The organism is Komagataeibacter europaeus LMG 18890, assembly GCF_000285295.1.
GTDB classification, from domain to species: Bacteria; Pseudomonadota; Alphaproteobacteria; order Acetobacterales; family Acetobacteraceae; genus Komagataeibacter; species Komagataeibacter europaeus.
Window position 1 is genome coordinate 1 of record NZ_CADP01000012.1, and the last position, 40,867, is coordinate 40,867.

Sequence of the window (40,867 nt, forward strand, 5' to 3'; positions counted from 1 at the left end):
AAAACCCATGGGCCAGGCCAGATACACAGACTTCAGGACACTCCCATCCCCGGCCAGCATTACGATACGGTCGGGGTGGCGCCTCTCCTTGAACCGGCTGATTTTGAGGGACTTCTTGCTGACAAGGCGTTCGATGTCCACTGGATCGTGGACACCATACGCGCGCAAGGGGCCCGCGTGGTCATTCCCCAGCGTCGGAACCGCCTCGACAGGCGACCCTTCGATGGAGCCCTGTTCAAGGCACGCCATCTCATCGAGAACTTCTTCTGCAAGCTCAAGGAGTTCAAGCGCATCGCCATGCGAAGCGACAAGACCGACAGATCATTCGCAGCGATGATTTATCTTACCGCCGCAATCATCAATTCGCGTTAATTCCCAACAGGCCCTGGATAAATGCCGGTTGTATTCATCAACCGTCCGGCGGATTTCGCTATCCCATGCATTCCACTGGGCTGGGGAACGCCCGGCAGCATCAATGCCATCCTTCCATTTATCAAACGGGCTTCTGTCTGCCGATGATGGCTGAATGGCCACGCGCTTTTCCCCTGAACAACATGATATTTACTGCTCGTTTCATATCTTTCGATTGATACAGGTAATAACCTGTGGGTTCAGGGGGAATATGGGTATGTTCTGTATGCTGATCTGGAAACGAATATTCAGAATCATTATTTAGAATAATAACAAAAATAGAAAATATATTTCCATAACAGACAATCAGAACTCTTTATTGGCCCCGATATGGCGTTTACGCACGGCCATAAAAAAATCCTTCAGGACACACACCCAAACGGGCATAAATCCTAAAGGATAATAAAACAGAAAATATTTATAATATAGACGCGTTATTTATTGGAAATAATACCTACTCATTCCCACTCAATCGTTCCCGGCGGCTTGGACGTAATGTCATAGGTCACGCGGTTCACGCCGCGCACTTCATTGACGATCCGTCCGGCCACGCGGTTGAGGAAGGACATGTCGAAGGGATAGATATCCGCCGTCATGCCATCGGTGCTGGTCACCGCGCGCAGGGCGCAGGCGTAGTCATATGTACGCCCGTCGCCCATGACGCCCACGGTGCGGACCGGCAGCAGCACGGCAAAGGCCTGCCAGATGGCGTCGTACAATCCGGCGGAGCGGATTTCCTCAAGGAAGATCGAATCAACCCGCCGCAACAGGTCCAGCTTCTCACGCGTGATGGCGCCGGGAATACGGATGGCCAGTCCCGGCCCGGGGAACGGGTGGCGGCCGACGATCGCTTCGGGGATATCCATCTCCCGGCCCAGTTCGCGCACCTCGTCCTTGAACAGTTCGCGCAGCGGCTCGACCAGTTTCATCTTCATCCGTTCCGGCAGGCCGCCCACGTTGTGGTGCGACTTGATGGTCACGGACGGGCCGCCGGTAAAGCTGACGCTTTCGATCACGTCGGGATACAGCGTGCCCTGCGCCAGGAATTCGGCGCCACCCAGTTTTGCCGCCTCTTCCTCGAACACTTCAATGAACAGGCGGCCAATGGTCTTGCGCTTGATTTCAGGGTCGCTCACCCCTTCCAGCGCGTTCAGGAACAGGTCGGACGCATCGCGGTGGATCAGGTGGATGTTGAAGCGGTCCCGGAAGGTCCGGATCACCTCATCCGCCTCACCCGCGCGCAGGATGCCGGGGTCAACGAAAATACAGGTCAGCTGGTCGCCAATGGCCTGATGGATCAGCACCGCCGCGACCGAGGAATCAACCCCCCCCGACAGGCCACAGATCACACGCCCCTTGCCCATCTGCTGGCGGATGCGGGCAATTTCCATTTCACGGAAGCCCGCCATGGTCCACGTGCCCCGGCATCCCGCCACGTCATGGGTGAAGTTGCGCAGCAGCGCCGCGCCATGCGGGGTATGCACCACTTCGGGGTGGAACTGCACGCCATACAGGCGGCGGCCTTCGTCGGCGATGATGGCGAACGGCGCGCCCTCGCTCACGGCCACGGCCTGGAAACCGGGCGGCAGCTTTGTCACGCGGTCGCCGTGGCTCATCCATACCTGTTCACGCCCGCCACGTGCCCATGTGCCGCGGAACAGGGCGCAGTCCTTGATGATATCGATATGTGCGCGGCCGAATTCACGGTGTTCGGATGTTTCCACCGTGCCACCCAGCTGGCGGCACATGGCCTGCTGGCCATAGCAGATGCCCAGCACCGGCACGTTCAGGGCGAACACCACTTCAGGGATGGTCGGCGCGTCCTTGTCCAGCACGCTGGCCGGGCTGCCGGACAGGATGATGCCCTTCGGCGCAAAGGCGCGAATCCGCTCGGCGGTGCTGGAATACGGCCAGATTTCGCAATATACCCCGCTTTCACGCACGCGCCGGGCAATCAGCTGGGTGACCTGGCTGCCGAAATCCAGGATCAGGATACGATCCTCATGCAGGGATTCATCAAGTCCTGCGACAGGGGCGGCGGTCTTCGCGGTATCGTTCATCATGTATCTTTCGGTCGCGGCATTATCGATAGAACAGGCTTCCAGCATGAGCTGGCAACATATTGCAAGGGTGGGATAGTCTTTCCCGCGCAGATAGCACAATATATGCATTCAGGCAGGCCTGTCTTTCCTGTCGGCTCCGACAAACCGGATCATATGGTTGTTTCATGACTGCACGTTCTTTCCTGCTGGCGGCCGCCTGCGCCGCCTGCCTTCCCCTTGCCGCTTCCCCCGCGCGCGCCGACGCCAAAAATGACCCCGTGGGACTGTGGACGGGGCAACTGGTGCGCGACCAGGGCAACTGCAGCACCGAAACCGGCAACACCTCCACCTTCCAGATCGGCACGAAACGCATGACGTTCACCCCGGCCGACGGATCCATAGCATTGACGGGCGTGCCGCAGAAAAAGGCTGACCTGTACCATACCGAAACCGTGGTCAGGCAGCCATCTGGCGCCGCCTTCCCCATGGTGTTCGAAGCCCGCCCGGAAGGCAACACGATGGTCGGCACCTACGGCACCCCGCGCTGCCGGGCGCATATCGTGATGAAACGCTAGTTTTTTCCTGCCTGCCGGGCCGTGTTCACGCAATCGGGAACAAAGCGGTCCGATACAGGCATGGATGCGGGGCCACGATCCGATATATTCTCATATATGGCTGATAACATGACACTAGCCGGGGCCGTCCTGTCCATTGTGGTCCGCAACGGGCGCATGCTGCTGGTCTGCAGGCGCAATCCACCGGATCAGGGGCTGTGGGGGTTTCCCGGCGGCCGCATCGAATACGGCGAAAGCTACCTGGACGCGGCAGCGCGCGAACTGCGTGAGGAAACCGGCTTCATCACCCATGCCGAGGGCACGCTGACGGCCTTTGACCTGATCGACCGTGACGATACGGGCCGGATCCGCTTCCACTACCTGATCGTGGCCGTGAAATGCCATGACAATGGCTGGACCGATATCACGGCGGGCGATGATGCGTGCGACGTGGGGTGGTTTGACATGGCGCAGGTGCGCGCCGACCCCGCCGCCTTCAGCCCCGGCCTGCTGGAACTGGGCACGCTGGCCCTGTCCCCGCGCGGCATCGCCCCATGGCCGGTGGCCGCACAGGTACGCACCCCCGCCCCCCATTCCCCCCGGACCGAGAGCATCCCGTCATGACCCAGATTTCTGCCCTGATTGTCGAGGACGAGGCAACGATAGCGGAACTGGTCGCCACCATGCTGGAGGCAAACGGCATTCACGCCACCATAAGCCCCGACGTGGCCGACGCCATGCAGCGGATCGGGGATACGCGCTATACGCTGGCGCTGGTGGACCTGACCCTGCCCGATGGCGACCCGGACGCCCTGATCGCCACGGCGCAGGCCCAGGGCTGCCATGTGATCGTGATGAGCGGCGACCCCGACCGTCTGGCCGGTTACGCGCCGCTGCCGCTGCTGGAAAAACCCTTCCGCATGAAGGCATTGCTGGAACAGGTCCGTCAGGTCGCCCCGGTGGCCTGACCCTTAACGCCTGGGAATCAAACGTTTTTTGTGCCGCGCTTTTTTCAAAAGGCGGTATTCCCTGAAACTTTTAAAAAAAAGCTTCACCAGAAACTTTTGATACTGTCCCTGTTACGGCGTGGGCAGCCTTACGATGGTGCTGCGCTGTGCGGGTGACAGGTCCGTGCGCAGACTGACGCGGTACAGGGCAACCCGTTCCGCCACACGTCCCTGCCGCCCACGCACAAGTGTATCGACCTGCCGGACCGACACGAATACATCGCGGTCAAAATCACGGCGGGGATTACAGACCATGATCCCGTCGCCCGAAACATCATGCGGCAGGTTGAACAGCGCCCAGCGCGGCTCCATCCCCGCCACGACCCGGCCGGGCATGACGGTGGCCAGTTCCGCCGCCGTGCCGTAGTCACACGCGGCAATGAAATCACCCGGTCGCGCCTGGTCCGCGATCCGGGTGGCCAGATCACGCCAGCCCGCCATCTGCCGCAACGCCACGTCCGTATGGGCTGACAGCGGCAGCGGGGCGAACAGCGCCTGCATGTAAACCAGCGCGCCAACCAGCACGCCCCCCCCGATCGCCCAGCGGCCCCACCGCCATGCCACCGTGGCGGTACCTGCCGCCAGCATGGGATAGATCACCACCGGCCAGTTCGCCTGCACCCGGTCGCCCATGGCATGCTGCATGAATACACAGGCCGGCAGCAGCGTCATGCATGACAGTAACGCGCAACCGCCCCCCCGCCGTGCATGGCGCAGCGCGACCACCTGCCCCCATATGAAAAAGGCCGCGATGCCCGGCGTCATCAACCCGATCTGTCCCGCCGCCAGTTCGGTCAGGAACTGCACGGCCCGGCCCGGATGCCAGTCCGCTGTCCGCCCGCCCTGCCGGACAAAACTGGCCCAGTCATGCCGCGCATTCCACCACACCACCGGTGCGACGCACGCGGCCGCCACCACCACGCCGCCCACAACGCCCGGCACCTGCCGCAACCCCCATGCGCGGTGACGCAGCCCCCGGACCACCAGCCACAGCCCGATGCCGCCAACCGGCAGGATGGCGGTATATTTACTGTCGCACGCAAGGCCCGCGGCCAGCCCCGCCACCAGCCACCAGCCCGTCCCCGCCCCAACCGTGACGCGGCCCATGGCGCATAGCAGTACGGATATGAAAAACATCACCGGCATGTCCGGTGTTATGACAACCGACTGAATTGCCAGCGCCAGAGTCGCCTGCAACATGACGCAGGCCCGCATGCCCCCTGCCCGCCCCGCATCGGGCAGCAGGTCGCGCACGGCGCGGAACACGAAAAAGGACAGCCCCGCCCCCGCCAGCACCCCCACCAGCCGGACGCCAAACGCATTGTCACCGCCCAGCAGCATGCCCAGCCGTATCCACACCGCCACCATGGGCGGATGGTCAAGGTAGCCTGCGGCGGGGGCGAAGGCCCACAGCCGGTAATACGCTTCATCAGGGGAAAGTGGCAGGATACCCGCCACGACCAGCCGCAGGCCGGCCAGCAGCACAAGCAGGTACAGCCACCAGCGCGGGCTGTACCGCACCCTCACACAGGCACGCCGGGACGGTTCAGGCTGGTGCGGATGGTCTGCAGCGTCTGCACGCGCACCACGTGCGGGGCTTCGGTCAACTGGCGGGTCAGCAGGTTTTCATGGGTCGCGTCGCGCGCCACCAGCCGGACCAGGAAATCCCCCCCGCCCCGGATCATGTGGCATTCACGCACTTCCGGCCAGCCCGATACCTGGTTTTCAAAAGCGGACAGGACCGCTTCCTTCTGGCTGTCCAGCCCGATCAGCGCGAACAGCGTGATCGACCATCCCAGCCGCGCGCCATCCGTATCGGCATGGTAGCCACGGATCACGTGGTCTTCCTCCAGCCGGCGCATGCGGCGCAGGCAGGGCGGCGCGGAAATGCCCACGCGCCGCGCAAGTTCCACGTTCGTCATGCGTCCGTCCAGCTGAAGCTCGGCCACAATCCGACGGTCAATCGCATCCAGATCAGCCATCCGTTCCGCCATGCCTGTTCCATCTTTCGCAAAGGGGGCGGCTGTCGCGCCCATATGCCGTAATAATGATGCCCTTCCTACTCCAACCCTTGCACGGACGCCAGTGGACGACCATACCAAAGGAAATTGTGACGATAGGGTTTTTCTGATCTCATGCCCCAGACGTGTTCTACCGACCTGCTTGTCATTGGTGCGGGTCCCGCCGGTTACACTGCCGCCATCTATGCCGCGCGCGCGAATCTTTCCCCCGTCCTGGTCGCCGGGCTGCAGCCCGGCGGGCAGTTGATGATCACCACGGATGTGGAAAATTATCCCGGCTTCGCCAAGGGCGTGCAGGGACCGGACCTGATGATGCAGATGGCCGAACAGGCCGGCAATGTCGGCACGCGGCTTATGGATGACATCATCGTCTCATGCGATTTCACCCGCGCTGACGGCACCGGCCGGTTCTACGCCACCGGCGATTCCGGCACGGTGTATGAAGCGCGCAGCGTGATCATCGCCACCGGCGCGCAGGCCAAGTGGCAGGGCGTGCCGGGGGAAAAGGAATTCCAGGGTTCCGGCGTTTCGGCCTGCGCCACATGCGACGGCTTTTTCTATCGCGGCAAGCGGGTGGCCGTGGTGGGCGGCGGCAATACGGCGGTGGAAGAAGCGCTGTACCTGACCCACCACGCCAGCCACGTGACCCTGATCCACCGCCGCGACAGCCTGCGCGCGGAAAAGATCCTGCAGGACCGGCTGCACGCCAACCCGAAGATTTCGGTCATATGGAACAGTGCGGTCGAACGCATTACCGGCAGCGGCACGCCCCCCGTGGTCACGGGGGCGGACCTGCGCAACACCGTGACCGGCGCGATGCAGCATATTGATGTTGACGGGGTGTTCGTTGCCATCGGCCATGCGCCAAATACCACAATTTTCCGTGATGTGGTGGCGATCGATACAGACGGTTACATCATCACCACGCCGGGCAGTACCCGCACCTCCGTTGCCGGCGTTTTCGCCGCGGGTGACGTGCAGGACAAGATATTCCGCCAGGCGGTGACAGCGGCTGGCACCGGGTGCATGGCGGCACTGGAAGCCGAGCGCTTTCTTGCGGCAGCGCAGTAATGAAACATGAAGAGTCCTTGACCTGCCTCCGTATTTCCTTCACCACAACGTTTAGTGTCATAACACTTGGCGCGCCCTTTATTAGATAGCAAAGCGGAGTCAACGCGTGGACTGGGATAAACTCCGGATATTTCATGCTGTAGCCGAAGCAGGGTCGTTCACCCATGCCGGCGACGTGCTTAACCTGAGCCAGTCTGCGGTATCGCGGCAGATTTCAGCCCTGGAAGAGGCGCTGCAGGTCCCTCTTTTCCACCGGCATGCCCGGGGGCTGATCCTGACCGAACAGGGTGAGACACTGAACCAGACGGTCCGGGAAGTCTTCTCCAAGCTGGCCATGACGCAGTCCCTGCTGACGGAAAGCAAGGAAAAGGCGGCGGGACGGCTACGGGTCACCACGACAACCGGCTTTGGCACCTGCTGGCTTACGCCACGGCTGCACCGGTTCATGGAAACCAATCCTGACATTTCGATCACCATGATCCTGGAAGATAACGACCTGGATCTGGGCATGCGCGAAGCGGATGTCGCGGTGCGCATGCACCCGCCCCGCCAGCCGGACCTGATCCAGCGGCACCTGGCGGATTTCCCGCTGCCGATCTATGCCTCGCAGTCGTACCTGAATGATTACGGCACGCCCCGCACGCTGGAGGAACTGAACGCCCACAAGCTGGTGCTGTTCGGTGGCTACCACCCGCCCGTGCCGCACATCAACTGGCTGGCTGAAACCGGCGTCCCGTCAGATGAACGCCGTCAGGCGCGGCTGGAGGTCAACAGCCTGGCCGCCATGGCGGGCGCGATCGCGGCCGGTATCGGAATCGGGTCGATCCCGCTTTACGCGGCGTCGCAGTATCCCAACCTGGTCAAGATCCTGCCAGAAGTGCCGCTGCCCACGGTCGATGCCTATTTCGTGTACCCCGAGGAACTGCGCACGTCCAAGCGCGTGGCGGTGTTCCGTGACTTCCTGCTGGCGGAAATCAACGCCCGCCACTGATCACGGCAGATACCCGCCACAGGATAAAGAAACACCGCGCCGGGTCCGACCCGGCGCGGTGTTTTTGTCAGAGGCGGCCTGGAAACGGACGGATGATCAGTCGGTTGCCTGATGCGACTGGTTGACGCGTTCGCGCAGTTCCTTTCCCGCCTTGAAAAACGGCACCACCTTTTCCTCCACCGACACGGTTTCCCCCGTGCGGGGGTTGCGGCCGGTGCGGGCGTCGCGTTTCTTGACCGTAAACGCCCCGAAACCGCGCAGTTCCACCCTGTCCCCCCGCATCAGTGCGTTACTGACTTCCGTAAAGATGACCTGAACAATACGTTCCACCTCCCGTATGGGCAGATGTGGACGCGCAGCGGCAAGTTCGGCAATCAATTCCGATCTGGTCATCCTGTTCCCCTAATTTAAACAACAGATTAAAGTTTCCAGATCGCAACGGCCCCGTCAAGCGCGGTACTTTCCTTCAACAGAAATTCTGCACCAGGCACCCCCGACAGGATACCCGAAAACCACCGACGCCAGTTGACCCGCGTGGCGGCGGGGCCAATATCGGTCACCTGCACATCATCGGGCAGATGTGTGTTGCCGATCAACCATTTACGCGCATCCGCCATGGACCCGACCTGATCCACCAGCCCCAGCGGGACCGCCTGCTGCCCGGTATAGGGGCGACCATCGGCCAGTTCCCTTACACGCTCGACCGGCATATGCCGGTCCTGCGCCACGACATTGACGAAAAAACCGTACAGGTCGGCAATCACGCCCTGCAGCATCTCGCGGCCTTCGGGCGAAAGCGGCTGCACCATGGAAGGCTGCCCCTTCATCGGGCCGGACACAAGCTGGTCCACATGCACGCCCACCCGGCCCAGCAGGCCCGATACATCGGGCGATTCCAGAATGACCCCGATCGATCCGGTCAGGGTGGACCGGTTGGCGAAAATGCGCGAAGCGGGCACCGACACCATATACCCGGCCGATGCCGCAACCCCGCCCATGGACACCACCACCGGCTTGCGCCGGGCAAAGGCGGCCACGGCGTCATGCAGCACCTCGCCCCCCGTTACCGCGCCGCCGGGGCTGTTGACCTCCAGCACCAGGCCACGGACCGAGGCGTCATCGGCGGCTTTCTGCAGGGCTTCGACATTTTCATGTTCGTCGGCGGGGATGATCCCCTCCAGCTTCAGATGGACCAGATGCGGCGCGTGGCCCGTCAGCCCGCCGCCCCCGGCGCGCAATGCGGCCACGATGCAGGCAAGGACAAAAAAAGCCACAGCCCCGCCCCGCCAGACCAGAAGCCGGCGACGAAGGGATGTGGCATGCAGCAGCATATCGGGGTCAGTATCCATGACGGAGCCATATCATGGATACCCCCCATACCGAAGGCAGGACTATGAAAGCCGTGTCACCATCATGCCTTGCGCCGGCGGCGCGTGGGCCGGGCCGGTTCATCATGATCGGCGGAAGCCGCGGCAGCAGCGGCGGAGGCTGCGGTAATCTTGCGGCCAAGACCGATTTCACGCGCAAGGCTGGACCGGCGTTCGGCATAATTGGGGGCGACCATGGGGTATTCGGCCGGCAGGCCCCAGCGTTCGCGGTACTGCTCCGGCGTCATGCCATAGGCGCTGTGCAGGTGGCGCTTGAGCATCTTGAGTTTCTTGCCGTCTTCCAGGCAGACGATGTAATCCGGAAAGACCGATCGCTTGATCGGCACGGCGGGCTGTGGCTTTTCAGGTTCGTTTACCGGACGTCCGGCCGCGGACAGCGCCTGATAGACATTACGTATCAGGTCGGGAAGCACATCGGCCGCGACACTATTGTTTGAAACATGCGCCGACACGATCTGTGTCGTCAGTTCCAGACATGAAAAATCCTGCTCTGTATCAGACATAATATATTCCGTGCCTCTGTATTCAGCCATGTCGTCGCGATTTCCACACGAACTTTCATTTCAGGGACATATACTGCCCCATCAATAAATACAATACTTCTGCCTTGCCCATGCTGCGTATTATCAAGCGGAATGTTTCGTTTATATTATATAGAATGCCCCGTCCTAAATAATGCGCCCCTAATATGAACACCCGTTTTGTAGAAATTCATTGCATGTTGTATCAATCTTTTTCATGCATCCACGTGGATACGGGCGAAACAGGCTGCGGTTCCGTCATGCGCCATCTGCGCGGGCGGGTTTTTCCTGCGCAATACGCCACTCAACTTCTCCATATCGAATGCCGGGTCGCAGGCTGCGCAGATCAGGCGGATGCGCGTTTCCTCCATATTATCCTTAATGCTGTAAATGACCTGTCGGGCCTCCTTGCGTGTTATAACGATTTCCGCCCGCCGGAGTTCCGCCAGCTGCTGACTTAACGTGGGCTGACCGATACCGGTTTCAGCTTCGATCTGGCCCACGCTCTTTTCGCCTTCCAGCAGGCAGGCCAGCACCATCAGCCGCTGCGGCTGGGCCAGCAGACGCAGGCGCTGTACAAGGTTTTCTGCAATTTCTCGTGTTCTGGGCAGATTGCTCATGTCACGGATCCCCTCGACCAGTTAGGCAAACCCGCTACGTACCATAATCCCGCCCGGTGGAACACAGGACAGGACTTGATAAAATACATACATAATATATTAAACATATAAACCATTTATGCACCCCTCTTTACGGGAGCCCACATGACCGACCGCGCCGCATACGCATCCATGGCCACCCGGCCCGGCCCGCGCTGTCATGGCTGACGGGCTGCAGACCCTGCTGGGGCTGTGCAGCGGCGGGGTCATCGGCTTCACGCTGGGGCTGGTCGGTGGCGGGGGATCGATCCTTGCGGTGCCGCTGCTGCTTTATGTGGTGGGCGTTACCGACCCGCACCGGGCCATCGGCACCAGCGCGCTGGCCGTGACCATCAATGCGCTGTGCAGCCTGGCCAGCCATGCACGGGCGGGCAATGTCGTGTGGAAATGCGCCGCGCTGTTCGCCAGCGCCGGCATATCCGGCGCGCTGGCGGGGGCGGCGTGCGGCAAGATCATCAACGGGCAGCACCTGTTGTTCCTGTTCGCCCTTGTCATGGTCGCGGTTGGCGCGCTGATGGCGCGCGGCTGCCACCAGCCCGCGGCACGGGCGCGGCCTGCCGCCATGCGCACGGCCCCGCTGCCCATCGTGGCGTACGGGGTCCTGACGGGGTTCTGTTCCGGGTTCTTTGGCATTGGCGGGGGATTCCTGATCGTGCCGGCCCTGCTGGCGGCGACCGGCATGCCCATGCTCAACGCCATTGCGACATCGCTGGTGGCGGTCTGCGCATTCGGGCTGACAACATCGGTCAGCTACGCGGCGGCGGGCATGGTGGACCTGCCCATGGTGGGCATCCTGGTCGCGGGGGGCGTTGCGGGCAGCGCGGGCGGCAGCACGCTGGCGCGGCATCTGGGCCAGCACCCGCAACGGCTGCGCCGGATCTTTGCCTACCTTATTTTCATTGTGGCATTCTACATGATGTGGCGCAGCGCGCGGGCAATGGGCCTTGCCTGACACGGTGCGCGACCATCGCGCCGCCATGACCGGAAAGCCGCCCCATGTCCCAGACCATCCCCCAGACCACCGTAACCCTTGACCACCCGGTCGACTTTGCCCGCTGGCGCAGCGCGACGCGCGCCCTGGTGGGCCAGCATGTCCCGCCCGGGGACATTGCGTGGCATGTCGCGCCATCCGGCACGCCAGACACCCCTGTCCCCGCGCAGGCCGCCCCGCCCTTCCGCATCCCGCGTGAAACCATGCAGATGGCGGCGGACGTGCTGCAGTCCATGCTGCCTGACCGCTTCACCATCGCCTACCACCTGATCTACGCGCACGTGACCGGGACCGGGATGCCGCCGCCGGATATTGCGCGGATCGAAGACGCGGCGGACACCGTGCGCGCGGAAACCGCGCACCTGCGCCACGACCTGTTCACCCTCATGCAGCACGGCGACGGGCATGAGGCATGGCATGCCACCATGGCGGCCACGACCTACGCGCCCGAAAGCAATGCGCGGTTCATGACCTTCCAGCTGTCGCTTGCGCCATGGCGGCTGGCGCTGCCGGGGCGACGGATGGAATGGACGGGCGAAAAACTGCTGTACGGGCAGGATGACGCCGCCCCCGCGCCCATTGCCTTTGGCAGCCTGCCGCCACCCGCCATGCCGCTGGTGACCGACCTGGACATTCCCCGCATCACCGCCCTGCCCGCCGTGGCGCTGGCGGCGCGGACCTGCCGCATCTGCCCCATGGCCCGCCACGCCACCCAGACCGTGTTTGGCGAGGGCCGCAGCGACGCGCGCATGATGTTTGTCGGTGAACAGCCGGGGGACAAGGAGGACCGTGCCGGCCGCCCCTTTGTCGGCCCGGCGGGCCAGCTGTTCGACCGCGCCCTGCTGGAAGCGGGAATCGAACGTGACGACACGTATGTGACCAATACCGTCAAGCACTTCAAGTTCCGTCCCCGTGGCACGCGCCGCATCCATGAAAAGGCCGGGCCGGAGGAAATCGCCAACTGCGCCCCCTGGCTTGCGGCGGAACGGCGGATCATCCGCCCGCATGTGCTGGTCATGCTAGGGGCCACGGCGGCATCCGCCCTGCTGGGCCGCCATGTCACGATCGGGCGTGAACGATCACGCGCGATCACACTTGAAGATGGCGCGACCGGGGTGGTGACGGTGCATCCCTCCTTCCTGCTGCGCGTGCCCGATGACGCGGCGCGCGCGCGCGAATATGACCGTTTTGTCGCGGACCTGAAGCTGGCGGCCAGCCTGCGTGCGCCCGTAGCCCCCTGACCCGCCACGAAACCCGCAGCAATCCCCGCCACGAGGAAAGCCGATGCCAGATATGCACTCGCGACACCGTTACGCCATGCCAAGATGCGTTATGGATAAGGTGCCCCATGTCGCCGGAAGCCGCATATCGTGCCTGCAGACCTGAATCTTCTGCCCTCTTTTGTTACCCGTCTTTTCAACGGAAAGCATTTTCCCACCATACGTGCCCCCGGCTATGCACGGATGAGTGGCCTGAAATGGCTGTATGCCCCCACGCCCGAGGCCCTGGCCTTTGCCGTGCGCACCACGTTCGCGGCGCTGATGGCGCTGACCATCGCCATGTGGATGGAACTGGACGACCCGCCATGGGCCGCCATGACGGTGTGGATCGTGGCCCAGGGATCACGCGGGGAAAGCCTGTCGAAAGCCCGGTGGCGACTGGTGGGCACGGCCATCGGGGCGATCAGCGCCGTCATCCTGGTCTGTTCGTTTCCGCAGGCGCCGTGGCTGTTCTTCCCCGCCATCAGCATATGGATCGGGCTGTGCTGCATGTGCGCGACGCTGGTGCGCAACTTCCGGTCCTATGCGCTGGTGCTGTCGGGCTATACCTGCGCCATCATCGCGCTGGCCGCGACGCGCGACCCCGACAACATCTTCATGATCACCATGTCGCGCACGTCCTATATCGTGCTGGGCATCACGTGCGAGACGCTGGTGGCGGTGCTGTTCGCGCACAACCTCGCATCAAGCGCGCGGCGCAACATGCGCCAGAAGATCCAGATGGCGCTGGGCAGTTCGACCGATGCGGTGGCCAACCTGCTGGCGGTGGACGAAGCCGCCTTCATCCGCTCACGCGCGCTGTTCGGCACGATCCTGAGCATCAACGACCAGATCGAGTTCAGTGAAGTCGAGATGGGCCCCCACGGGCATGAAGGCGACCATGCGCGCGCGGCCCTTTCCGCCGTGTCCGTCCTGCTGTCCCGCGGGCTGGGCATGATGTCGCGCATCAAGGCGCTGGGCACCACGAACGAACAGTTTACCGAAACATCGCTGCTGACGCGCACCTTCCTGCTGGGCGTGCCCGCGCGGCTGGAAAACGACGCCGAGATCCCGCACATCCAGCAGGACCTGCAGGACCTGCGTGGCGTGTGCCGCCAGCGCATCATCGACGCGCTGACCCATGAAATCAGCATGGCCCCCACGACGGAAACGCTCGAGGTGGACGACCTGCTGAACTGCCGCATCCTGCATAACGCGCTGGATGAACTGCTGGGGGAACTGGAACAGGCCATTGCGGAATTCGACGCCAGCCAGCACGAAATCCGTGGCGACCACTTCCATTTCCGCATCGAGGCGCACCGCGATTTCAAGGAAGCGGCCTATAACGGCATCCGCGCCGCCGTGGCCATCGGCGCGTCCGCCCTGATATGGGAAGTGACGGCATGGGCCAACGGCATCGGCTTCATCACCATGGTCGCGGTGACGTGCGGGCTGTTCGCCACGCGTGAAAACCCGGTGGTGGGCACCATGAACTTCCTGCGCGGGGCGTGCTGGGCGGTGTTTGTGTCGGGCTTCCTCGTGCTTCTGTTCCTGCCGCGGCCGGCGGAATTCGAAATGCTGGCCGCGGTCCTCGCCCTGCCCATGATCGCGGGCGGGCTTGCCGCGCGCAACCCGGCCACGGCGGGGGCGGCCGCGTCCTACTGCCTGTTCCTGCCCAACCTTGTGGGGCCGGGCAACCAGACGCGACTGAACGAAATCGCGTATTTCAACGCCTCCTTCGCATTGCTGTGCAGCATCGGCTTCGCGGTGCTGATCTTCCGCGCCGTGCTGCCGTTCGACAATGATGAAGAACGCTGGCGCATGCGCAACCGCACGCTGCATGACCTGCGGCACCTGGCCTCCGCCCAGCCCATGCCGCGCACGCAGTCGTGGATCGGGCGCAATACGGACCGTTTCTCCCGCCTGATCCGCCATGCGGGGCCGACGCCCACCCCCACCATCGAGGCGTACCTGCATGGCACGCTGTCGGCCATGACCATCGGGCTGAACATCATCCGCCTGCGCACGGTCATGGAACGCGGGCAACTGCCGCCTGCCGCCAACCGCGCCATCGAACTGTTCCTCAGCCGCATGTCGCAGTTCAGTGGCCGGTACGGGCGCTTTGGCCGCACGGCGCGGGTGGCGCTCGGGGCCACGCGCAGCCTGCGACGGCTGGAGGCGACGGAAACCAACATCACGTCGCGTATCGAGATCACGCGCGCCATTGCCTACCTGCTGGTCATTTCCTATGAACTGGGCGCCAACGCAGCCTTCCTTGATGCTTCCCAGCCCTATCGCATGACCGACGGATCATGACGCGCCCCTGACACGGGATGCGGGCAAGGGAAGGATGGAGCCAATCATGACCCCTGCCCCCGCTTCCGCCGCCCCTGCCGCCCTGCGCGGTCATATCGTGACCTTTCGCGGCAACCCGTTCCTCATGCCGCCGCACGATGCGCTGGTGGATGAACCCGACGGGCTGGTCATCATCACCGATGGCCGCATTACCCATGCCGGGGCGTATGGGGAAACCATCAGGCACCTGCCAGCTGGCGTGCCGGTTGCCGATTACCGTGGCTGCCTGATTTCGGCTGGGTTCGTGGACACGCATGTTCATTACCCGCAACTGCCCATGATCGCGGCCTATGGCGAACAGCTTCTGGAATGGCTGGAACGCTATACCTTCCCCACCGAACGGCGCTTTGCCGATGAAACGTACGCCACCACCATCGCCCGGCAGTTCCTGCACGGGCTGCTGCGTTGCGGCACGACCACGGCGGCGGTGTACTGCACGGTCCACCCGCAGTCGGTTGATGCGTTCTTTGGTCAATCCACCCGCCTTGGCACGCTGATGGTGGCGGGCAAGGTGCTGATGGACCGCAACGCGCCCGATTACCTGCGTGATACGGCCCAGCGAGGCTATGATGAATCGCGTCGCCTGATCGACCGCTGGCACGGCCGGAACCGCCAGCATTACGCCGTCACCCCCCGCTTCGCCCCCACCAGCACGCCCGAACAGCTGGAACTGGCGGGCGCGCTGCTGAAGGGCGACGATACCCTGTTCATGCAGACCCACCTGGCCGAAAACCGGGCGGAGGTCGCATGGGTGGCCGACCTGTATCCCGACAGCCGTTCCTATCTGGATGTGTATGACCGCGCGGGACTTGTCCGCCCGCGCAGCGTGATGGGGCATGGCATTTACGTGGATGAACATGACCTGTGCCGCTGCCACGAAAGCGGCTGCGCGCTGGCGCACTGCCCCACGTCCAACCTGTTCCTGGGCAGTGGCGCGTTCCGGCTGTTTGACGTGATGGATGCAAAACGCCCGGTGCGCACGGGGCTGGGCACCGACGTGGGCGCAGGCACCAGCCTGTCGCACCTGCAATCCATGAACGAAGCCTACAAGATCGCGCAGATGACCGGAAAGCGGCTGCACCCGGTGCAGGCTTTCTGGCTGGCGACACGTGGTGGCGCCGAGGCGCTGCACCTGGACGACCGCATCGGCGCCATCGCCCCCGGCATGGATGCCGACCTGTGCATCCTTGACCCCCGCGCAACACCGCTGCAGGCACTGCGCGCGCAGATGTGCGACAGCACGGCCGACATCCTGTTCACGCTCATGATGCTGGGCGATGACCGCAGCATCCGCGCGACCTGGGTAGGCGGACGCCTGGTCCATGACCGCGACATGCCTGCGATATAAGGAAAAACATACGCGATGCCGTGACCGGCACCATGCATGATGACAAACGCTTCATCTGCGTCAAAGCCTGATGACTGGGGGAATAAGCCATCATGGACATTTATATCGGCTTTGATTCCGCATGGACGGACAATCCGAAAGCGCCCGGAGCCATCTGCGCCATCGGCATCGAAAATAGGCATCCGGTGCAGTTCCATACCCCGCGACCGGTATCCTTTGATCAGGCGCTCACTTTCATACAGAACGTCCGCTGTGGCGACGGTGCCACGCTTATCGCGTTGGACCAGCCGACAATCGTGCCCAACCTGACCAGTATGCGCCCGGTAGAACGCGTCGCCGCTTCACTTGTCAGTTGGCTTGGCGGCGGTGTGCAGCCATCCAGCCGGAAAAGAAAAGGCATGTTCTGCGACGCTTCGCCAATCTGGCACTTCCTGAAGTCGCTGAACGCAAGGGAACATCCCGAGGAAGCCCGGCTGGCAGCCAGTGGTCTCTATCTGATGGAAGTTTTTCCAGCCCTTGCGCTGGCGTCATTGGGCGATGGGTTCTTCGGGCGGCTCAGCGCGCCCAAATATAACCCGGCCCGTACAAAGAACTTTCGCCAGGACGACTGGATCCATGTGGCGACAAATGCTGCGCGACAGGCTCATCTACTGGGATGCAGGGAATTGGCGGAATGGTGCCACGCCTGTAGCAAAATTGCGCGCCCGCGAAAGCAGGACCAGGATAAGCTGGACGCCGTGTTATGCGTGCTGATCGCACTCCACTGGCGACTTCGCCCCCGCGAAGAATCTCTGCTCCTTGGTGATTTCTCCACCGGATACATGGTTCTGCCAGCCAGCCCGGAAGTACGCGGATACCTGAGCGAACCAGCTCGAAAATTCGCGGTGGCCATGGACGGAGCAGTTTTACCTACGTAATCACGTTCTACAAAAGATAATGGTGCTTGCCACCCTTGCCCGCAGCAGTGATTTCAGCCCCGCTGCACCTGTTTCCACAAAGGGCATTTGCAGGTCCATACCGAGGCACTGCTATTTCCGCTGCCTTCATCCGTAAAACGGTGCATGACAATCAACACCGCGCGTCACTTGCGCGTTTCGCGGTCAAATGGACGCATTCCAGTGTTGACTGAAATAGCGAACCGGGAATTTCAAGTGGGGAAATACACACGCGATGCAGTGGCGGAGAGGGTGGGATTCGAACCCACGGTACGCTTGCACGCACAACGGTTTTCGAGACCGCCCCGTTCGACCACTCCGGCACCTCTCCAACTGCACGCGGTGATGCAGCGGCTTATAGGGGCGTGCGCGGGGCGGCGCAAGGGGTCTTTTTTCACCCCGCGCACATGTCCATAAAAAATATTGACCTGTGGCGGCACACCCAGTAAAAGCCCGCATTCACCCCGCGCGAACGGGGATACCGCCGCATAATCGCGGCCAATATAAAAAAGCGACTGGGCCGTGCCGCCTGCATCCCCACGATGCCGCGCACGCCAAGAGATCGGAAAGATAGATAGAGAATGTTTGCAGTTATCCGTACCGGCGGTAAGCAGTACCGCGTTGCCAAGGACGCCGTCCTGAAGATCGAAAAGCTGGAAGCCGAAGCCGGCGCCACCATCACGTTCGACCAGGTCCTGGCCGTTGGCGGCGAAGGTGGCACGACCATCGGCGCGCCGACCGTCAAGGGCGCGACCGTCACGGGCACCGTGATCGCGCAGGACCGTCTGGCCAAGATCATCATCTTCAAGAAGCGCCGCCGGCAGAACAGCCGCCGCAAGAACGGCCACCGCCAGCCGGTGACCGTGGTGCGCATCTCCGCGATCAACGCCGCCTGATCCCTCGCCCGGTCGCGACCGGGCAGGTCAGATCAGAGATTTCAGTTTTAAGGAGTTCAGGCAATGGCACAAAAAAAGGCAGGCGGTTCATCCCGTAACGGGCGCGATAGCGCCGGACGTCGCCTTGGCGTCAAGAAGTTTGGTGGCGAAAGCGTCATCGCAGGCAACATCATCGTCCGCCAGCGCGGCACGAAGATGAAGCCGGGCGTGAACGTTGGCGTCGGCCGCGACCACACCCTGTTTTCGCTGGTGGACGGACATGTGAAGTTCGAACGCCGCGCGGAAGGTCGCGTGCATGTTTCCGTGCAGGCCCTGCCGCTGGCAGCGGAATAAGGCTTACGCCTTAATCACTGCGGGAATACCCGAATTGAAGGGGGCGGTCATTCTGGCCGCCCCTTTTTTCGTATGATGCCGGGTCGCGTTTTCTGGTATCATGCACGCACACAAGGCACGTGCGCACGACGGCGCGCGCCCACCGGATCGCAGGTAATGAAGTTTCTTGACCAGGCCAAAATCTATGTAAAATCCGGCGACGGCGGGGACGGTGTCGTCGCCTTCCGCCGGGAAAAATATATCGAATTTGGCGGTCCGGACGGGGGCAATGGCGGCCGGGGCGGCGATATCGTATTCGAAGCGGTCGATAACCTGAACACCCTGATCGACTTCCGCTATACCCAGCATTTCCGCGCGCGCAAGGGCGGCAATGGCGCGGGGTCCGACCGCACGGGGGCGGCGGCGCAGACGGTGGTCATCAAGGTGCCGATCGGCACGCAGATATTCGATGAAGACCGCGAGACCATGCTGGGCGACCTGGATGTCGCGGGCAAGCGCCTGCTTCTGTGCCGGGGCGGTGACGGCGGTCGTGGCAACGCGCACTTCAAGACCAGCACCAACCGTGCCCCGCGCCGCGCGGACAAGGGATGGCCGGGCGAGGAACGCTGGGTCTGGCTGCGCCTGAAGCTGATTGCCGATGTCGGGCTGGTTGGCCTGCCCAATGCGGGCAAGTCCACCTTCCTGTCCACCGTATCGGCGGCACGGCCCAAGATCGCGGATTATCCCTTCACCACGCTGCACCCGCAGCTTGGGGTGGTGCGGCTGTCGGTTACGGAAGAATTCGTGATTGCCGACATTCCCGGCCTGATCGAGGGCGCGCATGAAGGCAGCGGGCTGGGCGACCGGTTCCTTGGCCATGTCGAACGCTGCGCGGTCCTGCTGCACCTGATCGATGGCACGGCGGAAGACGTGGTCGAATCATGGCGCACGATCCGCCATGAACTGTCGGAATATGGTGGCGGGCTGGCGGACAAGCCCGAAATCATCGTGCTGAACAAGATCGACGCCCTGCTGCCTGAAGAAATCGAGGAACGGCGCAAGGCGCTGGAACAGGCCTGCGGGCAGGACGTAATGTGCATGTCCTCGGTCGCCCATATGAATGTGGACACCGTGCTGCGCCGGTTGCAGGATTACGTGACCCGCGACCGCGCGGAAAAGGCCGAAATGGAAAAGGGGGAGACGCCCGCGACATGACGGATACCCCCCTGCCCCAGCTGCGTACGGCGCAGCGTGTTGTCGTCAAGATCGGCAGCGCCCTGATTGTTGATCCCGAACAGGCCGCGCCCCGTCAGGCATGGCTGGACAGCGTGGCGCAGGACATTGCCGCCCTGCGCGCGCAGGGGACGGAAGTGGTCGTGGTGTCTTCGGGCGCGATCGCCCTGGCGCGCCACCAGCTTGGGCTGACGCGGCGCGTGCTGCGGCTGGAGGAAAAGCAGGCGGCGGCCTCCGTCGGGCAGATCCGCCTGGCGCAGGCATGGACCGATGCCCTGTCGCGCTTCGACATTACGGCGGCACAGCTTCTGCTGACCCCCGATGATACCGAAAACCGCAACCGCTACCTCAATGCCCGCGCGTCGCTGAACACATTGCTGGCGCTGGGCTGCGTACCCATCATCAACGAAAACGACGCCATCGCCACGACCGAAATCCGCTTTGGCGACAATGACCGGCTGGCCGCGCGGGTGGCTGAAATGATCAATGCGGACCAGCTTGTGCTGCTGTCGGACATTGACGGGCTGTACACCGCCGATCCGCGCAACAATCCCGATGCACGGCACCTGCCGGTCGTGGCCGAGCTGACCGACAGCATCGAGGCCATGGGCGGCGCGCCCCCGCCGGGTTATTCATCGGGCGGGATGCGGACCAAGCTCATGGCGGCGCGGATCGCAACGCAGTCGGGCTGCGCCATGGCCATTACGCAGGGCCAGCCGCTGCACCCGCTGGCCCGCCTGCGTGACGGCGGGCGCTGCACGTGGTTCCTGCCCGCAACCGACGCCCGTTCGGCCCGCAAAAGCTGGATCGCGGGCAGCCTGACACCTGCGGGACAGGCCGTAATTGATGATGGCGCGATCCGCGCGCTGACAATGGGATCCTCCCTGCTGCCGGCGGGCGTGACTGCCGTGACGGGTGATTTCGACCGGGGCGACCTGATCGCGGTCATGGACCGGCAGGGCAACCGGATCGCCTGCGGCCTTGCCGCCTATGCGGCGGATGATGCGCGGCGGATCGCGGGGCACCAGTCCGATGAAATCGAGGACCTGCTGGGCTGGCAGGGCGCGGATGAACTGATCCACCGCGATGACCTGGTGCTGCTGATGCGCACGGAATCCGCAACTTCCTGACAGGAAGCCTGTTTCAAAACGCTTCCCGGAACGCTGCCTTCAATTCCGGCCTATTCCGGGCGGGGTGGCCAGCGCAGGGTTGGTTCCGCACGGCTCCCGCGCTCGGGCGGCCAGACCGATGCCCGCACCGGGCGCGCGCCACGGCTGGCGGCGTCATCACGCGGGGCCGCGCGGCTCCATTCGGACAAGGGCGGCATATCATCGCCCGCGCGCCGGTCATCCGCGCCGTCGCGTTCGGGCGTGCGGGGCACGTAGGGCCGCTGCGCCTTGCGGGCGGAAGACAGAACATCCCACTCTTCCGCAACATCATGCCGCGGCGGGGCGCGCACGGGTTCGGGCGCGCGGACCGGCTCCACGGGCCGGATCGGCTCGGACCGGGGCTGCGGGGGGCCGGGCGCCCATACGGGGGCTGACGGGGCCATGATGTCAGGCAGGGCGTCACCGGTGGCGGGCGGCGGGGCGGCGGCCGCATGCTGGCCCATCGCCATGACCCGCAGTTCCGCCTGCAGGTCATCAAGCTGTATGGCCAGGTTATCCAGCCGTCCCTTCACGCCAAAGACCGCGAAAGGCACCAGCAGCCACACCAGCGCGAACAGGATGCCGCCAATCAGAAGCACGGCCTGTGCCCACGCGGGCATCCATTCGGGAAAAAGGGACGACAGCATGTATCGTGCCACCTGAACTGAAGTTACCCGACCAACGCGGGCGGGTTCCGCCCGCGCCGCCAGACCATTACATGCCCAGCGCGCGGCGGTAGATGTCAAGCAGGGTCTCCTGCTCTTCCACTTCCGCCGGTTCCTGCTTGCGCAGGCGGATGATCTGGCGGATCACCTTTACATCAAAACCGGCGGATTTCGCTTCGGTAAAGATATCCTTGATGTCGCCGGCAAGGGCCTTGCGTTCTTCTTCCAGGCGTTCAACGCGTTCGATAATGCTGCGCAGGCGGTCGGCTGCGATACCGCCGACGGCGGCAGACTTGTCTTCCGCCTCGAAATTGTCAGCATTCATGGCAGGTGTCTCCAGATATCGTGATTGTGCCGTTCCGCGCCCATCTGCACACATGAAGGGAATGTCACTAGGCGACGGGGTGGAAGGGCGGGATTATCGCGCCGCCGCCCGATGGTCAATGCCAACTTGACAGCCCGGAGAGACGGGCCGTAATCGAAGCGGCACGCCAGTATGCCGCATTTGCGTCATGTCCCGATACAGCGCATGCCCACCGGGCATGGCTGGCACCATATACAGGCAGGAGGCCGACTTCCATGGCACATCTTCCCCCCGTTGACACCTTTGACTACATCGTTTTCGGCGGGACGGGTGACCTGACCATGCGCAAGCTGCTGCCGGCGCTGTATCACCGTTACCGCGATGGACAGATCCCCGATGATTCCCGCATCATCGGCACCGCGCGTTCGCCCCTGTCGCGCGCCGACTACCAGCAGCGCGCGCATGCCGCGCTGAACGAACACGTCCAGCCCGGTGCGCTGGATGACGCCACGGTGCAGCGTTTCCTGAACATGGTGCATTATGTCAGCCTGAACGGGGCGGAAGCGGACAGCGACTGGCCCGCGCTGAAGGCCCTGCTGGACGGCGTGCCCGCCACCAGCATCCGGGTCTATTACCTTGCCACCTCGCCCGCGCTGTACGGGCAGATCTGTGAAAACCTGAATACGCAGGGGCTGATTACCGGGCAGTCGCGCGTGGTGCTGGAAAAGCCCATCGGCACCGACCTTGCCAGTGCGGAAGCGATCAATGACAGCGTGGGCCGCCACTTCCACGAAAACCAGATTTTCCGCATCGACCATTATCTGGGCAAGGAAACGGTCCAGAACCTGATCGCGCTGCGCTTCGCCAACCCGGTGTTCGAACGGCTGTGGTCGTGCGATGCGATCGATTACGTGCAGATCACCGCGGCTGAAACCGTGGGGGTGGAAGGGCGCGGCGCGTATTACGACCGGTCCGGCGCGCTGCGCGACATGATCCAGAACCACCTGCTGCAGGTGCTGTGCCTGGTGGCGATGGACCCGCCGGTATCGCTGGAAGCCGACAGCGTGCGCAATGAAAAGCTGAAGGTGCTGCACGCGCTCAAGCCCATCGCGGCCGATGACGTGGCGATCTATACATCACGCGGGCAGTACATGCGCGGCACCATTGGCGACAGGACGGTCGGCAGCTACCTGGAGGATCTGGGCGAAGGGGTGACGAGCGAGACGGAAACCTTTGTCGCGCTGAAGGCCGAAATCCTGACATGGCGGTGGGGCAACGTGCCGTTCTACCTGCGGTCGGGCAAGCGCATGGCGGAAAAATCCAGCGAGATCGTGATCCAGTTCAAGTCGGCGCCCTGGTCGATCTTCGCCAACCGGCCCGAACCCAACCGCCTGATCATCCGCATCCAGCCCGATGAGGGCGTGATGCTGTCGGTTTCCACCAAGGACCCGACGCCGACCGACAGCCTTGCGCTGCGCCAGGCCGACATCAACATCGAATTCGAAAAGGCCTTCAACGTCCGCTACCCCGACGCGTATGAACGCCTGCTGCTGGATGTGGTGCGCGGGGACCCGATCCTGTTCATCCGCCGTGACGAAGTGGCCGCCGCATGGCGCTGGATCGACCCGATCGAACAGGGCTGGCGGGAAAACAAGGCCCCGCTGGAACCCTATGCCGCGGGCACGTGGGGGCCGGAGGGCGCGCGCAACCTGCTGTCGCAGTCCGGGCACCTGTGGCACGAGGACATGAAGAAATAACCCCCGCATGACCAAGCCCCCCACACCCACACCGCCGCGCCTGACCCGCAGGCGCGGCCCCGTCAGCCTGAAACAGCGGATCGTGCGCCGGGTGCTGATGATCGTGCCGATGGCCGCTCTCGTCTTCCTGGTCGGCCGCATGGGCTGGCTGGATCAGGCAGCGGACAAGCTGACGTTTTCACGCACAAGCTGGTTTGACAACACCGCACTGGTCGAACATTTCCGCACCATCGTCACCCATAACGGCATGACATCGGATTCCAAGGACTGCCTGCTGTTCGTACTCAACGGCAACGACCCGCCGGATGCCACCCGCATTGACGTGATGGAAAAGCATTCCGGCACCTGCCCCGGCGACCGCAACACCCTGCCGCACCTGTTTACGCTGCGGATCGATCGGATTGACCAGACGGCACAGACGGACTGGCAGTCACCGGGGGTGTTCCGCCCGCTGCCGCGCTGACCACGCGCGCGCCGCGCAACGCGCGCCTGAGGGCATGGGCGCCGTAGCGTATGGCCTCCCGCCCGGCGGGCAGGAAGGCGTAGAAGTTCAGGAACCCGTGCACCGTGCCCCGCCATGTGCGGGTTTCGGCGGCACTGCCGGCCTGCTGCATGGCGGCGGCGTAGCCTGTCCCCTCGTCATGCAGCGGGTCGCATTGCGCAAGCCCGATCACCGCGGGCGCCAGTCCCGCCAGTGACGATGCATATATCGGCGCAAGGCGCGGGTCACGCAGGTCGGCGGGCGTGCGGATATACTGTTCGGCGTACCATTCCATAAGCTTGGTCGACAGCATGTAGCCACTGGCATAGGTCTGGCGCGAAGGCACGTCGCGCTCACCATACAGTGACGGGTAATACAGCAGTTGCATGGCCAGTTCCGGTCCGCCCCGGTCGCGCGCCATCTGCGCCAGCACGGCGGCCAGCGTGCCGCCCGCGCTGTCCCCCGCCACCGCGATGGGACCGCCCCAGCGGTGCGCCTCACCCGCCAGCCACCGCAGCGCGGCCCAGCAGTCATCCACGGCAACGGGAAAATGGTTTTCGGGCGCAAGGCTGTAGGCAATGGACAGCACCGCCGCCCCCGACTGCCGCGCCAGCCGGCAGCAGATGCCGTGGTGGGAATTCAGCCCGCAATGCACATACCCGCCCCCATGCATGAACAGCACCACCCCATGCACCCGGCCATAGGGCACGTACAGCCGCGCGGACAGCATGCCACGGCTGCCCGGCACGCGGCATGCGATCACGCGCCGCACCTGCAGCGATGACAGCGCCATGGGAAAACATGGGCGGTCCAGCCTGGCGCGCATGTCCTCCAGCGTGTGGGGTTCGTGCGCGCGGCGGGCGGCGCGCAGCTTCATGCCCCCCAGCAGCAGGCGGGTCAGCAGGCCGGGGCGGGACACGGTGGCGGGGTCTGGCATGGGGCATCTCCGGCGGGAACAGGTACGGGAACGGGCCGGGCGGCCCACATCCATCATTTATCGCTTGACGCCAGATGCATGCACCGCCAGTTTCCGCATGCCAGACGGTCGGACGGTCGCTGTCGCGTGGTTCATGCCGCGTGATGGAGGAAAGTCCGGGCTCCACGGAAAAACGGTGCCGGCTAACGGCCGGCGGGGGCGACCCCAGGGACAGTGCCACAGAAAACAGACCGCCCCCACGGCAATGCCCGTAGCAATACGGGCCATGTTGGGGGCAAGGGTGAAACGGTGCGGTAAGAGCGCACCGCATGCATGGCAACATGGATGGCAGGGCAAACCCCACCGGGAGCAAGACCGAATAGGAACGGCGGATGGGCCGCAAGGCGCCATCAGGGGTTTCCGCCCCGTCGTTCGGGTTGGTCGCGCAAGGTGTGCCGCAAGGCTCACTGCAGAGGAATGACCGTCCCGCCCCATGGGCGGACAGAACCCGGCTTACAGACCGTCTGGCATCTTTTCGTGATCCTGTGTGAAGCGAGGGAAGCGATGCCCTCTACCCAGAGTTGTTTACAAGTATTAATAACAAAGAACAAAACATAAACATAAACATACCACATTGCCGCCATATTGGCCCCGACTTTTCCCCTTTACCTGCGCTCACGGACTGCTGTGCTTTAATAACTGCAGTTTTCAGCCATCTTTCCTACATCTTTAATTGACCACCCATGAAATCCCATGTTATCCCATGGCCATACCGGACAAAGGGTGGCGGCCGGATTCCGGCGCTGTCACCTGGCGGTCAGTCAGTCATCCGGTTCCTGAAATTCATGCCGAGGGAGGGCATCGCGCAGCGTGAGTGTATTCCTGGGCACACACCAGAACCGGCTGGATGCAAAGGGACGGGTTTCCATTCCTTCCACCTTCCGCGCCGCGCTGCGTGTCCGGGCCAAATCGGGCGAGCCACTGGCCATACTGCGCCCGTCCCATCTGCATCCCTGCCTCGAGGCATGGCCCGCTGATGCTTTTGCCGCACTGACCCGCCCGCTGGATGAAATGGACATTTTTTCCGAAGACCACGACGACCTCGCCACCGCCCTGTACGCCGATGCCTATCCGTTCGAGGCCGACAAGGAAGGGCGCATCCTGCTGCCGGAATCGCTGCGGACCTATGCGGGGCTGACGGATCAGGTCACGTTCATGGGACTGGGCCGCACCTTCCAGATCTGGGACCTGCAGGCAGCGGCCCAGCGCCGCGCCGCCGCGCGCGAACGCGCCCGCCGCCTGACGGCGGGCCGGGGCGCCCCCGCCACGGGCACGCCATCATGAACGGTCCCTTCCCCCCGCACGATCCCGGCCATGTGCCCGTCATGCTGGCCGAGGTCATGGAATACCTCGCCCCGCATGATGGTGGCCGTTACGTAGACGGCACGTTTGGCGGCGGCGGCTATGCGCGCGCCATCCTTGCTTCGTGCGACTGCCAGCTATGGGGCATCGACCGCGACCCCGCCGCCATCGCGCGCGGCGCGGCGCTGGCCCCCGCCTTTCCCGACGGGCATGGCGCGTCACGGCTGCACCTGCTTCATGGCGGGTTTGCCGACATGGCGGACCTGCTGGCGCGGGACGGCGTCACGAAGGTTGACGGCATCGTGCTGGACCTTGGCGTATCGTCCTACCAGATCGACGAGGCCGAGCGCGGCTTCTCCTTCCGCATGGACGGGCCGCTGGACATGCGCATGAACGACACGGGGCCGACGGCGGCCGACGTGGTCAACACGCTGCCCGAAGGGGAGCTGGCGGACATCATCTATCATTATGGCGAGGAACGGCTATCGCGCCGCGTCGCCCGCGCCATCGTGGCCGCCCGGGCCGAAGCCCCGCTGCTGCGCACGGCGCAGCTTGCGGACGTGGTGCGTTCGGTCGTGCGTCCCGACCGGTCGGGCATCGACCCCGCCACCCGCACGTTCCAGGGCCTGCGCATCCACGTCAATGACGAACTGGGCCAGATCAGCCGCGTGCTGGAAACCGCCCCGCGCCTGCTGGCGCCCGGCGGGCGGCTGGTTGTCGTATCGTTCCATTCGCTTGAGGACAGGCTGGTCAAGCAGGCGATGTCGCGCGCCGCGGGCCGCATGCCCGCCCCCTCACGCCATGACCCGCGCGCCATGACCGCGCGCGCGGCCCCCACGGACTTCACGCTCCTGACCGGACGCCCCATCCGGCCGGGAGAAGAAGAAACCCGCCGTAATCCACGTGCACGCAGCGCAAGACTGCGCGCGATGGAATGCATCGCCCCCTCATCCATTCCAGCATCGGAAACTGCCGAATGAGTCGGTTTGTCACGTTATTCTTCGCCGTGGTGGCGGCGGCCTCCGGCCTGTTCCTGTATAACAAGAAACAGCAGACGACCGCCCTTGACCACCAGATCGCACAGATCGTGGAACAGACCGAACACGTACGTTCGCAAACGGCGATGCTGCGCGCCGAATGGGCCATGCTGAACCAGCCCGACCGCCTGGGCACGCTGGCCAGCCGGTATGACAGGAGCCTGCAGCCCGTCACGCCGGGCCAGTTCGTGCAGATGTCGGCCCTGGCGTCCCACATGCCGGCGCCCGGCAGCCCGCTGCACCATCCCGCCCCGGCCCCGCGCGCGACAATGGTTGCGACGCTGGCCGCCGACCATGTCGTGATCCCGCCTGCGCATGACGCGGCCCCCCATGCGGTCCCGGCCATGCCTGCCGCCCCGGCCGCGCCGCATGTCGATCATGTGGCGTCGGCCCCCCGCCATGCCGACCCCGCGCCCGCCGCGCATGATGCCCTGGCCCGCGCCCTGGCGCAGAATGACACGCGCCCCGCCCCGGCCCGCGCCCCGGCTGCCGAACACGTGCATGCGCCCGAACGCCCGGTGGCGGTGGCTGCGGCCGAACCGGCCCGCCCCCCGGTCGTGCATGACACCGTCATATCCCCCACCCGCATGGGGGCCAGCTATCACGCGCGCAGCCAGAACATAGCCGAGGCCGCATGGCACCCGGCGGCGGCCGTACACATTGGCGGCAGTTCCCTTGGCACGCCCCATGTCAGCGCCCTGCCGCCCCCGGTGCCTGTCAGCAACTGATCCCTGAACCCTTTTCCACCCCGGCCCCCAGCCCGGAACGCGCATGAACAACCCGCCCCATGACCCGCCAGCCAGAAGCGCGCAGGACACCATCCCCGTCGGTGGCAGCCTGCGTACGCTCATGGCGCAGGACCGGATGCATGCGCGGCTTGTGGTTGTGGCCGGTGTGTTCTGCGTCCTGTTTTCGGCCATCGGGCTGAAGCTGACGATGGCGACGATCATCAGCCCCATGCCGCCACAACAGCAGCAGATCGCGCCACAGGTCCCCCCGATCCCCAAAAGCGACCCGAAGGGCATGATCGCGGGGGATGTGGCGCTGCCGCAGGTTCATCGCGCCTCGATCATCGACCGCACGGGGCAGGTGCTGGCCATGTCGCTGCCGGTGGCGCAGGTCTATGCCAACCCGCAGGAAATGATTGACGCCGCCGACGCCGCCCACAAGCTGAAGACCGCCCTGCCCACCCTGAACGAGCAGGAAACGAAACGCCGCCTGTCGCTGAACAAGCAGTTCGTCTATCTGGCGCGTGACATTTCCCCGGCACAGGAACTGGCGATCAACAACCTTGGCATTCCCGGCATCTATTTCGAACCGGGCGAGCGCCGGCGCTACCCCATGGGCAGCGTCGCGGCCCAGATACTGGGCGGCGTGGACATCGACGACCACGGGGTCGCGGGAGTGGAACGGTTTTTTGACAAGCGCCTGGACAGCGACCGCGCGCCGCTGCGCCTGTCGGTGGACGTGCGCGTGCAGAACGTGGTGCATGACGAACTGCAGTCCGCCATGGACACGTTCCAGGCCATCGGGGCCTGCGCCATCGTGATGGACGTGCATACGGGCGAGATCATAACCATGGTCAGCCTGCCCGATTACGACGCCAATGATTTTGGCCGCGCCGCGCCCGACGCGCGCTTCAACCGCGCCGTGACCGGCATGTACGAACCCGGTTCGACCTTCAAGCTGCAGACCGTCGCCATGGCGCTGCAGGACGGGGTCGCGCATATATGGGACAGCTTTTCCAGCACGCCCATCAAGATCGGCCGCTTCACCATATCGGACATGAAGGCGGACCATTTCGCGCCATGGCTGTCCCTGCCCGAAGTCATGGCCTATTCCTCCAACCCGGCGGCGGCGCATATCGCGCTGGATGCGGGGGCGGCGCGCCAGCAGGACTGGCTGCGCAGCATGGGCTTCTTCTCCCGCGTGCCGATCGAACTGCCCGAGGCGGGGCGGCCGATCGTGCCCTCCGTCCATAACTGGGGTGTCTCGACCACCATGACGGTGGCGTTCGGCCATGGCGTGGCCGAACCCCCGCTGTCCATTGTCCGGGGGACCGCCGCGACCGCCAACGGGGGCTTCCTGCTCAAGCCCACGCTGCTGGCGCCGGATACGGCAGGCCAGCAGGCGGATGCGCCACCCGCGCCGGACGCAACCGATACGCCACCGGGCATGCCCGCCAGCGCCGAACGCCTGATTTCGGCGGCCAATTCGGACATCCTGCGCAGGATCCTGCGTCTCGACGTGGCGAAGGGCACGGGGCAGAAGGCGGAATCCCCCGGTTATTACGTGGGCGGCAAGACCGGGACGGCGGAAAAGATCGGCCCGCATGGCGGCTACCTGAAGCACGTCAACGTATCCGCCTTTACCGGTATATTCCCCATGAACGCGCCGCGTTACGCGATCTATGTCATGCTGGACAGCCCCAAGCCCACGGCCCAGACCCATGGCTGGACCACGGCGGGGTGGAACGCGGCCCCCACCGCGTCGCACATGATCACGCGCATTGCGCCCATGCTGGGCCTGTTCCCCGATACGCAGCATGCGGCCACGATCGAGGCATCGCTGGCCATTCCCATGCGGCCTGCCGTGCCGCGCGGCTATCGTGCGCTGGGGCCGGGCTACGATCCGGGTACGGCGCACCTGCATGAACATGAACGCGAGGTTACGGGCCACGCCGGCCACCCCCATGCCGCCCGCAAGGCCACCAGCACCGCACAGGTTCCCGCCCGTGACCTGCATGCCAGCAACGATGTGGACAGGCTGGCCGCCCCACACCCGCGCGACAGGGGATAATATCAATGCACCTGCCTGAAGTCCTGCGCCGCGCCGGCGTGGACACGCCCGTACCCACCGGGGCGGCCGACCTGACCATTACCGGCATTACCGCCGACAGCCGCGCCATTAGCCCCGGCATGATCTTCGCCGCCCTGCATGGCACGCACATGGACGGGCGGGCCTACATCCCGCAGGCCATGGCGAACGGGGCCGTGGCCGTGCTGCTGGACGCCACCCCGGCGTCCGATACGCCGCCCGGCGTCATTGCCCTCCGCGTGCCCGATGCGCGCCGCACGCTGGCGCTGGTTGCCCGCGTGCTGACGCCGCGTGTCCCCGCGTCCATCGCGGCGGTGACCGGCACGAACGGCAAGACCAGCACGGTGGAATTCCTGCGCCAGATCTGGACCCTGCAGGGATTGCCCGCGGGCACCATCGGCACGCTGGGCGCGGTCGCGCCCTGCCCGCTGCCCGATTGCGGGCCGGTGCTGACCACGCCCGACAGCGTGGGGCTCATGCGCATGCTGGGCGCCATGGCGGAAGCCGGCGTGGATCACGTGGCGATCGAGGCATCATCCCACGGGCTGGAACAGCGCAGGCTGGACGGGCTGGCGCCGTATGCGGCCGGTTTCAGCAACCTGACCCGCGACCATCTGGACTACCACGGCACGACCGAACACTATCGGGCGGCCAAACTGCGGCTGTTCGACACCATCGTGCCCGAAGGCGGCATCGCCGCCATCAACGCGGACATGGATGCGCCAACCTGCGCCGCCATTGCCGACATCGCGCGCCGCCGCGACCTTGTCCTGCGCAGCACGGGCGAACAGGGCACGACCCTGCGCCTGCTGGACGCGCGCCCGACACCCACGGGGCAGGTGCTGCGCATCGCCACCGCCGCCATGGTGCATGAAATCACGGTGCCGCTGGTGGGGCGGTTTCAGGTTGACAACATGCTGCTGGCCGCCGCCATGGCGGACCGGGACGCCGCCGGGCCGGAACGGGCGGTGCCGCTGCTGGAACGCCTGCATGGCGTGCGCGGGCGGATGGAACGGGTGGCGGTGCTGCCGGGCGGGGCGGCGGCCTATGTCGATTACGCCCACACGCCCGATGCGCTGGCGCGCCTGCTGCAGTCGCTGCGCCCGCATACGCCGGGCCGGCTTGTGGTGGTGATGGGGGCTGGCGGTGATCGGGACCGGGGCAAGCGGCCCGTCATGGGGGCGACCGCAACGCGCCTTGCCGACCGGGTGATCGTGACCGATGACAACCCGCGCACGGAACGGCCCGACACCATCCGCGCCGCGATCATGGCAGCCGCCCCCGGCGCTACCGAAATCGGGGACAGGCGGCGCGCGATCGCGGCCGGGCTGGACATGCTGGGCGCGGGTGACGTGCTGGTGGTGGCGGGCAAGGGCCATGAACAGGGACAGGTCGTGGGCCACGACGTCCTGCCATTTGATGATGCCACGGTCATCCGTGGCCTGACAGGGAATGAATGACACTGTTATGGAACCGCGCGGACCTGCTGGCCGCGACATCGGGGCGTTTCGCGTCAACATCACACGACGATATCGCGGGGACCGGCGTTTCGATCGATACCCGCACGCTGCGGCCGGGCGATGTGTTCATCGCGCTGCAGGGTGAAAACAGCAACGGGCACGCCCATGTGGCCGCCGCGCTGGATGCCGGGGCGGCCGCAATCGTTGCGCATGAGCCGTGCGGGATCGATGACCCGCGCATCCTGATGGTGCGCGATACGCTTGCGGCCATGCGGGACATGGCGCACTTTGCACGCGCGCGCTTTGCCGGGCGCATGGTGGCGGTGACCGGCAGCGTGGGCAAGACATCGGTCAAGGACATGCTGCGCCATGCGCTGGCGGCGTGCGGCCCGACGCATTACGCGGTGGCGTCATACAACAACCACTGGGGCGTGCCGCTGACGCTGGCGCGCCTGCCTGCCGATGCCGCGTACTGCGTGTGCGAGATCGGGATGAACCACCCCGGCGAGATCCGGCCCCTGGCCTTCATGGTGCGGCCCGATGTCGCGGTGGTGACGACGGTTGCGTCCTCGCACCTGGGGCTTATGGGCAGCCTTGAGGCCATTGCGCGCGAAAAGGCGGAAATCCTGCTGGCCCTGCCCCGTGGCGGCGGGACCGGGATCGTGCCGGCGGGCGTTACCGGCGCGGAATATTTCCGGCGCAATGCCGAAAGCATGGAAGCCACGTTGTGGTGGGCGGGGCACACGCCGGACTGCGCCGCATATGAAACGGATGTGCGGACCGACGCGCAGGGCAGCGGGTTCGACCTGTCCCTGCCCGGCTGGCAGGGGCATGCACGGGTGAACGCGCCGGGACGCCACATGGCCGACAACGCCATGCTGGCGCTGGCCGCAGCCCATGCGGCGGGCGCGGACATGGGCCATGCGGTGGCCGGACTGGCCACCTTCCGCCCCGGCGCGGGACGCGGGGCGATGGCAAAGGTGATGCATGACAAAGTCACCCTGCTGGATGAAAGCTACAATGCGTCCCCTGCATCCGTACGGGCGGCCCTGGACCTGCTGGGGCTGGTCGCCACTGGGCGGCGTGTCGCCATCCTTGGCGACATGCTTGAACTGGGTGCGTTTGCACGGCATGAGCATACCTCCCTTCTCCCTGCCGTCCGCGCGAACGCGGATATTGTCTTCTGTTGCGGCCCGAATATGAAAACACTCTTCGACACCCTGCCTTCTTCCCTACAGGGGGGGTGGATGCCTGATTCCCGCATGCTTGCCCCACTGGTGCGCGCGGCCCTGCGCGCGGGTGACACCGTCATGGTCAAGGGCAGCCTTGGCAGCCGGATGCGCGACGTCGTCACCGCCATGCAGGCGGATGATGCGCGGGTGGGACCGGCCTGATGCTGTATGACCTGTTCCAGCAGCATGCGGGGGCCCATACCTCCATGCTCAACCTGTTCCGCTACATCACCTTCCGTTCCGGGGCGGCGTGCCTGACCGCGCTGGTCATCAGCCTGTGCCTTGGCAACCCGCTGATCGCGCATCTGCGCCGCATCCAGCGCGGCGGGCAGCCGATCCGTGCGCTCGGGCCGGAACGCCACCTGATCGAAAAGGTCGGCACCCCCACCATGGGCGGCGTGCTGATCCTGGTCTCGCTGTTCGGCTCCACCCTGCTATGGGCGGACCTGACCAACGGGTTCGTCTGGGCCGTGATGCTGATTACGCTGGCGTTCGGCGCGGTGGGCTTTGCCGATGATTACCTGAAGCTGTCGCGCCGCAATACCGATGGCGTGTCCAAGCGCATGCGGCTGGGGTGTGAATTCGGCGCGTCCCTGATCGGTGGCATCTGGCTGGAACACATGATGCCGCCCGACCTTGCCAATCACCTGGCCTTTCCGTTCGTCAAGGACCTGCTGCTGCCGCTGGGCTATGCCTTCCCGCTGTTCGCCATGATCACCATTACGGGTTTTGGCAACGCCGTGAACTTTACCGACGGGCTGGACGGGCTGGCCATCGTGCCGGTCATCATCGCCGCCCTTGTGTTCGCGCTGATTTCCTACCTTGTGGGCAACCATGTCTTTGCCGACTACCTGCAGTTGCATGCCGTGCCGGGCACGGGGGAACTGGGGGTATTCTGTTCGGCACTTGTGGGGGCGGGGCTTGGGTTCCTGTGGTTCAACGCGCCGCCGGCCGCCGTGTTCATGGGCGATACGGGGTCGCTGGCGCTGGGTGGCGCGCTGGGGGCGGTCGCGGTTGCGGTCAAGCATGAACTGGTGCTGTGCATTGTCGGTGGCCTGTTCGTGGTGGAAACCTTTTCCGTCATCATCCAGGTGTTCTGGTACAAGCGCACCGGTCGGCGCGTGTTCCTGATGGCCCCGCTGCACCACCATTTTGAAAAGAAGGGCTGGGCGGAATCCAAGATCGTCATCCGCTTCTGGATCGTGTCCATCGTGCTGGGGCTGTGTGGGCTGGCCACGCTGAAACTGCGATGAGCACGACCTTCCCCCCTTCCCTGCTGGCCGCCCACCATTACGGCGTGGCCGGCCTGGGCCGCAATGGCGCCGCCGCGGTCACCGCCCTGCTGGCGATGGGGGCCAGCGTGCAGGCATGGGACGACCGCGCGGAAGCCCGTGCGGCCCTTGCGCCGCATGAACGGCTGAAGATCGCACCCTTTGACAACATGCTGGGACTGGCGGGGCTGGTGCTTTCGCCGGGTATCCCGCATAACCTGCCCGCGCCCCACCCGCTGGCGCGCATGGCGGTGGAGGCATTCGTGCCGATCCTGTCGGATGCGGAACTGCTGTACCGCGCCGTGCGCACCGCGGGCAGTCGCGCACGGTTCGCGGGCATTACCGGCACCAATGGCAAATCAACCACGACGGTGCTGCTGGCCCACATGCTGGCCGGTTGCGGCATGCCGGTCGCCACTGGCGGCAACCTTGGGCCCGCGGCGCTTTCCCTGCCGCTGCTGCCCGATGACGGGGTGTACGTGCTGGAAATGTCGTCCTACATGCTGGAACGGCTGGAGCAGATGCACTTCAATGTCGCCTGCCTGCTGAACCTTACCCCCGACCATCTGGACCGGCATGGCGACATGGCGGGGTATGTCACCGCCAAGCTGCATGTCTTCGACCACCAGCATGCGGGCGATCTGGCGGTACTGGGCGAGACCCTGCCCGATTACGAGACGATCCGCAGGCGGCTGGCGGTCACGCGGACCACCATTGCCTGCGTCAGCGGCGCGGACATGCCACAATGCGACCTGTACTGCACGCCCGACGCGCTGTGTGACCATGACGGCGTGATTGCCGACCTGCGCGCGGCCCATGACCTGCCGGGCACCCATAACCGCGAAAACGCGGCCGCCGCGACCGCCATGGCGCTGCATCTGGGCATGCCACGGGCGGCGGTGGAACCCGCCCTCGCATCCTTTGCAGCCCTGGACCACCGGCAGAAAACCGTGGGCGGCATTGATGTCGTCCGCTTCATCAATGACAGCAAGGCCACCAATGCGGATGCGACCGCGCGCGCGCTGGCGTGCCATGACCGGATAGTGTGGATCGCGGGCGGCACGGCCAAGGCTGGCGGGATCGAGGAACTGGCCCCCCTGTTCAACCGCGTCGCCATGGCGCTGCTGATCGGGCGGGATGCGCCGGTCCTGGCGACGACGCTGGCCCGCCACGGCATTCCCCACCGCATTGTCGAAACCCTTGACCGCGCCGTGCCCGAAGCACTGGACCGCGCGCGCGAACTGGGCGCCGATGTCGTGATGCTGTCGCCCGCCTGCGCCAGTTTCGACCAGTTCAGCGGGTTCGAGGCCCGTGGCGCGCGTTTCGCGGCACTGGTGCATGAACTGGCCGCCAGCAGGGATGGAACCGCCCGCGCATGAGCGGCATATCGCGCATAAACACGTCACGCGCCGCACGGTGGTGGCGCAGCATCGACCGGGTCACGCTGATCTGCGTGGGGATCCTGATCGGATTCGGCTATATCCTGATGCTGGCCGCCAGCCCCGCCGTGGCCGTGCGTATCGGCGCGTCGCGCGACATGTTCATTTTCAAGCAGGTGTGCTTCCTGATCCTGGCGGCGCTGATCGTCGTTTTCACATCCATGATGTCGCTGCGCGCCGTCAGGCTGGCGGGGTGGATCGGGTTCGTGCTGGCGCTGGCGGCGACATTCATGACACTGGTGCACGGGATCGAGATCAAGGGCGCCAGGCGGTGGATCGCCCTGCCGATGATGTCGGTGCAGCCATCGGAATTCCTCAAGCCGTTCTTTGCCGTGGTCACAGCGTGGCTGCTGACCGAACGCCAGACGCGACGGTATTTTCCCGGCATGCTGGTGGCGATCGGGCTGTTCGCGCTGGTGCTCCTGTTACTGAAGTCACAGCCTGATATCGGGATGCTCAGCGTCATTACCACGGTTTTCCTGACCCAGCTTTTCATTGACGGGCTGAGCCTGTTCCTGGTTGGCGCGGGGGCTGCCGCCATGGTCGCGGCATTCGTGGGGGCGTACATGGTGTTCCCGCACGTGCGGTCGCGCGTGGAACGCTTCCTGCACCCCGCCGTGGGCGACCATTACCAGATCGACACCGCCCTGCGGGCCTTTGGCAATGGCGGCCTGCTGGGCCGTGGCCCCGGCGAAGGCCTGGTGAAGGACCTGCTGCCCGATGCGCATGCCGATTTCGTCTTTGCCGTGGCGGGGGAGGAATTTGGCATGCTGGTCTGCCTGTTCATCGTGGGCGTGTTCGCCACCATCGTCATCCGCACGCTGCTCAAGCTGCTGCATGAAAACGACCCGTTCATCACGGTGGCGACGGCGGGGCTGGTGACGGGGTTCGGACTCCAGGCCTTTGTCAACATGGGGTCCACGCTGCACCTGATCCCGACCAAGGGCATGACGCTGCCCTTCATTTCCTATGGTGGTTCCTCCGCCATGTCGGTTGCGCTTACAATCGGCCTGGTGCTGGCGCTGACCCGCAACCGGCCGGGGGAAGGCCGTTACGGACAGTTCGGCCCCCCTTCTTCATCGCAGAAAGCACCGTCATGACCCGTCACTGCATTGCTGTCGCGGCCGGAGGCACCGGCGGCCATTTTTTCCCAGCCGAGGCACTGGCCTGCGAACTGGTGCGCCGGGGGCATGACATCATCCTCATGACCGACCGGCGCGCGGGCGTGCGCGAAACCGGCGTCTTTGCCGGGCGGCAGCAGTTTGTCCTGCCCGGCGCGGGAATCGCGGGGCGCGGCATCATCCGGGCCGCGCGCGCGGCCGTGGCACTGGGGCGCGGGACGGCGCAGGCACGCGCCGTGCTGTCGCGCATCCGGCCTTCGGCCATCATCGGGTTTGGCGGGTATCCGTCCGTGCCGCCGCTGCTGGGGGGCAGCCTGCTGCCGAAAAAGCAGCGGCCGCTCCTGTTCATCCATGAAGGCAATGCCGTGCTGGGCAAGGCCAACGGCTTCCTTGCCGCGCGCATGGATGCGATCGCGACATCGTTTCCCGTCGTGGCCGGCGTGCCCGATGGCGTGCCCACCACGCTGACCGGCATGCCGGTGCGGCCTGATATCGCGGCCCTTGCGGGCGAAGGCTACGAACCGTCGAACGGGGTAATCAACCTGCTGGTATGGGGCGGGTCGCTGGGTGCGCGGGTATTCAGCGACGTGGTGCCGCCTGCCCTCGCGGCCCTTGCCCCGGCGCTGCGCGCGCGCGTGCAGGTCACGCAGCAGGCCCGCGCGGAAGACGTGGACCGCGTGGCGGATGCCTACCGCGCGGCGGGCATTCCCGCCACCATCGCCCCCTTCCTTGACAACGTGCCCGACCGCCTGCGCGCGGCCCACCTGGTCATCGGCCGCGCGGGCGGGTCGTCGGTTGCGGAACTGACGGTGGCGGGCCGCCCGTCGCTGCTGGTACCGCTGCCCATCGCGGCGCGTGATGAACAGGGCGCCAATGCACAGGCATTGTGTGACGCGCGGGCAGCATGGATGATCCGCCAGCCCGATTTCACCGCCCCCGCCCTGACAGGGCGCCTGACGGAACTGCTGGGCGACCGTGACCTGCTGGCCCGCACGGCGCAGGCGGCGGCGGCCCTTGGCCGCCCCGACGCCGCCGCCCGTCTGGCGGATATGATAGAAGCCCGCTTGCCCGACCTGCCCCGCACCGCTTAATTCCGCCAGCGCGAACACGGAGACCTGATTACATGAGAGCCCTGCCCCTTTCCATTGGCACCATCCACTTCGTCGGCATTGGCGGAATTGGCATGTCCGGCATTGCCGAAGTGCTGCACATGCTTGGCTATGCGGTGCAGGGTTCCGACATTGCCGAAAGTGCGAATGTCGCGCGCCTGCGCGCCGCCGGCATTCCCGTGACCATCGGCCACGACGCCGCCAACCTGGGCGGTGCGCAGGTGGTGGTGACGTCCACCGCCGTCAAGCGCGACAACCCCGAGGTCGTGGCCGCGCGCGCGCGGCTGATCCCGGTGGTGCGGCGCGCGGAAATGCTGGCCGAACTCATGCGCCTGCGCTGGTCGGTGGCGGTGGGTGGCACGCATGGCAAGACCACCACCACCAGCCTTGTCGCCGCCGTGCTGGAAGCGGCGAAGCTGGACCCCACGGTCATCAATGGCGGCATTATCGAAGCCTACGGCACCAATACCCGCATGGGATCGGGCGACTGGATGGTGGTGGAAGCCGATGAAAGCGACGGGTCGTTCCTGCGCCTGCCCTCCGTCATTACCGTCGTGACCAACATGGACCCCGAACACCTGGACCACTGGGGCACGGAAGAAGCCATGCAGGCGGCGTATGACCAGTTCGTCTCCAACATCCCGTTCTATGGCTTTGCCGTGCTGTGCATCGACCACCCGGCCGTGCAGCAGATGATCCCGCGCCTGTCGGACCACCGGATCATCACCTACGGCTTCTCGCCACAGGCGGACGTACGTGCGGAAAAGGTGATTACCGACAAGCTGGGGGCCACGTTCGAGGTCGTGATCACCAACCGCAACCGCAACCGTTCACGCCGCGCGGGGCCGTTCCGCCTGCCCATGCTGGGCCACCACAACGTGCAGAACGCGCTGGCGGCCATTGCGGTCGGCACCGAGATGGAAATAGACGACGCCACCATCCGTTCGGCGTTTGCCGCGTTCCGCGGGGTCAAGCGGCGTTTCACCCGCACGGGGGAAACCGGGGGCATCACCATCATTGACGATTACGGCCACCACCCGGTGGAAATCGCCGCCGTGCTGAAGGCCGCGCGCCAGGCGGGCGCGGGCAACGTGATCGCGGTCATGCAGCCGCACCGTTATTCGCGGCTGAAAACCCTGTTCAACGAATTCTGCACCTGCATGAACGACGCGGGCACCGTCATCATCGCCGATGTCTACGCGGCCGGGGAACAGCCGATCGAAGGCATCGACCGCGACGCGCTGGTCGAGGGGCTGCGCGAACGCGGGCACCGGTCCGTCGTGCCGCTGCCGGGGCCGGAACACCTTGCGGAAATGATCAACGCCATTGCCCGGCCGGGTGACTTTGTCGTCTGCCTGGGGGCTGGCAGCATCACCAACTGGGCGCAGGCGCTGCCCGCACAGCTTGCGGACCTGCAGGGCATCGCCCATGCACCGGCCCCCACCCAGAAGGCGGATGCCCATTCATGACCGCCGCCACCACCCTGCCGCAATGGGCACAGGCCCTGGACACGGAGGGCTTCCGCCCGCGTGGCCGCCTGACGCCGCAGGCCGCCCTGGGCCCGCGCACGTGGTTTCGCGTTGGCGGTCCCGCGGAACTATTGTTCCAGCCCGCCAGCGCCGAGGACCTGGCGCAGGTCATGAAGCGCCTGCCGCTGGAGGTTCCCGTCCTGCCGCTGGGCGCGTGTTCGAACGTGATCGTGCGCGATGGCGGGATCGACGGAATGGTCATCCGCCTTGCGCGCGGTTTTTCCACCATCACGCGTGATGGTGACGGGCTGGCCGTGGGCGCCGCCTGTCTGGACATGACGGTTGCCGAACACGCGGCGGAAGCGGGCCTGTCGGGTCTGGAATTCCTTGCGGGCATTCCGGGTTCGATCGGCGGGGCCGTGGCCATGAACGCGGGTGCATACGGGTCGGACATGTCGGCGGTACTGGACTGGGTGGAAGTGGTGACGCGTGATGGCAGGCTTATGCGCCTGCCTGCAGCCTCGCTGGATTTCGGCTACCGCCACGCCACCCTGCCCCCGCAGTCGGTCGTGGTCCGGGTGCGGCTGAACGCGATGGTGGCGCCGCCTGCCATCACCCGCCAGCGAATCGATGAAATCCGCACGGCGCGGGAGGCGGCGCAGCCTGTGCGCGCCCGGACCGGCGGCTCCACCTTCCGCAATCCCGACCCTGACGAATCGCAGCGCAAGGCATGGGAACTGATTGATGCGGCCGGCTGTCGCGGCCTGACGGTGGGCGGTGCGCAGATCAGTGAAAAACACTGCAATTTCATGCTGAATACCGGCAACGCCACCGCAGCCGATCTTGAGCAGCTGGGCGATACCGTGCGCCAGCGCGTACATGACCACACGGCGGTCACATTGCGCTGGGAAATCAAACGCATCGGTCGCCCCGCCACGCACAGCATGGGAGAAAGCGCATGACGGCCCGCCGGGTTTCCGTACTGATGGGCGGCATGTCCGCCGAACGCGAGGTCAGCCTTGCCAGCGGGCGCAACGTGGCCGAGGCCCTGCGCGGGCTTGGGCACGACGTGCGCTGCATTGACGCGGGCCCCGACCTGCTGGCCATCGTGGGCGACCTGCAGGCCCACCGCCCCGACGTGGTGTTCAACGCCATGCATGGCAGGTTTGGCGAGGACGGGTCGATCCAGGGCGTGCTGGACTGGATGGGAATCGCCTACACCCATTCCGGCGTGCGGGCGTCCGCCACCGCCATGGACAAGGACGCGGCCCGCACCGTGTTCATG

40 protein-coding genes, 1 tRNA gene and 1 other RNA gene (1 of these 42 cut by a window edge) are annotated in these 40,867 nt (G+C 65.0%); 31 read left to right on the top strand and 11 right to left on the bottom strand.

Annotation, left to right across the window (positions count from 1 at the left end; translation table 11 throughout):
- The coding region (locus tag GEU01_RS06280) for a transposase (RefSeq protein WP_019085391.1) at positions 1–372 on the top strand (372 nt) is incomplete at its 5' end.
- Between the two features lie 497 nt (positions 373–869).
- Here the strand turns inward: GEU01_RS06280 and guaA are convergent.
- Positions 870–2,471 carry a glutamine-hydrolyzing GMP synthase gene (gene guaA / locus GEU01_RS06285; RefSeq protein ID WP_198284450.1) on the bottom strand — a complete coding sequence of 534 codons (1,602 nt, stop codon included), beginning with the start codon at positions 2,469–2,471 and terminating at the stop codon, positions 870–872.
- A gap of 167 nt (positions 2,472–2,638) precedes the next feature.
- Here guaA and GEU01_RS06290 point away from each other — a divergent pair, with 167 nt between their 5' ends.
- From GEU01_RS06290 to GEU01_RS06300, 3 genes are all read left to right on the top strand, one after another.
- Positions 2,639–3,028 carry a hypothetical protein gene (locus GEU01_RS06290; RefSeq protein WP_019085393.1) on the top strand — a complete coding sequence of 130 codons (390 nt, stop codon included), beginning with the start codon at positions 2,639–2,641 and terminating at the stop codon, positions 3,026–3,028.
- Between the two features lie 96 nt (positions 3,029–3,124).
- Positions 3,125–3,631 carry an NUDIX hydrolase gene (locus GEU01_RS06295; protein WP_019092254.1) on the top strand — a complete coding sequence of 169 codons (507 nt, stop codon included), beginning with the start codon at positions 3,125–3,127 and terminating at the stop codon, positions 3,629–3,631.
- A complete protein-coding gene (locus GEU01_RS06300; protein WP_019085394.1) occupies positions 3,628–3,975 on the top strand; it encodes a response regulator in 348 nt (115 codons plus the stop codon). The genes GEU01_RS06295 and GEU01_RS06300 overlap by 4 nt, the downstream gene beginning before the upstream one ends.
- Positions 3,976–4,086: 111 nt before the next feature.
- Here GEU01_RS06300 and GEU01_RS06305 read toward each other — a convergent pair whose 3' ends face one another.
- Positions 4,087–5,541, bottom strand: coding sequence for a glycosyltransferase family 39 protein (locus GEU01_RS06305; RefSeq protein WP_019085395.1), 1,455 nt, complete (start codon positions 5,539–5,541; stop codon positions 4,087–4,089).
- Positions 5,538–6,008, bottom strand: coding sequence for an Lrp/AsnC family transcriptional regulator (locus tag GEU01_RS06310; protein ID WP_010509316.1), 471 nt, complete (start codon positions 6,006–6,008; stop codon positions 5,538–5,540). The genes GEU01_RS06305 and GEU01_RS06310 overlap by 4 nt, the downstream gene beginning before the upstream one ends.
- Before the next feature lie 141 nt (positions 6,009–6,149).
- On the opposite strand from GEU01_RS06310, the gene trxB reads away from it, so the two are divergent.
- The gene (gene trxB / locus GEU01_RS06315; RefSeq protein ID WP_019085397.1) at positions 6,150–7,106 is read left to right on the top strand and encodes a thioredoxin-disulfide reductase; all 957 of its coding nucleotides are present in this window, start codon (positions 6,150–6,152) and stop codon (positions 7,104–7,106) included.
- Between the two features lie 106 nt (positions 7,107–7,212).
- Positions 7,213–8,097 carry a LysR family transcriptional regulator gene (locus GEU01_RS06320; RefSeq protein ID WP_026018548.1) on the top strand — a complete coding sequence of 295 codons (885 nt, stop codon included), beginning with the start codon at positions 7,213–7,215 and terminating at the stop codon, positions 8,095–8,097.
- A gap of 96 nt (positions 8,098–8,193) precedes the next feature.
- Here GEU01_RS06320 and GEU01_RS06325 read toward each other — a convergent pair whose 3' ends face one another.
- The 4 genes from GEU01_RS06325 to GEU01_RS06340 form a co-directional block, all read right to left on the bottom strand.
- Entirely contained in the window at positions 8,194–8,490 is a 297-nt protein-coding gene (locus GEU01_RS06325; RefSeq protein ID WP_019085399.1) for an integration host factor subunit beta, read from the bottom strand.
- A gap of 26 nt (positions 8,491–8,516) precedes the next feature.
- On the bottom strand, positions 8,517–9,446 hold the full coding sequence (gene sppA / locus GEU01_RS06330; protein WP_019085400.1) for a signal peptide peptidase SppA: 930 nt from the start codon (positions 9,444–9,446) through the stop codon (positions 8,517–8,519).
- Between the two features lie 62 nt (positions 9,447–9,508).
- Entirely contained in the window at positions 9,509–9,988 is a 480-nt protein-coding gene (locus GEU01_RS06335; RefSeq protein WP_010509308.1) for a MucR family transcriptional regulator, read from the bottom strand.
- Positions 9,989–10,221: 233 nt separating this feature from the next.
- Entirely contained in the window at positions 10,222–10,626 is a 405-nt protein-coding gene (locus GEU01_RS06340; RefSeq protein WP_019085402.1) for an ArsR/SmtB family transcription factor, read from the bottom strand.
- A gap of 199 nt (positions 10,627–10,825) precedes the next feature.
- Here GEU01_RS06340 and GEU01_RS06345 point away from each other — a divergent pair, with 199 nt between their 5' ends.
- From GEU01_RS06345 to GEU01_RS06365, 5 genes are all read left to right on the top strand, one after another.
- Positions 10,826–11,617 (top strand): sulfite exporter TauE/SafE family protein, encoded by a 792-nt coding sequence (locus GEU01_RS06345; RefSeq protein ID WP_019085403.1) that lies wholly within the window; start codon positions 10,826–10,828, stop codon positions 11,615–11,617.
- 44 nt (positions 11,618–11,661) lie between these two features.
- Positions 11,662–12,897, top strand: coding sequence for a UdgX family uracil-DNA binding protein (locus GEU01_RS06350; RefSeq protein WP_019085404.1), 1,236 nt, complete (start codon positions 11,662–11,664; stop codon positions 12,895–12,897).
- 129 nt (positions 12,898–13,026) lie between these two features.
- A complete protein-coding gene (locus tag GEU01_RS06355; RefSeq protein WP_019085405.1) occupies positions 13,027–15,231 on the top strand; it encodes an FUSC family protein in 2,205 nt (734 codons plus the stop codon).
- Positions 15,232–15,277: 46 nt separating this feature from the next.
- Positions 15,278–16,618: a guanine deaminase gene (gene guaD / locus GEU01_RS06360; protein ID WP_026018549.1), complete on the top strand. Its 1,341-nt coding sequence runs from the start codon at positions 15,278–15,280 to the stop codon at positions 16,616–16,618.
- A 92-nt stretch (positions 16,619–16,710) separates the two neighbouring features.
- Positions 16,711–17,535 carry a DUF429 domain-containing protein gene (locus GEU01_RS06365; RefSeq protein ID WP_019085407.1) on the top strand — a complete coding sequence of 275 codons (825 nt, stop codon included), beginning with the start codon at positions 16,711–16,713 and terminating at the stop codon, positions 17,533–17,535.
- 259 nt (positions 17,536–17,794) lie between these two features.
- Here the strand turns inward: GEU01_RS06365 and GEU01_RS06370 are convergent.
- Positions 17,795–17,884, bottom strand: a tRNA-Ser gene (locus tag GEU01_RS06370).
- A 250-nt stretch (positions 17,885–18,134) separates the two neighbouring features.
- Here GEU01_RS06370 and rplU point away from each other — a divergent pair.
- The 4 genes from rplU (at position 18,135) to proB (ending at position 21,124) form a co-directional block, all read left to right on the top strand.
- The gene (gene rplU / locus GEU01_RS06375; RefSeq protein WP_010509296.1) at positions 18,135–18,449 is read left to right on the top strand and encodes a 50S ribosomal protein L21; all 315 of its coding nucleotides are present in this window, start codon (positions 18,135–18,137) and stop codon (positions 18,447–18,449) included.
- A gap of 63 nt (positions 18,450–18,512) precedes the next feature.
- Positions 18,513–18,782 (top strand): 50S ribosomal protein L27, encoded by a 270-nt coding sequence (gene rpmA / locus GEU01_RS06380; protein WP_007400196.1) that lies wholly within the window; start codon positions 18,513–18,515, stop codon positions 18,780–18,782.
- 156 nt (positions 18,783–18,938) lie between these two features.
- Entirely contained in the window at positions 18,939–19,976 is a 1,038-nt protein-coding gene (gene obgE, locus GEU01_RS06385) for a GTPase ObgE (RefSeq protein ID WP_010509290.1), read from the top strand.
- Positions 19,973–21,124, top strand: coding sequence for a glutamate 5-kinase (gene proB / locus GEU01_RS06390; protein WP_019085408.1), 1,152 nt, complete (start codon positions 19,973–19,975; stop codon positions 21,122–21,124). Before obgE ends, proB begins: the two co-directional genes overlap by 4 nt.
- Before the next feature lie 50 nt (positions 21,125–21,174).
- On the opposite strand, the gene GEU01_RS06395 is transcribed toward proB, so the two are convergent.
- Positions 21,175–21,789, bottom strand: coding sequence for a hypothetical protein (locus tag GEU01_RS06395; protein ID WP_019085409.1), 615 nt, complete (start codon positions 21,787–21,789; stop codon positions 21,175–21,177).
- Positions 21,790–21,856: 67 nt separating this feature from the next.
- Entirely contained in the window at positions 21,857–22,132 is a 276-nt protein-coding gene (locus tag GEU01_RS06400; RefSeq protein ID WP_010509284.1) for a DUF2312 domain-containing protein, read from the bottom strand.
- Positions 22,133–22,386: 254 nt separating this feature from the next.
- Between GEU01_RS06400 and zwf the strand changes: the two genes are divergently transcribed.
- Both zwf and GEU01_RS06410 read left to right on the top strand, forming a co-directional pair.
- The gene (gene zwf, locus GEU01_RS06405) at positions 22,387–23,868 is read left to right on the top strand and encodes a glucose-6-phosphate dehydrogenase (protein WP_019085410.1); all 1,482 of its coding nucleotides are present in this window, start codon (positions 22,387–22,389) and stop codon (positions 23,866–23,868) included.
- A gap of 7 nt (positions 23,869–23,875) precedes the next feature.
- Positions 23,876–24,331 carry a hypothetical protein gene (locus tag GEU01_RS06410; RefSeq protein WP_010509281.1) on the top strand — a complete coding sequence of 152 codons (456 nt, stop codon included), beginning with the start codon at positions 23,876–23,878 and terminating at the stop codon, positions 24,329–24,331.
- Here GEU01_RS06410 and GEU01_RS06415 read toward each other — a convergent pair.
- Entirely contained in the window at positions 24,249–25,286 is a 1,038-nt protein-coding gene (locus tag GEU01_RS06415; RefSeq protein WP_010509279.1) for an alpha/beta hydrolase, read from the bottom strand. The two genes, GEU01_RS06410 and GEU01_RS06415, sit on opposite strands and share 83 nt — an antisense overlap.
- Positions 25,287–25,386: 100 nt before the next feature.
- Here GEU01_RS06415 and rnpB point away from each other — a divergent pair.
- The 14 genes from rnpB to GEU01_RS06480 form a co-directional block, all read left to right on the top strand.
- Positions 25,387–25,797: RNase P RNA component class A (gene rnpB, locus GEU01_RS23955), an RNA gene on the top strand.
- A gap of 338 nt (positions 25,798–26,135) precedes the next feature.
- Complete coding sequence (mraZ, locus tag GEU01_RS06420; RefSeq protein WP_019085411.1) at positions 26,136–26,609, top strand: division/cell wall cluster transcriptional repressor MraZ; 474 nt, start codon at positions 26,136–26,138, stop codon at positions 26,607–26,609.
- A complete protein-coding gene (gene rsmH / locus GEU01_RS06425) occupies positions 26,606–27,607 on the top strand; it encodes a 16S rRNA (cytosine(1402)-N(4))-methyltransferase RsmH (RefSeq protein ID WP_010509275.1) in 1,002 nt (333 codons plus the stop codon). The genes mraZ and rsmH overlap by 4 nt, the downstream gene beginning before the upstream one ends.
- Positions 27,604–28,392, top strand: a complete 789-nt coding sequence (gene ftsL, locus GEU01_RS06430; protein WP_019085412.1) for a cell division protein FtsL — start codon at positions 27,604–27,606, stop codon at positions 28,390–28,392. Before rsmH ends, ftsL begins: the two co-directional genes overlap by 4 nt.
- Before the next feature lie 43 nt (positions 28,393–28,435).
- Positions 28,436–30,463 (top strand): peptidoglycan D,D-transpeptidase FtsI family protein, encoded by a 2,028-nt coding sequence (locus tag GEU01_RS06435; RefSeq protein WP_019085413.1) that lies wholly within the window; start codon positions 28,436–28,438, stop codon positions 30,461–30,463.
- A 5-nt stretch (positions 30,464–30,468) separates the two neighbouring features.
- Positions 30,469–31,941 carry a UDP-N-acetylmuramoyl-L-alanyl-D-glutamate--2,6-diaminopimelate ligase gene (locus GEU01_RS06440; RefSeq protein WP_019085414.1) on the top strand — a complete coding sequence of 491 codons (1,473 nt, stop codon included), beginning with the start codon at positions 30,469–30,471 and terminating at the stop codon, positions 31,939–31,941.
- Positions 31,938–33,335 (top strand): UDP-N-acetylmuramoyl-tripeptide--D-alanyl-D-alanine ligase, encoded by a 1,398-nt coding sequence (locus tag GEU01_RS06445; protein ID WP_019085415.1) that lies wholly within the window; start codon positions 31,938–31,940, stop codon positions 33,333–33,335. Before GEU01_RS06440 ends, GEU01_RS06445 begins: the two co-directional genes overlap by 4 nt.
- Positions 33,335–34,426 carry a phospho-N-acetylmuramoyl-pentapeptide-transferase gene (gene mraY / locus GEU01_RS06450; RefSeq protein WP_010509267.1) on the top strand — a complete coding sequence of 364 codons (1,092 nt, stop codon included), beginning with the start codon at positions 33,335–33,337 and terminating at the stop codon, positions 34,424–34,426. The genes GEU01_RS06445 and mraY overlap by 1 nt, the downstream gene beginning before the upstream one ends.
- Positions 34,423–35,823, top strand: a complete 1,401-nt coding sequence (gene murD / locus GEU01_RS06455; protein WP_019085416.1) for a UDP-N-acetylmuramoyl-L-alanine--D-glutamate ligase — start codon at positions 34,423–34,425, stop codon at positions 35,821–35,823. The genes mraY and murD overlap by 4 nt, the downstream gene beginning before the upstream one ends.
- Positions 35,820–36,983: an FtsW/RodA/SpoVE family cell cycle protein gene (locus GEU01_RS06460; RefSeq protein WP_019085417.1), complete on the top strand. Its 1,164-nt coding sequence runs from the start codon at positions 35,820–35,822 to the stop codon at positions 36,981–36,983. Before murD ends, GEU01_RS06460 begins: the two co-directional genes overlap by 4 nt.
- Complete coding sequence (locus GEU01_RS06465; protein ID WP_019085418.1) at positions 36,980–38,095, top strand: UDP-N-acetylglucosamine--N-acetylmuramyl-(pentapeptide) pyrophosphoryl-undecaprenol N-acetylglucosamine transferase; 1,116 nt, start codon at positions 36,980–36,982, stop codon at positions 38,093–38,095. The genes GEU01_RS06460 and GEU01_RS06465 overlap by 4 nt, the downstream gene beginning before the upstream one ends.
- A 32-nt stretch (positions 38,096–38,127) precedes the next feature.
- Positions 38,128–39,582: a UDP-N-acetylmuramate--L-alanine ligase gene (murC, locus tag GEU01_RS06470; RefSeq protein ID WP_010509263.1), complete on the top strand. Its 1,455-nt coding sequence runs from the start codon at positions 38,128–38,130 to the stop codon at positions 39,580–39,582.
- Positions 39,579–40,544 carry a UDP-N-acetylmuramate dehydrogenase gene (murB, locus tag GEU01_RS06475; protein WP_019085419.1) on the top strand — a complete coding sequence of 322 codons (966 nt, stop codon included), beginning with the start codon at positions 39,579–39,581 and terminating at the stop codon, positions 40,542–40,544. Before murC ends, murB begins: the two co-directional genes overlap by 4 nt.
- A protein-coding gene (locus tag GEU01_RS06480; RefSeq protein WP_019085420.1) for a D-alanine--D-alanine ligase crosses the window boundary here: on the top strand, positions 40,541–40,867 show its beginning. It continues 612 nt past the right edge of the window; the window shows 327 of its 939 coding nt (coding positions 1–327); it begins with the start codon at positions 40,541–40,543; its stop codon lies off the right edge, out of view. Before murB ends, GEU01_RS06480 begins: the two co-directional genes overlap by 4 nt.

Coding starts and splice junctions, on each gene's coding strand:
- GEU01_RS06460 (WP_019085417.1), top strand. CDS start 35,820: ATGAGCGGCATATCGCGCATAAACACGTCACGCGCCGCACGGTGGTGG.
- murB (WP_019085419.1), top strand. CDS start 39,579: ATGACCGCCGCCACCACCCTGCCGCAATGGGCACAGGCCCTGGACACG.
- GEU01_RS06310 (WP_010509316.1), bottom strand. CDS start 6,008: ATGGCGGAACGGATGGCTGATCTGGATGCGATTGACCGTCGGATTGTG.
- GEU01_RS06350 (WP_019085404.1), top strand. CDS start 11,662: ATGTCCCAGACCATCCCCCAGACCACCGTAACCCTTGACCACCCGGTC.
- GEU01_RS06290 (WP_019085393.1), top strand. CDS start 2,639: ATGACTGCACGTTCTTTCCTGCTGGCGGCCGCCTGCGCCGCCTGCCTT.
- murD (WP_019085416.1), top strand. CDS start 34,423: ATGAGCACGACCTTCCCCCCTTCCCTGCTGGCCGCCCACCATTACGGC.
- GEU01_RS06445 (WP_019085415.1), top strand. CDS start 31,938: ATGACACTGTTATGGAACCGCGCGGACCTGCTGGCCGCGACATCGGGG.
- sppA (WP_019085400.1), bottom strand. CDS start 9,446: ATGGATACTGACCCCGATATGCTGCTGCATGCCACATCCCTTCGTCGC.
- GEU01_RS06340 (WP_019085402.1), bottom strand. CDS start 10,626: ATGAGCAATCTGCCCAGAACACGAGAAATTGCAGAAAACCTTGTACAG.
- GEU01_RS06440 (WP_019085414.1), top strand. CDS start 30,469: ATGCACCTGCCTGAAGTCCTGCGCCGCGCCGGCGTGGACACGCCCGTA.
- ftsL (WP_019085412.1), top strand. CDS start 27,604: ATGAGTCGGTTTGTCACGTTATTCTTCGCCGTGGTGGCGGCGGCCTCC.
- obgE (WP_010509290.1), top strand. CDS start 18,939: ATGAAGTTTCTTGACCAGGCCAAAATCTATGTAAAATCCGGCGACGGC.
- GEU01_RS06465 (WP_019085418.1), top strand. CDS start 36,980: ATGACCCGTCACTGCATTGCTGTCGCGGCCGGAGGCACCGGCGGCCAT.
- GEU01_RS06365 (WP_019085407.1), top strand. CDS start 16,711: ATGGACATTTATATCGGCTTTGATTCCGCATGGACGGACAATCCGAAA.
- GEU01_RS06395 (WP_019085409.1), bottom strand. CDS start 21,789: ATGCTGTCGTCCCTTTTTCCCGAATGGATGCCCGCGTGGGCACAGGCC.
- guaD (WP_026018549.1), top strand. CDS start 15,278: ATGACCCCTGCCCCCGCTTCCGCCGCCCCTGCCGCCCTGCGCGGTCAT.
- murC (WP_010509263.1), top strand. CDS start 38,128: ATGAGAGCCCTGCCCCTTTCCATTGGCACCATCCACTTCGTCGGCATT.
- GEU01_RS06300 (WP_019085394.1), top strand. CDS start 3,628: ATGACCCAGATTTCTGCCCTGATTGTCGAGGACGAGGCAACGATAGCG.
- GEU01_RS06410 (WP_010509281.1), top strand. CDS start 23,876: ATGACCAAGCCCCCCACACCCACACCGCCGCGCCTGACCCGCAGGCGC.
- GEU01_RS06325 (WP_019085399.1), bottom strand. CDS start 8,490: ATGACCAGATCGGAATTGATTGCCGAACTTGCCGCTGCGCGTCCACAT.
- proB (WP_019085408.1), top strand. CDS start 19,973: ATGACGGATACCCCCCTGCCCCAGCTGCGTACGGCGCAGCGTGTTGTC.
- mraY (WP_010509267.1), top strand. CDS start 33,335: ATGCTGTATGACCTGTTCCAGCAGCATGCGGGGGCCCATACCTCCATG.
- trxB (WP_019085397.1), top strand. CDS start 6,150: ATGCCCCAGACGTGTTCTACCGACCTGCTTGTCATTGGTGCGGGTCCC.
- GEU01_RS06400 (WP_010509284.1), bottom strand. CDS start 22,132: ATGAATGCTGACAATTTCGAGGCGGAAGACAAGTCTGCCGCCGTCGGC.
- GEU01_RS06435 (WP_019085413.1), top strand. CDS start 28,436: ATGAACAACCCGCCCCATGACCCGCCAGCCAGAAGCGCGCAGGACACC.
- rsmH (WP_010509275.1), top strand. CDS start 26,606: ATGAACGGTCCCTTCCCCCCGCACGATCCCGGCCATGTGCCCGTCATG.
- rplU (WP_010509296.1), top strand. CDS start 18,135: ATGTTTGCAGTTATCCGTACCGGCGGTAAGCAGTACCGCGTTGCCAAG.
- GEU01_RS06295 (WP_019092254.1), top strand. CDS start 3,125: ATGGCTGATAACATGACACTAGCCGGGGCCGTCCTGTCCATTGTGGTC.
- GEU01_RS06415 (WP_010509279.1), bottom strand. CDS start 25,286: ATGCCAGACCCCGCCACCGTGTCCCGCCCCGGCCTGCTGACCCGCCTG.
- GEU01_RS06345 (WP_019085403.1), top strand. CDS start 10,826: ATGGCTGACGGGCTGCAGACCCTGCTGGGGCTGTGCAGCGGCGGGGTC.
- zwf (WP_019085410.1), top strand. CDS start 22,387: ATGGCACATCTTCCCCCCGTTGACACCTTTGACTACATCGTTTTCGGC.
- guaA (WP_198284450.1), bottom strand. CDS start 2,471: ATGAACGATACCGCGAAGACCGCCGCCCCTGTCGCAGGACTTGATGAA.
- rpmA (WP_007400196.1), top strand. CDS start 18,513: ATGGCACAAAAAAAGGCAGGCGGTTCATCCCGTAACGGGCGCGATAGC.
- GEU01_RS06335 (WP_010509308.1), bottom strand. CDS start 9,988: ATGTCTGATACAGAGCAGGATTTTTCATGTCTGGAACTGACGACACAG.